Here is a 55,789-nt window from a genome sequence, read left to right as displayed (position 1 = left end):
GACGAAGAACCACAGGAACGTCAGTCCGTCGACGATCCTCGCCCGGGTGAGCCGCGTGCGCGCCGCGAGGGCGTAGACGAAGGCGATCGCGACGAAGGCCATGATCGCGAGGCGGAACGCGAAGCCGAGCAGACGCGGGCCGGTGTCGATCATGACCGACGAGGCCAGCATCCAGAGGCAGAGCCCGACGATCGCGCCGACACCGGGGACCCAGATCGCGCACCGGCGGGTCAGCAGGAACCCGAGCATCACGAGCGCCAGGGTGACCGCCCCGGGCACGACGGTGACGCCGAGCAGCCACATGACGGGGAAGCCCCAGAGCATGGTCAGCAGCGGCCAGGCAGGGAGCGGGTCGGGCGGCAGCCGCGGCGCGCGGACGGCGTCGGGCAGGCTGCTCGGTGCGGCGCCGGCCGGTCCGTCGACGGGCGGGGCCGCCGGGCCGGTCACAGCGTCCGCAGCGCCCGGAGGCGCCGCTGCAACGTCATGACCATCAGCAGCAGGTTGGCCGCGGCCAGGAGGCCGTAGCCGAGCAGGAAGAGGGGGGTGACCGGCCACAGCAGGAACACCAGGTTCTGCACGCCGACGTCGGCGGGGAGCTGCACCACCGACGACCAGCGCCCGGCCGCCGCTGCACGGGCGCCCCGGTCGGGCACGAGCTGCTCGGCCAGGATCTGCGCGAAGAACCGCACCGACGCGACGAACGCGTAGCCGAGCGGCAGCAGGGCCCACGCGGGGTCGAGGTCGGTGTGCCGCAGGAGCGCCACGGCCACCACGAGGTGGACGGCGAGGGTGCGGGCCGCGTCCACGGTGTGGTCGAGCCACTCCCCCGCCCGCGACCCGCCGCCACGCAGCCGGGCCAGCTGGCCGTCGGCAGCGTCGAAGGCGAACGCGGCCTGCAGCAGCACCACCACGAGCACGGCCGACAGGAGCGTGGGCGCAGCTGCCACCAGCACCACGAGGGCAGCGGCCACGAGGCCCGCGCTCACGGCGGTGACCTGGTCGGGCGTGGCACCGACGCGGTGCGCGAGGGCCGCGACCCCGCGGCCGAGCCTGCGGTTGACCACCCGCATGTAGAAGGGCACGCCGGCACCGTCCTTCTGGGCCGCGGCGAGGCGGTCCCAGGAGGTGCGGACGTCGAGGGCGGTCACGGCGCGGACCTCAGCGCGACGCCACGACGGACGCGTCGAGGCTCGCGTTCGGCGTGGACCGGTAGTTGGAGTGGACCTCGACGGTGACGATGTTGGTCCCGTCGCGCAGCACCGAGAGCGGCAGGTCGACGCGTACGGGCGAGGCCGTCGCCGCCGTGGTGCTGGGCGCGGAGGTCGCGTAGGTGGTCGACGTCAGCGCGCCGCTGGGGAGGTTGACCCGCGCCACCTCCACGCCGTTCACGCGCACCAGCACGCCGTCGTCGGCGCGGGTGGTGAGCACGTAACGGGTGAACGCGTCGACGTCGGCGAGGTCGAAGCCGGTCCGGTAGTAGGCCGTGACCGCCCGCCGGGTGCCCGCGGGGACGTCGACGTCGGTCGCGATCGAGCTGCCGCCCCAGCCGAGCGGCGCGGGTCCGCGACGCCAGCCGGAGCTGTCGTAGCCGTCGCTCGTCCACGCCGGGTCGACGGCGTTCGCGTCGTCGAACCAGTAGGCCCACGTGGAGCCGGCGGGCAGCACGGTGCTGCTCGCCGTCGGACGCACCACCGTCGTCGAGGCGGACCAGTTGCCCTGTCCGTCGCTCGCGCGCACGAAGAACCGGTCGTCGACGTCGGAGCCGGGCACCTGGACGGAGGTCGACGACGTCACGGCGACCACCCGGTCGTCGCGCAGGACCTCATAGCGCACCCCGGTCGTGGAGGACGGCGACCACGAGACCGTCGCCGTCGAGCCCTCCAGCGAGACCGCCGGGCTCGACGGAGCGACAGGCGCCGTCGACGGTCGCTGCGCGAATCGGGCGAAACCGCCGGAGAACTGGTTGGAGCCGTTCTCGCGGACGCTCGTCTGGATCGACCCGCCGGCCCACAGGGTGCCGTCGCTGGCCACCTCGACGGCCCAGACGCCGTAGCCGCCGCGCGACTTCCACTGCGGGGCGAACGTGCTCACGAAGGCGCCCGACGCGGCGTCCCACGCCCCGAGCAGCGAGATCTTGCCCGCCTGGCGCCAGGGGACGGGGTTCTGCCCCACGCCCCAGGTGTCCCAGCTCGATGTGCCCTCGAACACCCAGTCGCCGCAGTGGCACCCGCCGTAGACCACCCGGCCGTTGCTGCCGATCGCCTGCAGGTCGCCGCCGGACTTCGTGATGTTCGTGTCCTGCAGCGCCAGGGTGGAGCGGTCGTAGGAGAACATGCTGTGCTGCGAGCCGCCCAGCCACACCTTCGAGCCCACCTGCTCCACGGCCTGCTGGTACGTGGCTCCGGACGTGCTGAACGTCGGGTTCCACGCCGGGTCGGTGACGGGCGCCCCGGCTGCGGTGCTGATCGCGACCCCGTTCCTGACCGCCGTGGAGCCCGAGGCGGTCATGTACCCGGCGAGGTAGACGCGGCTGCCGTCGTCGTCGACGTCGAGCGACGCGACCGCGCCGTTGAGGTTGGGGTTCCACTGCCCGTCGCCGTTGCCGGTCGACAGGGCGATGCGTCCGGCGTTGCGCGCGAACCACGACGAGGTGCCCTTGACGAGGTGCGTGAAGCTGCCGCCGACGTAGAGCCGCCCGTCGGAGACGTCGAGGCTGCGCACGCTGACCTTGCCCGAGCTGCCACGGTTCTCGACGACGGTGCTCCAGGACGAGGAGAGCGCGCCGGCGGTGTCGAGCACGGCGAGGCCGGTGCGCTGCTGGCCGTTGACGGTGGTGAAGTCGCCGCCGACGGCGAGCCGGCCGTCCGGGAGCGCCTTCAGCGCGCGCACCTGGTTGTCGAAGGTCGGCCGGAACGAGGAGATCCATGCGCCGGTCGAGACGTCGAAGGCGGCGAGGTAGGACTGCGCCGCGCTCTGGGACCCGTCCTGGTTGCGCACGGTGGTGAAGTTGCCGCCCACGTACATGACGTTGCCGACCTGGGCGAAGGCCTGCACCTCGGTGGCCAGCTCGCCGGTGCCGGCGGCGCCGGTCCCGGTGACGCCCCACGGCTGGGCCAGGGAGCCGCTGCGGGCCACCGGCAGCGCCGTGACGGCCGCCGTCCCGCCGTCGGGCACCGCCGCGAACGACAGGTCGGCCTGGCGCAGCCGCGGCCGCAGGTAGACCTGCGTGAACGGCGTCGCGTCGCCCGTGCCCTTGGAGTACAGGTAGCTCGACGCGTCGGTGGTGCCCTGGACCGCAGAGTTGTAGTTGAAGCCGCGGACCCAGCCGTTGCCGCTGTACTCGTTCGTCCAGACCCGGCGGAAGTTCTGGCGGCCGCCGTCGTTCGTGCCGAAGTCGCGCGTGGTCTGGCCCGAGAACGGGACCCCGTCGAACGAGGAGCCGGTCAGCGGGTGGCCGGCACCGAACGCCCACGACCACGCGGGGAGCGAGCGCAGGGAGAAGCGGACCTCTTGCCACGCGGTGCCCTGCGCGTCCTTGGCCCGTCGCAGACGGACGCCGTCGGGCAGCGCGTCGACGGCTCCACCTCCCAGGAGGGCGTCGATGGTGGCCGACGAGAGCCGGCGCGGCCGGAAGGCGGCCTGGCCGGTGACCGGCGAGGCGACCTGCGCGGTCGTGCCCTGCGCGTCACCGTCCCAGCTCCACCCGTCACGACCACGACCCACCAGCACCCAGCCGCCACCGTCCGTCGTCATGTCGCAGTAGAACTGCGTCGGCGTCCGCAGCTGCGGCGTCAACAACCAGTAGAGCCCGTCAGGAGACGACGGAGCCACCTGCTTGACCTCCCAGCACGACGCCGCCGCCGACGCCGCGCTCGACCCGTCCGGCGCCACCGACGCCGCACTCGCCGCCGACGGCACCCACGCCAGGCTCGCGACGGTGGTGGCGGAGACGACCAGGGCCGTCAGGGAGGTCTTGAGGTGCACGACAGTCCTCGTGGGATCGAAGGGGGACGAGAGGGCGTGGGCCGCAGGCTCACGGGGAGGGAGAGTGCGCGGGGCCTGCCTCATGACGCGGCACGGCCGACCGGTCGCGGTGGGTCGCCTCACACGCCGTGCCGGGCAGGTCGGGTCAGGACAGGACGGGTCAGGACCGGACGGCGCGCACCACACGGGTGGAGGCCGACCAGTTGCCCTGGCCGTCGCTCGCGCGCACGAAGAACCGGTCGTCGGGGCCCGAGTCGGGCACGCGCACCGAGGTCGTCCAGGAGACGGCCACGACCCGGTCGCCGCGCAGGACCTCGTACCGGACGCCGTCGCCCGCCGAGCCCGACCACGAGACCGTGGCCGTCGAGCCCTGCAGGGACACCGCCGGCGCCGTGGGGGCTGCCGGGGCCCGGGAGGGCCGGGCCGCGAACCGCGCGAAGCCGCCGGAGAACTGGTTGGAGCCGCCCTCGCGGATGCTCGTCTGGATCGACCCGCCGGCCCACAGGGTGCCGTCCTTGGCCACCTCGACGGCCCAGACGCCGTAGCCGCCGCGCGACTTCCACTGTGGTGCGAACGTGCTCACGAACGCACCCGACGCGGCGTCCCACGCCCCGAGCAGGGAGATCTTGCCGGCTTGACGCCAGGGCACCGGGTTCTGCCCGGTGGACCACGAGTCCCAGCTCGACGTGCCCTCGAACACCCAGTCGCCGCAGTGGCACCCGCCGTAGACCACCCGGCCGTTGCTGCCGATCGCCTGCAGGTCGCCACCGGCCTTGGTGATGCTGGGGCTGCGCAGCGCGAGCGTGCGGACGTCGTAGGCGAACATGCTGTGCTGCGAGCCGCCGAGCCACACGAGCGACCCGACCTGCTGGACCGCCTGCTGGTAGGTCGCGGAGCCCTTGGTGCTGAACGTCGGGCTCCACGCCGGTGAGACGAGGCGCGCCGCCGAGGTCGTGACCGCCACCGCGTTGCGCACGGTCGCGCCGCCCTTGCGCGTCATGTAGCCGGCCAGGTAGACGCGCTGACCGTCGGTGGACACGTCGAGGTCGGCCACGGTGCCGTTCAGGTGCGGCCGCCACTGGCTGTCGCCACGCCCGCTCGGCAGCACGACCCGTGCGGCGTACGGAAGCGCCGCGGCACCCGTGCCCCGCACGACGTGCGAGAAGCGTCCGCCCAGGTAGAGCCGGCCGCCGGCGACGTCGAGCGAGCGCACCGAGGCCCGACGGTCGCCGCCACGTCGCTCGACCCCGGTGGTCCACGTGCGGTCGAGGGTCCGCTTCGCGGTGAGGACGGCCAGGCCGGTGCGACGCTGACCGTCGACGCGCGTGAAGTCGCCGCCGACCGCGAGCCGGCCGTCGGGCAGCGCCTTCAACGCGCGCACCTGACCGTTCAGCGTCGGCCTGAACGAGGAGATCCACTCCCCCGTCGAGGCCCGGAACGCGGCGAGGTAGGCCTGCGCGACCTTGCGCGACCCGTCCTGGTTGCGCACGGTCGTGAAGTTGCCGCCCACGTACATGACGTCGCCGACCTGGGCGAAGGCCTGCACCTCCGTGGCCAGCTCTCCCGTACCGCCCGCACCCGTGCCCGTCACGCCCCACGCCTGCGGCAGCGACCTGCTGCGGGCCACGGGCAGCGCCGTGACGGCCGCCGTCCCGCTGTCGGGCACCGCCGCGAACGACAGGTCGGCCTGGCGCAGCCGTGGCCGCACGAAGACCTGCGTGAACGGCGTCGCGTAGCCCGAGCGGGTCGCGTAGAGCGCGCTGCTCGACGAGGTCGAGCCCGTCACCGCGCTCCCGTAGCCGAAACCGCGCACCCAGCCGTTGTCGGCGGACTCGAAGGTCCACACGCGGCGCAGCCGCTCGGCCGCGGCCGTCGACGTCGTGCCGGCGTCGCGGGTGGTCTGGCCCGAGAACGGGACCCCGTCGAACGAGGAGCCGGTCAGCGGGTGGCCCGCACCGAACGCCCACGACCACGACCCCATCGACCGCAGCCGCCACCGCACTTCCTGCCACGCCGTGCCGCCGGCGTCCTTCGCGCGCCGCAGCCGCACCCCGTCCGTGAGCTGGTCGACCCGGCCACCGCCCAGCAGCGCGTCGATGGTCGCCGAGGACAGCTTGCGCGGCGAGAACGCGGCCTGGCCGGTGACCGGCGAGGCGACCTGCGCGGTCGTCCCCTGCGCGTCACCGTCCCAGCTCCACCCGTCACGACCACGACCCACCAGCACCCAGCCGCCACCGTCGGTCGTCATGTCGCAGTAGAACTGCTTCGGCGTCCGCAGCTGCGGCGTCAACAACCAGTAGAGCCCGTCAGGAGACGACGGAGCCACCTGCTTGACCTCCCAGCACGACGCCGCCGCCGACCCAGCACTCGAGCCGTCCGGCACCACCGACGCCGCACTCGCCGCCGACGGCGCAGCCACCAGGCTGGCGACGACGAGGGTGCAGGTGAGCAGGGCTGAGCACGTGCGGGGGCGACGCATGGGGGTCCTCTCCGGCGGCACGGTCGTCGGGGGGATGGGGGGACCGCGCTCCACGGGGGAGGAACCTCGAGCGCGTCGATCATGACGCGGGTGCGGACGTTCGTGCGTCGCGCTCAGTCGACGGGCGCGAGCGCGGCGGTCTCCTCCTCCGTGAACACCCGTGACCGGATGATGAAGCGGTGCCCCGTGGGGCCCTCCAGCGAGAAGCCGGCGCCGCGCCCCGGGACGACGTCGATGGTGATGTGCGTGTGCGACCAGTACCGGAACTGCTCGCGCGAGATCCACACCGGCACGAGACCGTCGGGGTCGACGTCGCTCGCGCCGATGTCGAGGTCGCCGAGGTGCACGTCGGACGGTCCCGTCAGGAAGAATACCTGGGCGTAGCACATCGGCGCCGACCCGTCGCAGCACCCGCCGGACTGGTGGAACATGAGCGGCTTCGCCTGCTCGGCGCGGAGGGTGCGCAGCAGTGCGGCAGCGTCGGGGCTGACGTCGACGCGGGTGGTCGCGGTCGGGCGCTCGGTCATGGTGGTCACCTCTCGGGCGGGGCGGGCGGGGCGGGGGGCGGGCGCCGAGGCGGGAACGCCGGGAGCCCGACCCCTCGTGGAGGGGCCGGGCCGCGACGTCACCGTGGGCTCAGAAGAAGCCCTGGGCGTTCTGCGAGTACGAGACGAGCAGGTTCTTCGTCTGCTGGTAGTGGTCGAGCATCATCGAGTGGTTCTCGCGGCCGATGCCGGACGACTTGTACCCGCCGAACGCGGCGTGGGCCGGGTACGCGTGGTAGCAGTTGGTCCAGACGCGGCCCGCCTGGATGTCACGGCCCGCACGGTAGGCCGTGTTCGTGTCGCGCGACCACACGCCGGCACCGAGCCCGTAGAGCGTGTCGTTGGCGATGCTCATGGCGTCGTCGTAGTCCTCGAACCCGGTGACCGAGACCACCGGACCGAAGATCTCCTCCTGGAAGATCCGCATCTTGTTGTGGCCCTGGAAGATCGTCGGCGCCACGTAGTAGCCGCCCGAGAGGTCGCCGCCGAGGTCGACCCGCTCGCCGCCGGTGATCACGCGCGCACCCTCCTGCACGCCGATGTCGATGTAGGACAGGATCTTCTCGAGCTGGTCGTTGCTGGCCTGGGCACCGATCATCGTCTCGGTGTCGAGCGGGTTGCCCTGCTTGACCAGCTTGGTGCGCTCGGTCGCGGCGGGCAGGAACTGCTCGAGGATGGAGTTCTGGATGAGCGCGCGGCTCGGGCACGTGCACACCTCGCCCTGGTTGAGCGCGAACATCGTGAAGCCCTCGAGGGCCTTGTCGTAGAAGGCGTCGTCGGTGCGGGCGACGTCCTCGAAGAAGATGTTGGGGCTCTTGCCGCCGAGCTCGAGCGTGACGGGGATGAGGTTCTGGCTGGCCATCTGCATGATGAGCCGGCCCGTGGTCGTCTCGCCGGTGAACGCGATCTTGCGGATGCGGCTGCTGGACGCCAGCGGCGCGCCGGCCTCGGCACCGAAGCCGTTGACGACGTTCACGACGCCCGGGGGCAGGAGGTCGGCGACGAGCTCCATCAGCAGCATGATCGACGCCGGGGTCTGCTCGGCGGGCTTCAGCACGACGGCGTTGCCGGCGGCCAGCGCCGGGGCGAGCTTCCACACGGCCATGAGCAGCGGGAAGTTCCACGGGATGATCTGGCCGACGACGCCCAGCGGCTCGTGGAAGTGGTAGGCGACGGTGTCGTCGTCGATCTGCGACAGGTGCCCCTCCTGCGCACGGATCGCGCCGGCGAAGTAGCGGAAGTGGTCGACGGCGAGGGGCAGGTCGGCCGCCAGGGTCTCGCGGACCGGCTTGCCGTTGTCCCAGGTCTCGCCGACGGCGAGCATCTCGAGGTTCTGCTCGATCCGGTCGGCGATCTTGTTGAGGATGTTGGCGCGCTCGGCGACCGACGTCTTGCCCCACGCGGGGGCGGCGGCGTGCGCGGCGTCGAGCGCCTTCTCGATGTCCTCGGCGTTGCCGCGCGCGATCTCGGTGAAGACCTTCCCGTTCACGGGCGAGACGTTCTCGAAGTACTGGCCGCTGGACGGGGCGACGTACTCGCCGCCGATCCAGTGGTCGTAGCGGGGCTTGTAGGAGACGACGGAACCGTCGGTCCCGGGCTGGGCGAACACGCTCATGGAAATGACTCCTCGCGGGGTGGGATCTGGTGCGAGTGACGCTAGTCACAGCTTCGTTGCAACGACGTTGTCCCGACGTTGCAGCCGTTGCAACGTCGTCGGCACCGCTGGTCGCGCAGTCCGAGCGAGCGTGCGAGGTCCCTGCGCATCGAGACCACCCGGCAACAGCCCAGCGCGGCCCGACCCCCAGCGACCGCCCAGAGTGGTCTCGCTCCGTCGCGGCTACGCCCCCCTGCGACGGCTCCAGCACCTCCCCTCGCTGGCGCTCGTGGAGGCACTCGACCAGCGAAACCCATCGCTGGTCGAGTAGTCCGAGCGAGCTTGCGAGGCTCGGACGTATCGAGACCACTCGGCAACGGCTCAGCGCGGCCCGACCCCCAGCGACCACCCAGAGTGGTCTCGATACACCTCCCCTCGCTCGCGCTCGTGGAGGCACTCGACCAGCAAAACGTCCCGCTGGTCGAGTAGCGGCACGCGCGACGAAGGAGCGTCGTGCCGCGTATCGAGACCACCCGGCAACAGCCCAGCGCGAGCCGACCCCCAGCGACCGCCCAGAGTGGTCTCGATACACCTCCCCTCGCTGGCGCTCGTGAAGGCACTCGAACAGCGAAACGTCCCGCACCTTCGGCTGCTCGAACAGCGGAAGGCCGCGGGTTCAGCCGAAGGCGCGGTCGAGCTTCTCGACGTGGGCCGCGACCTGGGCGTGGCGGGGGGAGGAGACGGGGAGGATCTCGAGCGCCCGCGACCAGACGCCGAGGTCCTCGCGACCGTGCGGCGTGTCCGCGAACGACAGCAGCGCGTCGGCGTCGTCACAGGCCAGGAGGGCGGAGAGGAGCTCGAGGTGCAGGTCGTCGCGCAGCTCCTCGACGGCGGGCGCGGACGACGACGGCAGCACGGGGCCACGGTAGGCGGCGACGGCGCTGCGCAGACGTCCGTCCCGCAGCAGGTCGCGGACCTCGTCGACGTCGGTGCGCACCGCGCTGCGCAGGCGGTACGGCCGCGACGCGAGCTCGAGCGGCCCGAGCACCCCGCGCAGCCTCGACAGCTCCGCGCGGATCGTCACGGGAGCCTGGTCGTCGTCGCTGAGCGCCACGCCCAGCTCCGCGGCCGTCATGCCGTCAGGGGCCCGCGACAGCAGCAGGAGGAGCTCGCTGTGCCGGCGGCTCAGCCGTGACGTGAGCGGACCGACCTGCAGCGTCGCGCCGTGCACGCCGAGGACGTCGAGGCGCGGTGCCGACCACCCGCTCGTCACGTGCAGCGGGGCTGTCGCCGGCTGCAGGCGGGCGATGCGCAGCTCGGCCTCGACCGCGGCCGCGGTCGCCCGCACGAACCCGAGTCCCTGCGCCGTCGCGACCTCGGGTCCGCCGGTCACGTCGAGGACGCCGAGCACGGCGCCGGTGTCGGGGTCGTGGATGGGCGCCGCCGAGCAGCTCCACGGCGTCACCTGGCGGCCGAGGTGCTCGGGGCCGAAGATCTGCACGGGTCGGTCGATCGCCAGGGCCGTGCCGGGGGCGTTCGTCCCGGCGCTCGTCTCGCTCCAGTCGGCACCCGGCACGAAGTGCATCGACTCGGCCCGCGAGCGCAGCGACGCCGCGCCCTCCACCCACAGCAGCTGGCCGGCGGCGTCGCTGACGGCGACGAGCAGGCCCGCCTCCCCCGCCGACTCGACCAGGAGCCGTCGGATGACCGGGAGGCCCGCGGCGAGGGGGTGGTGCTCGCGGATCTCGCGCAGGGCGTCGTCGTCGAGCGTGATGCGCGGCAGGTCGGTCTCGGGGTCGAGACCGTCGGCGAGGCTGCGCTCCCACGACTCCCGCACGACGTCGCGCAGCGGTGCGTCGGTGGCGCCGGAGGCCAGGAACTCCTCGTGGGCCCGCCGCAGCCGCCGCGAGAGGGCGTCGGGGTCCGAGCCCGGCGGCATCGCGAGGTCACGTCCGTGGTGCCTCGCGCGCGGCTCGGAGGTGCGTGCCATGCCGCGAGTGTACGTGACGCGGCTCACGCCCAGAAGGGTCGACGACGTGCGCCGGCCGACCAGGCCCTCAGGCGTCGCGGCGCTGGAAGGCCGCGGTGGCCAGGACGAGGAGCACGACGACGAACACGGCCATCGTGATGCCTCCCCCGACCGCGCCGAACGGCTTGTAGCCGAACACCTGGAACGCGTCGTTCAGCGAGACGCGCGTGTACATCTGCCCGCCTGCGTCGTACGGGAGGAACTTGAGGATGTCGACGATGCCGCCGCGGCTCGTCGGGTCGCCCGACGACGCCTTGATGGCCAGCACGACTGCCTTGACCAGGCCCTCGACGAGCGACGGGACGAGCAGGAGCAGCGCGACGGCGGCGGTCTGGTTGCGGGTGAGGGTCGCGAACGCCAGGCCGGAGAGCGAGAACAGCGTGGTGTAGAGGACGGTGCCGACGGTGATGTCGCGCAGCCCACCGACGCTCGGCAGCCCGACGCCGAAGGACACGGCGCTGAGCAACGCGATGCCGACGCAGACCAGGGCGGCCACGAGCGAGAGGACGGCCGTCGTGAGCACCTTGGCGAGCATGACGTGCAGACGGCTGGGCAGGGCGGTCAGCGTCGCGCGGATCATGCCGTGGCGGTACTCGTGACCCATGGAGAAGACGCCGAGCAGGCCGATCACGTAGGCGATGAACAGCGGCGCCACGCCGAGGGTGGCGCCGACGGTCACGAGGATCGCGAAGGTCTGGTCTCCCCCGGACAGCGGCCCCGTCTCGGGCAGGTTCCAGGCGATGAGCACGGTCAGCAGGAGCTGGAACCCGAAGGCGACGCCGAGGATCCAGTAGGTGGACCGGATGGTGCGCAGTCGGGTGATCTCGTAGCGGAGCGCGTCGGTCATCGGGCACCGCCCGTCTCCCCGGCCGGGCGGTCGGCGGTGATCGCCCCGCGGTACTCCTCGTCGAGGCCGGTGGCGTTGAGGAACGCCTCCTCGAGGGTGGCGCGTCGGACCGACAGCTCGTGCACCCGGGCGCCGTGCTCGTGCGCGAGGTCGCCCACGCGCGCGGCGTCGAGGCCCGTGACGCGCTGCAGACCGTCCGCGTCGGGGGTGAGGGTCCCGCCCGCGGCGACGATGGCCGGCGCGAGGACGCCGAGGTCGGGCGTGCGCAGCAGCACCTCGGCGGTGCCGCCGTGCTCGACGAAGTCCTTCACGGGGCCGCTCGTGAGGAGCCGCCCGCGGCCCACGACGACGACCTCGTCGGCGAGCTGCGCCATCTCCTGGAGCAGGTGGCTCGAGACGAACACCGAGCGGCCCTCCCCCGCGAGGTGGCGGAGCAGCTGACGCAGCCAGGTGATGCCCTGCGGGTCGAGCCCGTTGCTGGGCTCGTCGAGGATCAGCGTGTGCGGGTCGCCGAGGAGGGCGGCCGCGATGCCCAGCCGCTGGCCCATGCCGAGGCTGAACTTGCGCGGGCGGCCCTTCGCCTGGGCGGAGAGACCGACGAGCTCCAGCACCTCGTCGACGCGGCGCCGCTCGATGCGGTTGGCCACGGCGAGCATCTGCAGGTGGTGACGTGCCTGGCGCGTCGGGTGGAAGGGCTTGGCCTCCAGCAGCGCCCCGACGTGGCGCATCGGCTGCTCGAGCTCGGCGAACGTGCGTCCGTCGAACGTCGTACGACCCTCGCCGCGGTCGAGACCCAGCATGAGCCGCATGGTGGTGGACTTGCCCGACCCGTTGGGCCCGAGGAAGCCCGTGACGCTCCCCGGGTGCACCGTGAAGCTCAGGTCGTCGACCGCTCGCCGGGTGCCGTAGCTCTTGCCGAGCCCTCGTGCCTCGATGACTGCCACGGGCTCAGCCTGCCAGACGGCGGGGCGCGACGGCAGCGTTGCGCGCGCGTCGGGTCAGGCGACGATGCGGGTGACGGGCAGGCTGGAGTCGACGGGCAGGTCGAGCGACGACGGGGCCACGCCCCGCGCGACGACCTCGGCGCCCAGCGCCGCGACCATGGCGCCGTTGTCGGTGCAGAGGCCGGGTCGGGGGATGCGCACCTCGATGCCCGCCGCCTCGGCCCGGACGAGCACCATCTCGCGCAGTCGTCCGTTGGCGGCCACGCCGCCGCCCACGACGAGCGTGTCGACGTCGTGGTCGCGGCAGGCCTGGACGGTCTTGCGGGTGAGCACGTCGACGACGGCGTCCTGGAAGGAGGCGGCGACGTCGGCGACGTCGACGTGGCGTCCCATGCGCTGCTCGTGCTGCACGTGCCGCGAGACCGCGCTCTTGAGGCCCGAGAAGGAGAAGTCGTAGCGGTAGCGCTCCGCGTCCTTCGCCGCGGTGAGGCCGCGTGGGAACGCGATGGCGGTGCCGTCGCCCTCGCGCGCCACCCGGTCGATGTGCGGACCACCCGGGTAGGGCAGGCCGAGCAGGCGGGCGACCTTGTCGAACGCCTCGCCGGCGGCGTCGTCGATCGTGGTGCCGAGCATCGTGATGTCGGAGGCGATGTCGTCGACGAGGAGGATCTCGGTGTGGCCGCCGCTGACCAGCAGGGCGGCGACGCGACGGTCGAAGCGGCCGTGCTCCAGCTGGTCGACCGCCACGTGGGCGGCCAGGTGGTTGAGGCCGTAGAGCGGCTTGTCGTGCGCGACCGCGAGCGCCTTGGCCGCGGCGACGCCGACCAGGAGGGCACCGCTGAGACCCGGTCCGCAGGTGACGGCGATCGCGTCGACGTCGCGCACGTCGAGGCCGGCCTGCGCGTACGCCTGCTCGAGCGTGGGCACCATGGCCTCGAGGTGGGCCCGGCTGGCCACCTCGGGCACGACACCCCCGAAGCGCACGTGCTCCTCGACGCTGGACGCCACGGCGTGCGCGAGGAGCTCGGTGCCGCGGACGATGCCGACGCCCGTCTCGTCGCAGGACGACTCGATGCCGAGGACGAGGGGTTCGCTCACCGGCCCAGTGTCCCAGACCGGTCGACGCCGACGGCCCGCGGCTCAGGCCTGCGGGTCGGTCCCACGCTCGGCTGCACGGGCCGCGCGACGGGCCGCCTTCGCGGCCTTCTCCTCGGCGTCGAGGCGGGCGGCCTCCTCGGGCGTCGGCGCGAGACCGCCGTACCGCGCGGGTGCCCACCACTGCCCCTCCGGCGGCGTCGGGTACTCGCGGATGGCCTTGTCGAGCAGCGCCGTCATGGCCTCGCGCAGCTGCTGGGTCTCGGCGACCGGGTCCTCGCCCGTCACGGGGATCGGCTCGCCCACGTGCAGCGCGATCGTCTTGCCGCGACCCCAGATGTCGGAGTCGTGGTCCTTCGTCTTGAGCAGCTGCGTGCCCCACGTGACCATGGGGATCAGGGGCACGCCCGCCTCGGCGGCCATCCGGACGGCGCCGGTCTTGAGCTCCTTGATCTCCATGGAGCGGCTGATGGTGGCCTCGGGGAAGATGCCGACGATCTCGCCGGAGCGCGCGTACTCGACGGCCTTGTCGTAGGACGCCTGGCCTGCGTCGCGGTCGACCTCGATGTGGTGGAACGAGCGCATCAGCGGCCCACTGATCGCGTGGTCGAAGGCCTCCTTCTTCGCCATGAAGCGCACGAGCCGCCCCGACGGCTGCGCGGCGAGGCCGTCGAAGACGAAGTCGACGTAGCCGATGTGGTTGGCGGCGAGGATGGCCCCGCCCTCGCGGGGGATGTGCTCCGTCCCCGACGTCTGGAACTTCATGCCGAGCACCTTGAACAGGGTCTTGGCGGTGACGATCACCGTCGGGTACGTGTAGTCGCGCATCGGTCCAGGGTAGTGCACAGGTGTGCACCCAGGGGGTCCGTGGACGGGGCCGTCGCTCAGAGGTCGGGCGTGCCGGCGCTGATGTCGTCGGGGTCGTCCTCGACGACGTGCACGGCGGCCTCCTCGGCGCTGGCGGCAGCGCCGTCGATGCCCACCTCGTCGCCCACGAGGGCCTTCTCGGTGTCCTCGGCCAGACCCTCGTCGGGCGCGACGAGACGGCCGGACCGGTCGTCGCCGATCTCGGGGTCGCCCAGCTCGTTGCCGTTGCCCTCGGGGTCGACGTCGGCGTACGGGTCGACGTCGGGCTCCTCCTGCGCGACGCGCTGGTCGAGCGTCTCGCCCTCCAGGGCCTCGTCCGCGGTGGTGCCGAAGCCCTCGCCGGGGCTCCACTTCTCGGCCGGCGAGTAGCCCTCGTCGAGCACGTCGTCGACGCCGCGGTCGACGAGCGTGTCGTCGGGCTGCAGCTGGTCGAGCACCTCCGAGTCGTCGCGGTTCTCCTGGGTGTCGTCAAACTCGAGGGGTCCGTCAGTCATGCGTCCAGCCTTCCACGGCGTCGACGCGACGCAACCGCTGCGACGACCGCGACGAGCACGACCGCCGCGACGGCGACGGCGACGGCCTGGCCGCGGTCGGTGCCGCTGCGCAGCGCCGCGAGGAAGACACCCGCCCCGACGGTGCTCCACACCGTCGCCCAGAGGGCGGCGCCGGGCACGAGGCCGACGAGGTAGCGGGGCAGGGACATCCGCGCCAGGCCCGCACCGGCGTTGACGACCGTCTGCGCCCCGACGGTGAGGAAGCTCGCCGTGACGACCGGCGGCCCCCACCGCTCGACGCGGTCGACGGCGGCCTGGAGGCGCGGGCCGGGTGGTCGGCGACGCACGACGCCGGCGGCCACCAGACGACCGATCCCGTAGGTGGCGCCCGCGCGCAGCAGCACGATGACGAAGAGCGTCAGCCAGGCCCACGCCCATGGCCAGGAGCGGATCTGCTCGGTCATGCCCGCTCCCCCGTCAGCCCGACCTGCAGCACGAGGGCGTCGCGGCCGCCGGCGTAGTAGCCGCGGCGTCGGGACAGCTGCTCGAACCCGTGCGCCGCGTAGAGCGCGAGGGCGGCGGCGTTGTCGGCTGCCACCTCCAGCAGCATGCGGTCGGCACCGCGCTCGCGGGCGGCGTCGCGGCCGGCCTCGACGAGCTGCGACGCGAGGCCACGTCGGCGGTGCGTCGGCGCGACGGCCACCCGGTGCAGGTCGGCGACGTCGGCCACCACGCCGACGTCGACGTACCCGACCACGGTGGCGTCGCTCTCGACCACGAGCACCGTGCGACCGGGGTGGGCGATCTCTGCACGCAGGGTCGGCTCGGACCAGGCGTCGACCGCGAAGGCCTGCCCCTCCAGCGCGAGCAGGACGGGCAGGTCGGTCTCCAGCGCCGGCCGGATCACCGCACCGGGGCGGCGGGCTGCGCGTCGGGACGGCGCAGGTAGAGCGGCTCGAGCCCCAGCACCTCGACGTGGCCCCGCACCACGCCCTCGGCGAGCGCGGCGGCGGACGGGTCGAGCGGCCCGTCGGCGGCGTCGAGCACGTCGGCGTAGAGGGTGGCGCCGCGTCCGACGACGGGCAGGTCGGGGTGGAGCCGCGCGAGCTCGGCAGGCTTGTCGACGTGCGGTCCGTCGACCCGGCGCGCGACGCCGTCGGCGTCGGGCACGTAGCGCGCCCAGTAGACCTCCTTGCGCCGTGCGTCGATGGCGACGAGGTGCTCGCGGCCGAGGCCGGCGTCGAGGGCGAGGGCGTCGAGCGAGCAGACGCCGTGGCTCGTGAGGCCCAGGGTCGCGGCGAGGGTGCGGGCGGTGACGATCCCGACCCGCAGCCCGGTGAAGGGTCCGGGACCCACTCCGACGGCGACGTCGGTGAGGTCGGCGGCGCTGCGCCCGGCGTCGGCGAGGGCGTCGCGCACCGCCGGCGCAAGCAGCTCGCCGTGCGCCATCGTCCCCTCGCCCTGCGCCGTCCCGACGACCTGGTCACCGTCGTGCACGGCGACGCTCACCGCGGGTCCGGACGTGTCGATCGCGAGCAGCAGCACACGAGTGAGCCTACCCTCACCTCACGACGCGTCACGGGGGTCGGTGCGAGGACTCGCCGCTGCGTGGGTCTCGTTCGACTCGTCCTGCGGCTGCGTGGGCCTTGGTCGACTCGTCCTGCGGCTGCGTGCGCGCACGTTCTCGTCGACGCGGCGCTGCGCTGCCTCGCCCTTCGCTGGGGGTGGTCTCCGAAAGGGCCTCGACCGGGCGGCTGGGCGGCGCGCTGGTCTGGGGTCTCGGGCTGCGACTCGCGTGGGACGCGAGGATCTGCGTTTGTGCGTCGGAGGGCCAAGCCTTCTGCGTTTGCTACGGGATCCCGTCGTGAACGCAGAAGCCTTCGGCCTCGCACGCGTGAATGAAGAATCGTGGGTGCACTTTGCGTGGGGGTGACGAATGATTCTTCCTTGGTGTGGACCGTTCCACGCGAAAGAAGAATCCTTCCCCCCGCTCAGCCCTCTATCGGTGGATCCGCAACCGTAGAAGCGCTCCTGCGGTGGCAGACCCACCGCCCGGACGCGCAAACGCAGAACCTTGGCCCCTGAACGCAGAAACGAAGAATCGTGGATCCAAGGGCGGGCCCAGACCAGACCCCGAGACTCCAAGCCGCCTCCAGGCTCGCCGCCGGTCGAGGCCCTTGCGGAGACCAGACACAGCGAAAGCCGAGGCAGCGCACCAGCAAGGTCACGACGACCGCAGGCAGCGCAGCAGCACACCCCGCCCCCCTGCGGCAGCGCACCCCAAGGTCACGCCCCAACCCCCCACCGCAGCGACGCGGCCAGCCCCTCAGCCGAGGAGCGTGGAGCGCAACGGCACGTCGACCCAACGGGGACCGTTCGGCTTGATGGTGACGACGCGCGGCTCGGCCTCGTCGGGGTGGTCGCCGTCGTGCTCGGTGCCGAGGGGGTCGATGGGGCGGGCGCCGCGGACCTCGATGCTCACCGAGAGCCAGCTGTCGTTGAGCTGCTCGGCCATCCCCTCGCCCCACTCGACCACGGTGACGGCCTCGTCGGAGGCGGTGTCGAGGTCGAGGTCGTCGACCTCCGCGGCGCTGCCGAGGCGGTAGGCGTCGACGTGGACGAGGGCGGGACCGTCGACGAGCGACGGGTGCGTGCGGGCGAGCACGAACGTCGGCGAGGTGACGGGTCCGCGCACCTGCAGCGCGTCGCCCAGGCCCTGGGTGAACGTCGTCTTGCCGGCGCCGAGGTCGCCCGAGAGGACCAGCAGGTCACCGGGACGCACCAGCTCGGCCACGCGCCCGGCGAGGTGCTGCATCGCGTCGGGCGTCGGCACCTCGCGGGCGAGCCACAAGGTCTTGCCGAGCACCAGCAGCGGCCCCTCCTGGCCCACCGGGTGGTACTTGCGGCGGGTCCAGAACCGCACCGTGTCGGGCAGCTCCTCGCGCACGTGCAGCCAGATGCCGTCCTTGCCGCGCTCCTCGGCCGTGTCCTCCGCGACGCCGACCATGGCCGACGCGACCCCGCGGGCCTGGATCTCCGGATCGACCGACACGCGACGCAGGCCGAGCTTGCCCGGCCGCGACTCGTCGAACAGCAGCGCGCCCATCGGCACGCCGCGACGTTCCACGAGCAGCCCGCCGGCCGTCGCGAGCACCTCCGAGACCGACTCGACGGTCTCGTCGAGCGCGGTCGACGGCGGGTCGAGGTCGGGCCGGACGCTGAACGAGCGGTGGATGATGTCGACGATCGCCTCGGCGTGCTCAGGGCCGGCGTCGAGGACGTCGAGCGCCCTCATCACCGGTCGCCCTCGCGCACGGGGTGCCCGATCCGGTCGAGCAGGTCCTCGATGATCCGGGTGACGGCCACGTTCTCCTCGAAGGGCACCATGTGCCCGGCGCCGCCGAGCGTCACGAGACGCGCGTCCTCGATGGTGCGCGCGAGGCGGCGGGCGTGCTTGATGGGCGTGAGCAGGTCGTGGTCGCCGCACGCGACGACGACGGGCACCCGACCCAGGCCTTCCGCGCCGCTGCGGACGTCGAGGTCCACGAACGCGGGGTAGAAGTCGAGCAGCACGTGCGTCTGGGCGCGCAGGATCATCTCGTCGGACATGTCGGCGTACTTGCGGGGCGCGTCGGGCCCGACCGCCCACCGTCGGATGACGCTGTAGCTGTTGAAGGTCCGGCCCCAGTCGAGCAGGGGCGCGCCGGCGCGCAGGAACGGCAGGATGCGGCGCAGGGCCGGGCTCTGCCGCACGAGCCGGTTGTCGCTGGTCGACAGCAGCACCGCACCCACGACCCTGTCGCCGAACAGCTCCGGCGACTCCGCCGCGAGCTGCTGCACCGTGATGCCGCCCATCGAGTGGCCGACGAGCACGACGGGCCCCTCGGGCACGACCTCGTCGAGGACGGTCCGCAGGTCGTCGGCGAGCTGGCTGAAGCTCGACCCCTGACGCGTCGAGCGACCGGAGCCACCGTGGGAGCGCTGGTCGTAGAACACCATCCGCACGAGTCCGCGCAGCGCGAGACGCTGGTAGTGCCAGGTGTCGAGCGTGCACACCCAGCCGTGCACGAAGACGACGGTGGGCGCCGCGCTGCCCGCGTGCACCTCGTCGGCCTCGTCGACCTCGACGTTGAGCGGGACGCCGTCGGAGGCGACGACGGTGCGGGCGGGGCTGTGCACGCTGCCGAACGGGACCTCCTCGCCGCGCTGCTCGCGCCGGTGCTCACGACGTCGGGTGTCGACGACCTTGGCGGTCACGCCGGCGGCCACGAAGGCTCCGGCGGTCGCGGCGAGTGCTGCCAGGCGGGAGGGGGCGGGGCTCATCACTGTCCTCGGTGGCGGGGCTCGGACGCCCTCAGCCTCGGTGGGTACGCACGACGCGGTCGCCGAGACGGGTGACGACCTCGTAGGCGATCGTACCGGCGGCGCTCGCCCAGTCCTGGGCGGTGGGGGCACCGGGGGCGGCGCCGAACAGGGTGACGACGTCGCCGCGTCGCGCCGGGCGGTCTCCGAGGTCGACGACCAGCTGGTCCATGCAGATGCGGCCGACGACCGGCACCCGCTCGCCGTCGTGGGCGGCCTCGGCGCGGCCGGACGCGGAGCGCAGGACACCGTCGCCGTACCCCAGCGGCACGAGGCCGAGGGTGGTCTCGCGGTCGGTGGTCCACGTGTGGCCGTAGGACACGGCGGTGCCGGCGGGGACCCGCTTGACCTGCGCGAGCCGGCCGCGCAGCGTCATGACCGGACGCAGGTCGACGATGCCCGCCACCGCGGGGTCGGGGTCGATGCCGTACGTGGCGATGCCCGGACGGACGAGGTCGAAGTGCGCGCTGGGGCGGGTCAGGAGGGCGGCGGAGTTGGCGAGGTGACGCCACTGCGGGTCGAGCCCGGCCGCGCCGGCGACGTCGAGCGCGGCCCGGAACACGGTCTCCTGCTGGTCGTTGGCGGGATGGTCCGGCTCGTCGGCGCACGCCAGGTGCGACCACACGCCGGTGACCTCGACCCGCCCTGCGGCCTGCGCTCGTCCGGCGGCGGCGACGAGCTCGTCCCACGCCGGACCGCGCGCACCGTTGCGCGAGAGGCCCGTGTCGACCTTGAGCTGCAGGCGGGGTCGTCGACCCGTCGGTGCGTCGTGGAGGATCTCGTCGAGCTGCTCGGCGGACGACGCCGTCAGCTCGACGTCGTGCTCGACCGCGGCGCCGTAGGCGGCACCGGGTGCCGCGAGCCAGCACAGGACCGGCCCGGTGTCGCCGGCCTGGCGCAGCGCGAGCGCCTCCTCGACGGTGACGACGCCGAGCCACGACGCTCCCGCGTCGCGTGCGGCGCGTGCCACCGGTCGCAGTCCGTGGCCGTACGCGTCGGCCTTGACGACGGACATCAGCGCGGCACCGGGCGCGTGCGCCGCGAGGGTGGCCACGTTGTGCCGGTACGCCTCGAGGTCGACGACGGCCTCGGCCTGAGGGCTCACCACGCGCGCACCTGATCCAGCGAGCCGGCGAGGAACGCGGCCAGGGTCTGCGGGAGGGCGGCGGCGACGTCGGACGCCACGAACGGTCCGCCCGGGTTCGCGCGGACGCCCGCGACGCCGTGCAGGAACGCTGCGTGCCGGCCCGCGTCGAACGGGTCGAGCCCACCGGCGAGGAGCGACGCCGCGAACCCGGCGAGGACGTCGCCCGAGCCTGCGGTGCCGAGCCACGGGGTGCCGGACAGGTTGACGGCCACGCGTCCGTCAGGAGCCACGACGACCGTGCGGGCGCCCTTGAGCAGCACGGTCGCGTCCCAGTGCGCGGCGGCCCGCCGCGCGTGCTCCAGCGGGTCGGCCTCCACGGTCTCGCGCTCGACGTCGAGCAGCCGGGCGAGCTCTCCGGCGTGCGGCGTCAGGAGCGCGGGCACGCCGACGGGACGCGGCAGGTGCTCGAGCGCGCCGGCGTCGACGACGAGCGGCACGTCGTCGTCGAGGCAGGCGGCCAGCTGGTCGGCCACATCGTCACCGGCGCCGGGTCCGACGACCCAGGCCTGCACCCGTCCGCGACCGTGCACGACCTCCGGGGCGCGGTCGACCACCCGCGCCGCGAGGGTGTCGCTGCCGACGAATCGCACCATCCCGGCCAGGCCCGACTGCGCGCCCGCGACGCACAGGTGGGCGGCACCGGCGTAGGCGTCGGAGCCGGCGTCGACCCCGACCACGCCGCGCGCGTACTTGTGCGAGGCGGCGCCGGGCACGTGCCGACGGAGGAGGTCGGCGTCGGTCGCCTCGAGCGACGTCACCGTCGGCGCGTCGAGGTGGGGGCCGAGACCGATGTCGACGAGCGTCGGCGGCTCCCCGCCACCGGCGTCGGCGGCGGGCCCGACGATCGAGCAGACCTTGAGGGTGCCGAACGTGACGGTGCGGTCGGCGCGGACGTGGCGGCCCGGCGTCGCGCCCGTGTCGACGGCCACGCCCGACGGGACGTCGACCGCGACGACGTGGGCATCGGTGTCGTGGGTCCAGTCCGCCCACTCCCCCGCTCGGCCCTCGAGGCCAGGACGCGCGCCGATGCCGAACAGCGCGTCGAGGCACCACCGCTGGTCGCCCGGCGACGACACGCGTCGGGCCCCGGCCGCCTCGGCCGCCGCCAGTCCCTCGGGGTGGACCGCATCGGGGTCGAGCAGCGCGAGGTCGACGGCGACGCCACGCGCGAGCAGGTGGGGGGCGGCGAAGAGCGCGTCGCCACCGTTGTTGCCGGGGCCGACCAGGACGAGGACCGTCTCGTCGGCCGGCACGGCGGCGAGGGCGTCGGCGAGACCGCGGGCGGCGCGCTGCATCAGCGCGTCCCAGCCGGTCTCGGCGGCCAGACGCTCCTCGGCGGCACGGACCTGGGCGACGGTGTGGGCGTTCAGCACGGGCTCAAGCCTCCGCCACGACGGGCGTCGTCGCCACCGACGTGTCGTGCACCGACGCCCCGTGGACCCGATCCCCTGCCACCGGGCGCACGTGCGCGCCGCCCCTGGTGCCGGCCACGACGGCCTACTCGACCGTGACGGACTTGGCGAGGTTCCGCGGCTGGTCGACGTCGTGGCCGAGCAGGCCGGCCAGCTCGCACGCGAAGATCTGCAGCGGCACCGTGGCGACGAGCGGCTGCAGCAGCGTCGGCACCTTCGGCAGCCGGATCAGGTGGTCGGCGTACGGCACGACGTCGTCGTCGCCGTCCTCCGCGAGGACGATGGTGAGCGCGCCCCGGGCCCGGATCTCCTGGATGTTGCTGACGATCTTCTCCTGCAGCTGGTCGCGAGCCTTCGGCGGCACGACGACGAACACCGGGATGCCGTCCTCGATGAGCGCGATCGGGCCGTGCTTCAGCTCGCCGGCCGCGAACCCCTCGGCGTGCAGGTACGCGAGCTCCTTGAGCTTCAGCGCACCCTCGAGCGCCACCGGGTAGCCGACGTGGCGGCCGAGGAACAGCACGGACCGCGTGTCGACGAGCTCGGCCGCGAGCTTGCGGACCTGCTCGCCCTCGTCGAGCATCCGCTGGATGCCGGCCGGCAGCTTCTCGAGCGCGGCCATGATGGCGTCGATCTCGTCGCCGTACTTCACGCCGCGCACCTGTGCCAGGTACAGGCCGAGCAGGTAGCAGGCGACGATCTGCGACAGGAAGCCCTTGGTCGACGCGACCGCCACCTCGGGGCCGGCGTGCGTGTAGATGACCGCGTCGGACTCGCGCGGGATCGTGGAGCCGTTGGTGTTGCAGATGCTGAGCACCCGCGCCCGCTGCTGCCGGGCGTAGCGGATCGCCATGAGCGTGTCCATCGTCTCGCCCGACTGGCTGATCGCCACGACGAGCGTCGACCGGTCGATGATCGGGTCGCGGTAGCGGAACTCCGACGCCAGCTCGACCTCGCACGGGATGCGCGTCCAGTGCTCGATCGCGTACTTGGCGACCAGCCCGGCGTACGACGCGGTGCCGCAGGCGATGATGATGATCTTGTCGACGTCGCGCAGCTCGTCGTCACTGAGGCGCATCTCGTCGAGCTGCAGGCGACCGGACCGGCCGTAGCGCCCGAGCAGCGTCTCGGCGACGGCCTGCGGCTGCTCGTCGATCTCCTTGAGCATGAACCAGTCGTAGCCGCCCTTCTCGGCGGCGGACACGTCCCAGTCGACGTGGTAGCTGGTCGTCTCGGCGGGCGCGCCGTCGAAGTCGGTGACCGTCATGGAGTCGCGCGTGATGGCGACGACCTGGTCCTGGCCGAGCTCGACGGCCTCGCGCGTGAACTCGATGAAGGCCGACACGTCGGAGCCGAGGAAGTTCTCACCGTCGCCGCGACCCACCACCAGCGGGGAGTTGCGTCGCGCGCCGACCACGACCTCGGGCTGCTGGGCGTCGGTGAAGACGAGGGTGAACGCGCCCTCCAGCCGCTGGCAGACGGCGCGGACGGCGTCGTCGAGGGCGGGGGTGCGCTGCAGCTCGTCGGAGAGCAGGTGCACGACCACCTCGGTGTCGGTCTCGGACTGCAGCTCGTGCCCGGCGGCCTCCAGCTCGGCCCGCAGCACCGCGAAGTTCTCGATGATGCCGTTGTGCACGACGGCCAGGCGACCGTCCTCGCTCAGGTGCGGATGGGCGTTCCGGTCGTTCGGCGCACCGTGCGTCGCCCACCGGGTGTGGCCGATGCCGGTCGTCGTCTCGGGCATCGTCGTCTCGGCCAGGACGCCGTCGAGGTTGGCCAGCTTGCCGGCCTTCTTCGCCCAGGCGATCCGCCCGGTCGAGGGGTCGGGCAGGGCGACACCACCGGAGTCGTACCCGCGGTACTCGAGCCGTCGCAACCCGCCCATGACGACGTCGAGGGCGTTGCGGTGCCCGACGTATCCCACGATTCCGCACATGCGCTCCAGGGTACCCAGGAGCGCCCGTGGGCCCCGGTACCGGCAGGATGGCGTCATGGCCCGTGAGCTCTCGCCGTACGTCGAGATCGAGCGGTCGGCATGGGCCGACCTCGCCGACGACGTCCCCCAGCCCCTCACCGAGGACGACGTCCAACGTCTCAAGGGCCTCGGCGAGGAGCTCGACATCGACGAGGTGCGGCAGGTGTACCTGCCGCTGACCGAGCTGATCAGCCTGCGCGTGCGCGCAGCGACCCGCCTCTGGGAGGCCACCGAGTCGTTCCTGCGCGAGCCGCAGCCGCAGCGCACGCCGTTCGTCATCGGCGTCGCCGGGTCGGTCGCGGTCGGCAAGTCGACCACCGCCCGCCTGCTCCGCGAGCTGCTGTCGACGTCGCCCGAGCACCCGAACGTGAAGCTGGTGACCACCGACGGCTTCCTGTGGCCGAACGCCGAGCTGGAGCGTCGCGGGATCCTGCAGCGCAAGGGCTTCCCGGAGTCGTACGACCGCAAGGCGCTGCTGCGGTTCGTCATCGACGTGAAGTCGGGCGTCGAGCAGGTGACCGCCCCCGTCTACTCGCACCTGACCTACGACCGCACCGATGAGACGGTGGTCGTGGAGCGGCCCGACATCGTCATCGTCGAGGGTCTCAACGTGCTCGCCCCCGCGAAGGACCGCGGCGACGGCTCCCCCGGCCTGTCGGTCAGCGACTACTTCGACTTCTCGATCTACGTCGACGCGTCGAGCAAGGACATCCGCCGCTGGTACGTCGACCGCTTCCTCGCCCTGCGCCGCACCGCCTTCGCCGACCCCGCCTCCTACTTCCACCGCTACAGCAGCCTCACCGACGACGAGGCCGTCGCCCGCGCCGAGGAGCTGTGGGACACCATCAACTGGCCGAACCTGCGCGAGAACATCCAGTCCACCCGCGGCCGCGCCGACCTCGTCCTCCGCAAGGGCAGCGACCACTCCGTCAAGTGGGTGCGGTTCCGCAAGATGTGACGTCGCGGGGGTTCTGCTGGGCGTCGTCCGGCGGCTGCGCTGCCGCAGGGGGTCCTCGATTGCTGGTGCGCTGCCTGCGGGAGTCTTGCCGTGCTCATGCGTCGCCGCAGGGGGTCTGGGGTTGCCGGTGCGCTGCCTCGGCGTTCGCTGGGGTGGCCTCCGCAAGGGCCTCGACCGGGCGGCTGGGTGCCGCGCTGGGTGGGGTTCTCGGGCTGTGGCCTTCGTTGGACGCAAGACGCTGCGTTCGCGCGTCGGAGAGCCCAGGATGCTGCGTTTGCTCCGAGATCGCGTCACCAACGCAGAAGCGTTCGACCTCGAACGCGCAGATGAAGAATCGTGGGCGCGCTTTGGGGTGGGGTGGGCAGCGCTTCTCCCTTCTCGTGGCACGGTCCACGAGAAGGAAGAAGCACTGCCACCCCGCCCCCTCAGCGGTTGATCCACCACCCTTCGAGCGCTGGGAAGGGTGGCAGATCCACCGCCGACGGCGATGCGGTGGCAGAACTACCGCTCAGCGGGCGGCAACGCAGAATCTTGCGCCCAACGCGGGCCACAGCCCGAGCACCCAGACCAGCGCGGTCGCCACCCGCCCGGTCGAGGCCCTTGCGGAGCGCAGGACCAGACGGAGCCGCGCCAGCGCAGCCCCACCCGAACGACGAGCCGCACCCACGCAGCCGCAGGACGAGCAGCCTAGCCGCAGGTCGAAACCCTCAGCGACCCAACGGCTTGACCAGCTCCGCCGCCCACGCCACCTGCCGGTAGCCGAGGGCCTCGTTGACCGCGATCATCGGCGTGTTCGAGGCGGCGTTCCAGGTGGTCACGCGGGCGCGGCCGGAGAGGAGGTCGGTGGCCTCGCCGAGGGCGGCGGTCTTCATCGCGAGGCCGAGGCCGTGGCCGCGGTGGGCGGGGAGGACGAGCGTGTCCCACTGGTAGGCGGTGTCGCCGTGGTCGGGCACCACGAGCTGCGTGTGGCCGGCGAGGGTGCCGTCGGGTGCGACGGCGGCGACCGTCTGCCCGACCCGGCCCTGCTCGGCCCAGCGGGCCTCCTCGTGACGCACCCGTTCCGCGTCGAAGTGCTCGGGCTCCAGCCCCACCTCCCCCGACGGCGCCTCCGCGAGGATCAACGCCCGCAGGACGGCGTACTGGTCGAGCCACTCGTCGGGGCAGCGACGCCAGGCCACCGCCGTGTACCCGTCGCGCCACACCGGCGGTGCGACCTCGGCGGGCAGCGGGAGTGCGCGGATCGCGTCGAGCAGGTCGACGGCGTACCCGTGCGCCAGCGCGAACGCCGACCCCGGCCCCTCGGACTGCTCCACCGGCCACGACGCCTCCGCGAACACGTTCGCCCGACCGCGCTCTGCCGCGAGCCGCTCGACCTCGCGCAGCAGCAGGCTCCCGTACCCACGACGACGCTCCTGCGGCACGACGAAGACGTGCAGGTAGGCGAGCGTCCGGTTGTCCTGCTGCGGGAACGACACCCACGCTCCCCCGACGACCTCCCCGTCGACCTCACCCGCCACGACGACGTGCTCGGCGTACGCGTCGCTCGTCAGGTTGGTGCGCTTCTCGGCGAACCCCCACGGCTCGTCGAAACGCTCCGTGTGGGCGCGCGCGTAGACCGCGTGGAAGGCCGTGTAGGCAGCGTCGTCCCTCAGGTCGATCTCGGCGAGGCGCATGGCGACACCGTAACGAGGTCGCCGCGGACGTCCTCAGCCCAGCGTGCGGCGCACGACGCCGGCGAGGTGCTCGGCCACCGACGTGGCCTCCTCGAGCGTCGGGGCCTCGACCATGACGCGGACGAGCGGCTCGGTGCCGGACGGGCGGAGCAGGATCCGGCCACGGCCCTCGAGGCCGCCGTTCGCGGCCACCAGCTCGCCCTGCAGCACCGGGTCGGCGTCGACCCGGCTCTTGTCGACGTCGGGCACGTTCACGAGCACCTGCGGGAGCCGTCGCATGACGCCGGCGAGGTCGGCGAGCGTGCGGCCGGTCTCGCTCATCCGGGCCGCGAGGTGCAGGGCGGTCAGCACCCCGTCGCCGGTGGTCGCGTGGTCGGCCATGATCACGTGCCCCGACTGCTCGCCGCCGAGCGTGAAGCCCCCGGCACGCATGGCCTCGAGCACGTAGCGGTCGCCCACCGCGGTCTGCAGCACCGTGATCCCGGCGGCCTCCATGGCCTGCACGAACCCGAGGTTGCTCATGACCGTCGCGACGACCGTGTCGGCGTGCAGCAGGCCGCGCTCGAGCCGGGCGAGGGCGAGCACGGCGAGGATCTGGTCGCCGTCGACCACCTGACCCGACGCGTCGACCGCGAGGCACCGGTCGGCGTCGCCGTCGAACGCGAAGCCGGCGTCCGCACCGTGACGCACGACGGCCGCCTGCAGGTCGTCGAGGTGGGTCGAGCCGCACGCCTCGTTGATGTTCAGGCCGTCGGGCTCGTCGTGGATCGCGACGACCTCGGCGCCGAGGCGTCGGAACGCCGCCGGCCCCACGTGGTACGCCGCGCCGTTCGCGCAGTCGAGCACGACCTTCAGGCCGGTGAGCGGTCCCGGCACGGTGCCGACGAGGTGCTTCACGTAGGCGTCGACGCCCACGTGGCTGTCGCCGACGCGACCGACGCCGATGCCGGTCGGCCGGTCCCACGGCTCACGCAGTCGCTGCTCGATGGCCACCTCGACGGCGTCGTCGAGCTTGTGGCCGCCGCGGGCGAGGAACTTGATGCCGTTGTCGGGCATCGCGTTGTGGCTGGCGGAGATCATCACGCCCATGTCGGCGTCGAGCTCGGCCGTCAGGTACGCCGCACCGGGCGTCGGGACGACGCCGAGCAGGTGGACGTCGACCCCGGCCGACGCCAGGCCGGCGACGATCGCGGCCTCGAGGAACTCCCCCGAGGCACGCGGGTCGCGGGCGACGACGGCCGTGGGCCGGCTGTCGGCGAACGCACCGGCCTCGCCCAGCACGTGGGCAGCAGCGACCGACAGGTCGAGCGCGAGCTCGGCCGTGAGGTCGCGGTTGGCGAGGCCGCGTACGCCGTCGGTGCCGAAGATCCGGCCCAACGGAGTCAGCGCTTGCTGTACTGAGGAGCCTTACGGGCCTTCTTGAGGCCGGCCTTCTTGCGCTCCTTGATGCGGGCGTCGCGGGTCAGCAGTCCGGCCTTCTTGAGGATCGGACGGTTGACCTCCTCGTCGACGCCGTTCAGGGCACGGGCGACGCCGAGGCGCAGCGCGCCGGCCTGGCCGGTCATGCCACCGCCGGTGACACGGGCGACGACGTCGAAGCTGCCCTCGAGGCCGGTGGCCGCCAGGGCCTCCTTCGCGATCTGCTGGTGCAGCTTGTTCGGGAGGAACTCCTCGAGCGGCTTGCCGTTGACGGTCCACACGCCGGTGCCGGGCACGATGCGCACGCGGGCGACGGCCTCCTTGCGACGGCCGGTGGCCGCGCCGGGGGCGATGACCGAGTTGCTGGTCGCGATCTCCGAGGAGGGCGAGGTCTCGGTCGTGTAGACGCCGTCGGTGCTGGTGGGGACGTCGGTCTCGGTGGTGTCGGCCACGGTGCTCGTCTCTTCTGCTCGGGTGCTCACTGGGAGATCTGCTTGATCTCGTACGGCTGGGGCTGCTGCGCGGCGTGCGGGTGCTCCGGGCCGGCGTAGACCTTCAGCTTCTTGATGATCTGACGTCCGAGGCGGTTCTTCGGCAGCATGCCGGCCACGGACTTCTCGACGGCCTTGCGGGCGTCCTTGTCGAGGAGGTCGCCGTAGGCGATCGTCTTCAGGCCGCCCGGGTAGCCGCTGTGGCGGTAGACGTCCTTGTCGGAGCGCTTGTTGCCCGTCAGCGCGACCTTCTCGGCGTTGATGATGACGACGAAGTCACCACCGTCGACGTGCGGGGCGAACGTCGCCTTGTGCTTGCCGCGCAGCAGGTGCGCGGCCGAGACGGCGAGACGCCCGAGGACGACGTCCTGGGCATCGATGACGTGCCACTGACGGCTGATGTCAGCAGGCTTCGGGCTGTACGTGGGCACGGCGTGACCTTCTCGTTGTCGTTCTTGGCGTCGGTGTCGTTGCGCGGTCCCGTGCCGCGAGGTGGCGGCGTGAGGGACGTGGTTTTCCCGCGTCGGCGCCGGACCGCCGGAGGGCGATCGCGCACGCAGGGCACAACGACGTCCAAGAGTAACCGGCCCGCCCCAGCCGGGTCAAAACGGGGTGCGGAGCACGACGTCGGGCCCCGCCGTGGGTCCGGTCCCCGAGACCCAGCCTCGCGCACCGCGGGGGGCCGCACTAGGTTGGAAGTGAGTCCGGGACCACATCAACGACCCGTACAGCACGTCACAGGAGACCCATCGTGACCGACCAGACCCTGACCGTCCGCGACAACCGCACGGGCGAGGAGTACGAGCTCGAGATCACGGACGGCACCGTCCGCGCCTCCGACCTCGGCAAGATCGGCAGGACCGAGGACGAGCCCGGCATCGCCGTGTACGACCCCGGCTTCACCAACACCGCCTCCACGCGCAGCTCGATCACCTACATCGACGGCGACAAGGGCATCCTCGAGTACCGCGGGTACCCGATCGAGCAGCTGGCCGAGTCCTCGACCTTCCTCGAGGTGGCCTACCTGCTCATCCACGGCGAGCTGCCGACGAAGGACCAGCACGACGCGTGGGTGCACGAGATCACCTTCCACACCTTCGTGCACGAGAACCTCAAGAGCCTCATGCAGGGCTTCCGCTACGACGCGCACCCCATGGGCATGCTGCTGTCGAGCGTCGGCGCGCTGTCGACCTTCTACCCCGAGGCCCGGGCGATCACCGACGAGAAGGTGCGTCACGACCAGGTCGTGCGCCTCATCGCCAAGATGCCGACGCTCGGCGCGTGGGCGTTCCGCCACGCCCAGGGCAAGCCGTACGTCTACCCCGACAACGATCTCTCCTACACGGAGAACTTCCTGTCGATGCTGTTCAAGATGAGCGAGCAGAAGTACGACCCCGACCCGCGTCTGTCGAAGGCGCTCGAGGTGCTGTTCATCCTCCACGCCGACCACGAGCAGAACTGCTCGACGAACGCGGTCCGCTCGGTCGGCTCCAGCGACGTCGACCCGTACTCGGCAGTGAGCGCGGGCATCGCGGCCCTGTACGGCCCGCTGCACGGCGGCGCCAACGAGGCCGTCCTGCGCATGCTGAAGCGGATCGGCAGCAAGGACAACATCCCCAGCTTCATCGAGGGCGTGAAGAAGGGCGAGGAGCGCCTGATGGGCTTCGGCCACCGGGTCTACAAGAACTACGACCCGCGCGCGAAGATCATCAAGAAGGCCGTCGACGACGTCTTCGAGGTCACGGGCGTCAACCCGCTGCTGGAGATCGCGCAGGAGCTGGAGCGGATCGCCCTGGAGGACGAGTACTTCGTGCAGCGCAAGCTCTACCCGAACGTCGACTTCTACTCGGGCCTCATCTACGAGGCCCTGCAGTTCCCGCCGGAGATGTTCACGGTGCTGTTCGCCATCCCCCGCACCGCCGGCTGGCTGGCGCAGTGGATCGAGCTCGTGGACGACAAGGAGCAGAAGATCGCCCGCCCGAAGCAGATCTACACCGGGGCGCGCACGCTCGACTTCGTCCCGGCGGAGCAGCGCTGGGCCTGACCCCCGCACCGCTCGACGGCCCTCTGTCCTGGTTCCACGGACAGGGGGCCGTTTTCGCGCTATGTTGCGGGACGAAAGACCTTTCCGGTGTGGGAGCGCCGGAGGGGAGGGAGCTTTCACGCCGGCTCTGCACACGGCAGAACCGACGGTCACGACTGAGGGAGCATCGTGATGGTCGGACGACGACACCGACGCGTCCAGGGACGCACCACGCACCAGCGCCGCCGTGAGGACGGTGCGGCAGCCGTCGAGTTCGCGCTCGTGCTGCCCATCTTCGTGGCGCTGCTGTTCGGCATCATCAGCTACGGCTGGATGCTGAGCTACCGGCAGGGGATCAGCCAGGCCGCGGCCGAGGGGGCGCGGGTGCTCGCGGTCGCACCCAGCGGCTCGACGACGTCGCTGTCCGACGCCCGCGCGGCCGTCAACCGGTCGCTCGGCTCCTACGGCGTCACGTGCACGTCCGCAGGCACGCTCACCCGCGGCAGCGAGGTGGTCGGCACCTGCGTCATCACGCCGTCGATGACCTGCACCGGCTCGACGTCGAAGTGCGCGAAGGTCGCGATCTCCCACCTCTACCGCGACCACCCCCTGCTGCCGTCGTTCCCGGGGCTCGGGGTGGTGCTGCCGTCCAAGGTCTCCTACGAGACGACGGCGGAGATCAACTCGTGACCGGGCGGTGGGCGCGTCTCGCGCTGCGGGGCGACGACCGCCGGCCCTCGCGTCGGCGCGACGAGCGCGGCTCGATCCTGCCGCTGACCATCCTCACGATGACGATCCTGCTGGGCTTCACGGCGTTCGCGGCCGACCTCGGCCTCCAGCGGGTGGCGGTCCGCGACATGCAGTCGGTCGCCGACGTCGTCGCGCTCGACGCCGCGCGCAAGCTCCCGACCTGCGACGCCACGGCGCTCACCACCGCGGCGAACGCGAGCCTCGCCCGCCAGAACCGTCGCATCGGCCGGACGTCGCCGCTCGTGGTGACGCCGGGCCACCTCGACACGGCGACGAAGACGTTCGTGGCGGGTGCGGCCAACGGCGTCTGCGACGCGGTGAAGGTCGAGTCCAGCACCACGGTCGACTTCGCCTTCGCACCGGTCATCGGTCGCAGCTCGGGCAGCGCGGCACGCAGCGCCGTCGGCGCCCGCGCCCAACCCGCCGTCTGCTTCTCCGCCGGCACCAAGTCGCTCGTGCTCAACTCCTCGCAGAGCGCCCTGAGCCCGCTGCTCGACCGGATCCTCCGGGTGAACCTGGGGCTCGTGGGCTACTCCGGCATCGTCGACCTCAAGACGCTCTCCGTCCGACTGGGCGACGTGGCCGCCGAGCTGGGTGTCGGCACGACGCAGCAGCTCGCGACCGCGACGGTGACGCTGCGCCAGCTGATGGTGGCGACCGCGACGGTCCTGCAGCGCCAGGGCAACACGGCCCAGGCGACCCTGCTGAACACCATCGGCGGGCAGGTCGGCGCGCTGAACGTGAACCTCGGACGCTTCCTGTCGGTCGGCACGGGTGGGGAGTCCGGTCTGGACGCCCAGCTGAACGCCCTCGACCTCATCGGCACCGCCGCCGTCTCCGCCGCGGTCGCGAACGGCAAGAACGCGGTCGCGATCGGCACCGACCTCGGCGTGCCGCTGGACCTCGTCACCGCGAACACGCAGCTGACGATCATCGAACCGCCGGTCATCGCCTGCGGCGGCGTGGGGGCGCAGGCACGCACCGCCCAGGTCCGCCTCGACGTCAAGACCGGGGTGAGCGTCCTCGGGATCGCCGGCATCGGCAACATCTCGCTGGGCGTGCAGGTCGGCCAGGGCACCGCCACGCTGACCAGCGTCACGTGCGCGTCCAGCGGTGTGCAGGCCTCCACGACCGTGCGCGGCGACACCTCGCTCGCGACGCTCAGCGGGCCCGGCGGCACGGGCAGCGCCACGGTCACCCCGCTGTCGCTGCTGGGGATCCCGCTCGCGGGCGTCGTGCGGATCACCGGGACGGTCGGCGCGAAGACCACCACCCAGCAGTTCCCCTACCCACCCGCACCTGATCTCACGCAGATCTACGGCGGCGGCGAACGGATCGTCCTGAGCAGCGTCGACAGCACCACGAACTCCGTGCTCGACGCCATCAACAAGCTCACCGGCACGCTCGACCTGCTGGTCCAGCCGCTGCTGAAGATGCTCGGCATCCAGCTCGGGATCATGGAGGTCAGGATGCTGGGCACGCCGTCCTGCTCGGCGACCCGGCTCGCCGGCTGACGACAGGTCAGCGGCGGGTGACGGTCTTCGTCCCCCGTGCGTCCTTGCGGATCGTCACGTCGTCGAGGACGGTCCCCGGTCGCAGCCGCGGTTGCGCGGCGGCACCGTTGGCGGCGACGACCGCCCGGTAGTGCAGCGCGTCGGGCCCGACGTCGACGACCTGGTAGGTGCTCACCTGCTTCGCCCAGCGCGTGCGCGTGGCCCCTCGACGGGTCCAGTCCTCCCCGGAGATCTGGTAGTACTTCGGCCCGGAGTCCGAGACCGCGAAGACCGTGCCGTCCGGGTCCCCGTGGTAGCCGCTCGTGTAGACGTGGTCGTGGCCGTTGAGGAAGAGGTCGACGTCGTGCTTCTCCACCACCGGCAGGATCGTCGAGAACACCTCGGTGTTCGTGCGGTACACGCGCGACGCGAACGGCCCCGCGTGCATGAGCACGACGCTCCACCGGTTCGGGTTGTCCGCGAGCCGCTCGTCGAGGAAGCGGGCCTGGGCCTCGAGGTCCGTGCCGAAGGAGTCGAGCACGACGAACCGGACGCCCTGCTGGTCCAAGCTGTACCAGGTCGGCTGCTGGCCGTCGACGTCGTTGCTGGGGTCGGTGAAGTAGGTGCGGAAGCCCTCGGCTCCACCGGAACGGCACCCCCGCACGAGGATGCACCGCTCGTGGTTGCCGATCGACACCGCGAGGTTGCGGCTGGTCCGCACGGGCGCGAGCGCCTTCATCAGGTCGACCCACTCGCCGTGCCGCCACGGCTCGTTGACGACGTCGCCGGCGTGCAGGACGAGGTTGGCCTCGGGGTGCTCGTCGACGGCCTCGCGCACGATCCGTGCGGGGACGTCGGCGTTGTCGACCTGGGTGTCGCCGAGGGCGAGGAACGTCCACGGGGCGTCGTCGTCGCGGGGCGTGCGGAACGTGTACGGGCCGGCCGTGCCGCCGGCGTTCTCGACGCGGTAGCGGTAGCGCGTGCCGGGCTGCAGCCCGCGCAGGGTGGCCGTGTAGGCGGGCAGCGCCGAGCCGCTGTCGCGCACGCTCGTCGCCGCCTTGCGGGTCGCGTCGGCGCGGACCTGCGGGCCGCCGCCGACGGGACGCGCGACGACCCGTTGGTCGTCGAACGCCTCCCGCGACCGCCAGGTGACGGTCTGCGACGTCGCGGGGTCGGGGGTCGGGTTGAGGACGACGAACGTCGGCGTCGTCCCCGTGCCCTTCTCCGGCGGAGCGGTCTCCTGCGGGGTGCTCGGGGAGCACGCCGCGAGGACGAGGGCTGCACAGGTGGAGGCCACGAGTCCGCGCTTCACGGGACCAGCGTAGGGACTACCGTGTCGGGGTGCGCCTGCGACTCGACCTCTCCTACGACGGGGCCGGCTTCCGGGGCTGGGCGACGCAGCCGGGACTGCGCAGCGTGCAGGAGACCGTCGAACAGGCCATCGCCACCGTGCTGCGCCTGGAGGAGCGGCCGGGCCTGACCTGCGCCGGCCGCACCGATGCCGGCGTGCACGCCCGCGGCCAGGTGGCGCACGTCGACCTCGACGTCGACGTCGACCCCGAGGTGCTGGCCCGGCGGCTGCGCCGACTGCTGCCCGACGACGTCGTCGTCCACCGGGTCCGCCTCGCACCCGAGGGGTTCGACGCACGCTTCGCCGCCCTGGAACGTCGCTACGCGTACCGGATCCAGGACGACCCGGCCCGCGTCGACCCGCTGTACCGCAGCACCGTGGTCGCCTGGCCGCGGGCGCTCGACGCGGCGGCGATGTCCGCGGCTGGTGGCCTGCTCGTGGGCGAGCACGACTTCGCGGCCTTCTGCCGGCGACGTGAGGGCGCGACGACCATCCGCACACTCCTCGAGCTCAGCACGGTCCGCTCCCCCGACGACGGGCTGCTCGTCACCACGGTGCGGGCCGACGCCTTCTGCCACTCCATGGTGCGGGCGCTCATGGGCGCGCTGGTCGCGGTCGGCGAGGGACGGCACCCGGCGTCGTGGGCGCGGGAGGTCCTGCTGGCCGGTGCCCGCGACCCCCGCGTCAAGGTGATGCCGGCACACGGCCTGGTCCTGGAGGAGGTCGTGTACCCCGACGACGCCGGGCTCGCCACCAGGGTCGGCGAGGCGCGACGACGTCGTGACGAGGGGCCCGGCACCCGCACGCCGTAGCCTGGGGCGGTGACGTCCCGTGCGCGCGCCCTGCGGCTCTGCCTCCCGCTCGTCGCGGCCGTCCTCGTCGCGTCGGCCTGCTCCGCGGCCGCCGACCAGGCCCCGCCCGAGGTACGGCCGTTCCCGGCCGACGCCGTCGCCGACTACCAGCTGGGCGGCGCCTACCGCCCGGCGGACGACGTCACCGTCGTCGTCCGCGACCGGACGGCTCCGGCAGACCCGGACCGGTACTCGGTCTGCTACGTCAACGCCTTCCAGACGCAGCCGGGCGACCTCGGCTGGTGGAAGAAGCACCACCCCACGCTGCTGCTGCGGCAGGGTGGACGTCTGGTGCGCGATCCCGGCTGGCCGGACGAGGTGCTGCTGGACCAGCGCACCGCGGCACGTCGGGCCGCCGTCGTCGCCGTGGTGGCGCGCTGGTTCCGCGCGTGTGCCCGCGACGGCTACGCCGCGGTCGAGCCCGACAACCTCGATGCCTGGACACGGTCGAGGGGCCTGATGACGCGCCGCCAGACGGAGGCGACGGCCCGTGCCCTCGTGCGCGCCGCGCACGACGCCGGGCTCGCGATCGCACAGAAGAACACCCCCGAGCTGGACGGCAGGGCGCTCGGCTTCGACTTCGCGGTGGCCGAGGAGTGCGAGGTCTACCGCGAGTGCGCTGCCTACACCGACGTGTACGGCTCGGCCGTCGTGGAGGTCGAGTACACCGACAACGGCCGCCGGGCCTACGCCCGCGCCTGCAAGGAGCGAGCCGGCGAGCACCCCATCCAGCTGCGTGACCGCGACGTGCTGCCGCGCGGTGCCCGCGGGCACGTCTCACGACACTGCTGAGCCGCTCCCGCGAGCCGCTGGGAGGATGGTGCGTGTGAGCGGCCACTACTTCGACGACCGTCCCGACGGACCCGACCAGCGCCGCACCGTCGCGGTCGAGGCCTGGGGACACCGGCTCACCTGCACCACGAGCACGGGCGTGTTCTCCGGCGAGCACCTCGACCACGCCACGCGGGTCCTGCTGGAGTCCGCCGACCCTCGCACGGGCACCGTCCTCGACCTCGGGTCCGGCTGGGGCCCGATCGCCTGCGCCGTCGCGGCCGCGTCACCCGCGGCGCGGGTGTGGGCCGTCGACGTGAACGAGCGGGCGCGCGAGCTGACCCGGCTCAACGCCGACGCGCTGCCGGCGGACGGCGGGGCGCGCGTCCACGTCGCCGCACCGGACGACGTGCCCGACGACGTGACGTTCGACGCGATGTGGTCGAACCCCCCGATCCGCATCGGCAAGGACGCCCTGCACGCGCTGCTCCTGCACTGGCTCGACCGGCTCGCCGACGACGGCCAAGCCCGGCTGGTCGTCGGCAAGAACCTGGGTGCAGACAGCCTGCAGCGTTGGCTCGTCGGGCAGGGCTGGCCCACCGAGCGCACGGCCAGCAGCAAGGGCTTCCGCGTGCTGACCGTGCGCCGGGGCTGAGGGCCCGACCTACTTCGACGTGATCGTCCGGGCGCGGGACGAGCCCTTGAGCAGCGAGCTCCCCGAGTAGACGGCCTTGATGGTGTGCCGGCCCTTCGAGAGTCGCGGCAGCAGCACCGTCGCCCGGCCGCGCGCGAGGGTCACGGTGGTCACGCGGCGGCGGCCGTCGTAGACCTGCACGGTGCCCGTCGCGCCCACGGGTCCGGAGACCCGCACCTTCAACGTCGCGCGCTTGGTCCGCGAGACCGACGTCCCGAGCGCCGTGGAGGTGGTGCTGGTCGACTTGCCGACGGTGGGCGTGCCGACGATCGTGTCGCCCTGGCCGGGCACCGTGACCTTGACGGCCAGCGAACGGCCCAGTGCCGAGGTGGGCACGGTGAAGGTGCGGCCGCGGCCGAGGACCTGCGTGGGGTCCCCCATGAACCACTCGTAGGCGACGTCGCTGCGGCTGGTCTGCCAGCCCTCGAAGGAGACCGTCCGCCCGACGGTGGCGGTGCCAGCGGTCCGGGGCGCGAACCGCTCGAGGTTCAGCATCCCGGTGCCGCAGCGCGACGTCGTGCAGTTCAGGTCGAACAGCCGGTAGTTCTTCCGCCCGTCGCTGACCACGACCGACGCGTACCGCTTGTCGCGGGCCGGGAAACGGCTGACGGATCGCTCGAGCGTCTCCTCGACCTTGGCGGGCGACGTCGCGCCCTGGGAGTAGAGCAGCGCCGCGGCCGCGGCGACGTGGGGAGCCGCCATGCTGGTGCCCTCGTACTGACGAGCGACGTAGCCGGTGTTCGGGCGGGTCGTGGCGGTGATCACGCTGGACCAGATGCCGCCGTGGCCCCGCCCGTCGCTCTCGTCGCTCCGGGCGTCCATGATCGTGTCGCCACCGGGTGCCGAGAGGTCGACGGTGGAGCCGGCCTGGGAGTAGTACGACCGGTGCCCCGTGCGGCTGGTCGCGCCCACCGAGATCACCCCGGGGCACGCCGCCGGGACCGAGAGGTTGGCGCTGACGTTCTTGGTGAAGCTGTCGTTGCCCGCCGCCGCGACCACGGTGGCTCCACGGGACCGCGCGAACGCCAGCGGCTTCGCGTAGGCCTTGCAGGCCTGGCGACGCTGCGCCTCCGTGCGCATCGTGCTGCCGAGCGACATGTTCAGCACCTTCGCCGGCGTCGGGTTCACGGGCGTGCCCGCGAACTCCTTGTCCTCCACCGTGCCGAGGTCGGCGCCGGCGGCCCAGTAGATGCCGTGCATGATGCCCCAGGTGTCGCCTCCGCAGTGGCCGAGGACGCGCACCGGCTGCACCCGGACGCCGGGGGCGACGCCGGCGGTGCCGCGTCCGTTGTCCGCCTTGGCCGCGACGATGCCGGCCACGTGGGTGCCGTGCCACGAGCTGGCGTAGCTCGTCCCCTTCGGCGCGCCACACTTCTTCGCCCACGTCGCGTCCATCCAGTCACCCGGGTCGGACGGGTCGGGGTCGAGGGCGTCGCCGTCGTCGGCGTTGGTGAAGGTCCCGCGGGTGCTGCACACCTGAGAGCCCGACGGGCAGACGTACTCGTCGGTCACCAGGTCGTAGCCCGGGACCAGCTGGCCTGCGAGGTCGGCGTGGTTCGCCACGATGCCGGTGTCGAGCACGGCCACCACGGTGTCGCTGCTGCCGCGCGTGGTCTGCCAGAAGGACGGGGCGCGCACGCTGTAGCCGCCCCGCGAGCGGGAGCGGTCCCAGAGGTTGTGCTGGTCGCCGAAGAACGTGTCGTCGGTCGACACGGGCGGCGTGGAGAAGGCACGGACCCGGTAGTTCGGGGTCGCGAACGTGACGTCGCTGCGCTGCTCGATCGCGTCGGCGACCTCGCTGGCCGTGTCGCCCTCGAGCGTCCCGTCGAGCTCCACGAGCGACAGGCCGCCGGCGCCGTCGACCGTGTCACGCACCGCGACGTCGGACGGGAGCGCGTCGTCGACCGCGGCCTCGACCCTCTGCGGCGACGCGGTGCTCTGCACGATGATGCCCACGGCCTCGGGCTCGACCGACGGTGCCTGCGCCTCGGCCAGCGCGGCAGTGGCGACGGGTGCCGGGTCGGTGGTCGCGGTCGGGGTCGGGGCGGCGACCGCCGCGGCCGGGAACAGTGCTGCGAGCACCGCTCCGGTGGTGAGCATGACGACTCCGGACCTGACCACGACGACTCCTCGGTGCAGACGACGAGCGCCCCCGAGTGACACGCCCGGGCCGACCCTATCGGCCCTCGGCCGCCGGTCCGACCAGTATCGGGAATCTCGTCCCGTTCCGGGACGCACGCACGAGGGCCCCCACCGCTGGTGCGGTGGGGGCCCTCGTGACGGGACCTGGGGTCAGGCCTTGGTGGTGTCCTCGTCGGTCGCACCCTCGACGGCCTCGGCCGCTGCCTCGACGTCGGCCTCGGTGGCCGGCTCGGTCTCGGCCTCCGTGGCGGGCGCACCCGCGACGACGTCGGTCTCGACCTCGGCGGAGTCGTCGGCCGCGTTCACCGCGGGCGTCTCCTCGGCCGTCGGCTCCTCGACCGGAGCCGCGCTGCTCGTCGCCGGGGCGGTCGCCTGCGCCGTGAAGGACTTCTCCTCGACGATCTCGATGACGGCCATGGGGGCGTTGTCGCCCTTGCGCGGACCGATCTTCGTGATGCGCGTGTACCCACCGGGACGGCTCGCCATGGCGGGGCCGATCTCGGTGAACAGCGTGTGCAGGACGCTCTTGTCACGCACGACCTTCACGACCTGGCGGCGGTTCGCCACCGTGTCGGTCTTGGCCTTCGTGATGAGCTGCTCGGCGTAGGGCCGCAGACGGCGGGCCTTGGCCTCGGTGGTGGTGATGCGGCCGTGCTCGAACAGCGCCGTCGCGAGGTTCGCCAGGATCAGGCGCTGGTGCGACGGGCTGCCGCCGAGGCGGGCTCCCTTGGTGGGCGTGGGCATGTGTCTGTCTCCAGGTCAGTAATACGGTCGATGAGCGAGCAGCTCAGTACTGCTCGTCCTCGGCGAAGCTGGCGTCGTCGTCGTAGGAGTCGAGGACGGCCGACGGGTCGAAACCGGCCGGGCTGTCCTTGAGGGCCAGGCCCATCTCGGCCAGCTTGGCCTTGACCTCGTCGATCGACTTCGAGCCGAAGTTGCGGATGTCGAGCAGGTCCTGCTCCGAGCGCGTGATGAGCTCACCCACGGAGTGGATGCCCTCGCGCTTGAGGCAGTTGTACGAGCGAACCGTGAAGTTGAGCTCCTCGATCGGCAGGGCGAGGTCGGCGGCGAGCTGCTCGTCGACCGGCGACGGGCCGATGTCGATGCCCTCGGCCTCGACGTTGAGCTCGCGGGCCAGGCCGAAGAGCTCGACGAGGGTCGAACCGGCCGACGCGATCGCGTCGCGCGGCAGGATCGAGGACTTCGTCTCGACGTCGATGATCAGCTTGTCGAAGTCGGTGCGCTGCTCGACTCGGGTGGCCTCGACCTTGTACGTGACCTTGAGGACCGGGCTGTAGATCGAGTCGACCGGCATGCGCCCGATCTCCTCGTCGCCGGTCTTGTTCTGCACCGCCGAGACGTAGCCGCGGCCGCGCTCGACGACGAGCTCGATCTCCAGGCTGCCCTTCTCGTTCAGCGTGGCGATGTGCAGGTCCTTGTTGTAGACCTCGACGCCCGCGGGGGCCTCGATGTCGGCCGCGGTGGCGACACCGGGGCCCTGCGCGCGCAGGTACATGACGAACGGCTCGTCGTGCTCGGAGGAGACGACGAGGTTCTTCAGGTTGAGGATGATCTCGGTGACGTCCTCGGTCACGCCTGGGACGGTCGAGAACTCGTGCTGGATGCCGTCGATCTTGATCGACGTGACCGACGCGCCCGGGATGGAGCTGAGGAGCGTGCGGCGCAGCGAGTTGCCGAGGGTGTACCCGAAGCCGGGCTCGAGGGGCTCGATGACGAACCGCGAACGGTTGTCGGCGACGACCTCTTCGGTCAGGACGGGGCGCTGTGCGATGAGCATGGAACTTCCTTTCCGGCCCTCCCGCTATTTGAAGGGCCGGCTCGGTGGAACAGGACGATCAGATCTTGGAGTAGTACTCCACGATCAGCTGCTCCTGGATGGGGACGGTGATCTGCTCGCGGACCGGGCGCTGGTGCACCAGGATGCGGCCGCGGTCGGCGTCGACGTCGATCCAGCCGGGGACGGTGTCCCGGTCGTGGGTCTCGCGCGCGACGATGAACGGCGTCGTCTCCAGGCTCTTCTGCTTGACATCGATGATGTCGTGCTTGCTGATCTGGAAGGACGGGATGTTCGTCTTCACGCCGTTGACGACGAAGTGACCGTGCGTCACGAGCTGACGCGCGTGGCGGCGCGTGCGGGCGAGGCCGGCACGGTAGACCACGTTGTCGAGACGGCTCTCGAGCAGGATGAGCAGGTTGTCACCCGTCTTGCCCGGCTTGCGGTGAGCGGTCTCGTAGTACTTGCGGAACTGCTTCTCGAGGACGCCGTAGGTGTAGCGCGCCTTCTGCTTCTCCTGCAGCTGGGTGCGGTACTCCGACTCCTTGATGCGGGCACGACCGTGCATGCCCGGGGGGTACGGACGACGCTCGAACGCGGCGTCGCCACCGACGAGGTCGACGCCGAGGCGGCGCGACTTCTTGGTGAGAGGTCCGGTGTAACGGGCCATGATTCAGACTCCTGAGTTCTTCGCGTCCGTCACAGACGACGGTGCTTGGGCGGGCGGCAGCCGTTGTGCGGGCTGGGGGTGACGTCGGAGATGGTGCCGACCTCGATGCCGACGCCGCTCAGCGACCGGATCGCCGTCTCGCGACCCGAGCCCGGGCCCTTCACGAAGACGTCGACCTTCTTCATCCCGTGCTCCATCGCCTGGCGACCGGCGGCCTCGGCCGCCATGCCCGCCGCGAAGGGCGTGGACTTGCGCGAGCCCTTGAAGCCGACGGTTCCGCCGGAGGCCCACGCGATCACGGCGCCCGAGGGGTCCGTGATCGTCACGTGCGTGTTGTTGAACGTGCTCTTGATGTGGGCCTGGCCCTGAACGACGTTCTTCTTCTCCTTGCGGCGCACCTTCTTGGCGCCGGTATTCTTCGGAGGCATCTAGATCACTTCTTCTTTCCGGCGACGGTGCGCTTCGGACCCTTGCGGGTACGCGCGTTGGTCTTCGTGCGCTGGCCGCGGACGGGCAGGTGCGCACGGTGGCGACGGCCCTGGTACGAACCGATCTCCATCTTGCGACGGATGTCGGCCGTGACCTCACGGCGCAGGTCGCCCTCGACCTGGTAGTTGGCCTCGATGTGGTCACGCAGCGCGACGAGGTGGTCGTCGGTCAGCTCGTGGACCCGCAGGTCGGGGCTGATGCCGGTGGCGGCGAGGGTGTCGGTGGCGCGGGTGCGCCCGACGCCGAAGATGTAGGTGAGTGCGATCTCGATGCGCTTGTCGCGCGGGAGATCGACTCCGACGAGGCGTGCCATGGTGGCAGTTCCTTCCGGTACGGCAGAGGTGTCGTCACCTGAGGCGCCCCGGCTGCCTCCAGGACCCGTTCCTTGGGGGTCCTGAGCCGGGCCCCGGCCTCTGCGCCGGGGGTGACCCGCCGCCCTGGTGGGCGACGGGAGCCGTCAGATGTTCAGTGTGGTCGCGGTGAAGAGGGTGCGATCAGCCCTGGCGCTGCTTGTGCCGGGGGTTCTCGCAGATCACCATGACGCGGCCGTGGCGACGGATCACCTTGCACTTGTCACAGATCTTCTTCACGCTCGGGTTGACCTTCATCGAGAAGCTCTCTCTTCTTCAGTCTGAACGTGTTCGGTGTGCAGTTGTGGCGTGCTCGACGGTGTCGTTCCCGACGTGTCGATCACTTGTAGCGGTAGACGATCCGTCCACGGCTGAGGTCGTACGGCGACAGCTCCACCACGACCCGGTCCTCGGGGAGGATGCGGATGTAGTGCTGGCGCATCTTGCCGCTGATGTGCGCCAGGACCTTGTGGCCGTTGGCCAGCTCGACCCGGAACATCGCGTTCGGGAGTGCCTCGACGACAGCACCCTCCATCTCGATGACGCCTTCTTTTTTCGCCATGGACCTCAGCTTCTCGGTTGATCGTCAGGGACGGCCCGGGCACGCGCGAGGACCCGCGACTCCGAGGAGCCGCTTCCGACGAGGGGTGAACCACGAGGGCAGGGGTCGATGCGCCCGACATAGGCCGACAGGGAAGTCTACGTCGGTCGGGGCACTCGTTTCAAATCGAGGGTCGGCGGGCTCTGGCTCCGCACCGCCGACACGCGCCAGGATGGGCCGATGAGGCTGGAGAACGTCGTCTGGGCGTGCCGCGACCCACACGCCCTGGGGCGGTTCTGGGCGGCCGCGCTGGACGCCGAGGTGCTCGTGGAGTCCGACGACCAGCTCGAGGCGCGCGTGCTGCTCGGAGCCGACGTGTTCCTCGACGTCTGCTTCGGCCCGCCCAGCGACCCGCCTCGAGGCTTTCAGCGCCTGCACCTCGACCTGCGCGGCGGTCGGGCCCAGGACGCCGTGGTGCGGCGGCTGCTCTCGCTCGGCGCGCGCCGTGCCGACATCGGACAGGGCGACGTCCCGTGGGTGGTGCTCGCCGATCCTGCCGGCAACGCGTTCTGCGTCATGGAGGACCGCGCCGCCTACGCGACGGGCACGGGCCCCGTGGCCGCGCTCCCGCTCGACAGCGCCGACCCCGACCGCGACGCGGTCTTCTGGGCCGCGATCACCGGCTGGGTCCCGACGACCGACGACCCGCACGCGCTGCAGCACCCGGCGGGAGCCGGGCCGCTCCTCGAGCTCTGCCCGGAGCCCGAGCCTCGGCGCACGCCGTCGGTGCTGCACCTCGACGTCCGACCGGACCCCGCCGACGTCGCTGCGTCGCCGACCGCGCCGCTCGACCTGGTGCGCGACCTCGGCGGCTCCGTCGTGGAGCAGCCCGCAGCAGGGCTGCCGTGGACGGTCTGCGCCGACCCGTCGGGGAACGCCGTCTGCGTGCTCGGCGTCCGCCCGCCGACGTGAACGGCGCTCAGCCGGTGTAGCGGTCGATCAGGCGCGAGAGCACGATCGCGGTGTCGGTGTGGTCGACGTTGTCGACCTCGGTGCGCACCCGCTCGAGCGCTCGCTCCAGGTCGCGCACGTCGCGTGCGACGATCCGCAGGATCGCGTCCGCCTGGCCCGACACGGTCGCCGCCGCGTGGATCTCGGGGACCTTCGCGAAGGCGGACCCGAGGGCCTCGGGCGTGATCGTGCCTCGACAGTGGACCTCCACGTACGCCTCGACCGCCCATCCCATGAGGTCGGGGTCGACCACTGCGGTGAACCCCTTCACCACGCCGTCGGCGACGAGCCGGTCGACCCGGCGCTTGACCGCCGGGGCCGAGAGGCCGACGTCGGCGGCGATCCGGGCGTAGCCGGCCCGGCCGTCGCGCACGAGGTGGTCGATGATGCGGCGGTCGAGGTCGTCCATGCACCCATCGTGCAACGAATCGCCGCCCATGGCGCCAGAACGCCAGGATCCTGCGCGAGGACGTGCAGTTTCGAACTCTCGGTCCGCACGGAGGGCGAACTACGATGGATTCGTTGCGTCGCAGGGGTGACGCCACTGACCAGGAGGTCGCCGTGACCGTGCTCGAGACCCGTCCCGCCACCCACGTCCCGGTGAGTCCCTCGCCCGCACGGCAGGTGACCCGGTCCGCCCGGACCCGTACGTACCTCATGTGCGCGCCGACCCACTTCGACGTCACCTACGCGATCAACGCGTGGATGCGACCCGGGGTGGCCGTCGACCGCCAGCGCGCCCTCGTCCAGTGGGAGGTGCTGCGCCAGACGTACAGCGCGCTGGGCCACCGGGTGCACGTGCTCGACGGGGTGCCCGGCCTGCCCGACATGGTGTTCGCCGCCAACGGCGCGACCGTCGTCGGCGGCCGCGCCTACGGCGCTCGGTTCCGCCACCCCGAGCGCGCCGCCGAGGCCGTCGAGCACGCCGCCTGGCTCCGGGGGCAGGGCGTCGCCGTCACCGACCCCACGCAGACCAACGAGGGCGAGGGCGACTTCCTCGTGCTCGGCTCCATGATCCTGGCAGGAACGGGCTTCCGGACGAGCCTGCACGCGCACGTCGAGGCGGCTCGCGTGCTCGACCGTCCGGTCGTCAGCCTGCAGCTCGTCGACCCGCGCTTCTACCACCTCGACACTGCCCTGGCCGTGCTCGACGACGGCAACGGCGACGCCCCGGCCGACATCGCCTACCTGCCGTCGGCGTTCTCCGAGCACAGCCGTCGCACGCTGCGCGAGCTGTTCCCGGACGCGGTGGAGTGCACGGAGGAGGACGCCCTCGTGCTCGGGCTCAACGCCGTGAGCGACGGACGCCACGTCGTCGTGCCCGTGCAGGCGCGCACCCTGACCCGTCAGCTCGAGGAGCGGGGCTACGTCCCGGTCCCCGTCGACGTGAGCGAGCTGCTCAAGGCCGGCGGCAGCGTCAAGTGCTGCACCCAGGAGCACCACTCCTGAGCACGGGACACGCGCCACCTCCTGTCGGCGGCGCCGTCAGGGGCGGTAGGCGTCGAGGTCGGCGGACAGCTCGGCGAACAGGGCCTCGTTGAGCCCGAAGACGAGACGCACCTCGGCGAGGACGTCCAGCCGCTCCTGCGTGGTGAGGTCGAGCGCGTCGAGGCGTTCGCGGTAGGCGTCCTTGTACGGCTTCGGCTTCGGCACGTCGACGAACGCGTAGAAGGCGAGACCGTCGTGGTCGAGGTCGAAGGTCCGAGCCAGCACCCGGCCGATCGCACGCCCGCCCGAGAGGTCGCCCAGGTACCGCGTGTAGTGGTGCGCCACGAACCGCGCAGGGTGGTCACGGGTGGTCTCGATCCGCGCGACGTAGGCGTCGGTCGCCGGCGTCGCGGCGTCGCCGGTCCCCCAGTGCGCCACGTCGTCGAGGATCGCCGACGACCGCTCCAGGGCGGGGTCGAGGACCGCGTCGACCGCCGGGTGCCCGGCGAGCGCCCGTCCTGCGGCCTCCAGCGCCGCGTACACCCGCTGCAGCCGCGCCAGGTAGTCCGCGTACCCACGGGGCGACACCCGGCCGGCGAGCAGCTCGCTCATGAAGGCCGATCCCTCCGCGGACTCGTGCTCACGTCGCGAGCCGTCGCGCAGCAGGCGCGACAACGAGGAGGTGTCCGGCTCGATGATCGTCATGTCTGCCTCTCGTCCGCCCCGACCGTCCGGGTCGGCCGACCCGTGCTCAGAGCATAGGCTAGGCAACCCTAAGGAGTCCACGGGGGTCCACGGCGTGGTCGCTCTACCTCCGCCCCTTCGACGGGGTCCGAGAGCGACCACTTCCGTCACACAGGTCCCACGCGCCCCCGAAATCCCGTACGCTGCTCGGCGTGTCGCGTTCTCGGGTGCTCTCAGCGCTGCTATCTTCCCTCGCCGCCGTCCTGGTGGCCGGGACGCTGGTCGCTGCGCCCAGCGCGCAGGCCGCCTCCACCCTGCTGTGCTCGGGCTACGCGAACTGCCTGCGCGCCGGGTACGACCACCACGGCTACGAGCAGAACCAGCGCACCAGCTACTGGAACATGTACGGCGGCACGAACTGCACGAACTACGTCGCGTACCGCCTCGTCACCACCAACGGCATGGCGAACCGACGTCCGGCCTCCGGCGTCGGCAACGCCCGCGACTGGGGCACGACGATGGCGTCCATCACCGACACCACGCCCGCGGTCGGCTCGGTCGCCTGGTGGGGCCGCACCGGCAACCACGTCGCGTACGTCGAGCGGGTCGCCTCCCCCACCGAGATCATCGTCTCGGAGTCGAACTGGGGTCGCGACTTCGACCACCGGCGGATCACGAAGTCTGGGTCCGGCTGGCCGGACGGCTTCATCCACTTCGCCGACCCGGACGTCACCCCCCGCTTCACCTCGGCCCCACGACCGACGTTCGCCGGTGCCGAGAAGGTCGGCAGCCTGCTGACCGCGCGTGCGGGCTCCTGGTCGCCGACGGCCACCCTGAGCTACCAGTGGTTCGCCGACGGGACGCCGATCCGCGGCGCCACCGCGTCGACGTACCGGTTGACCGCGGCCGAGCGCGGCCGCAAGGTCCACGTCGTCGTCACCGGACGGCGCGCCGGGTACCCGGCGACGGCCTCCACGTCGGCGCGCACGTCCAAGCCGATCGCGGCAGGCGACTTCGGCACGACCGCACGCCCGACGCTGACGGGCACCGAGCGCGTGGGCGCCCAGCTCGTCGCGTCCGCACCCACCTGGAAGCCTGCGGCCACGCTCGACTACCAGTGGTACGCCGACGACGAGATCATCCCCGGGGCCACGAGCAGCACCCTTCCGCTCGACGCCGACCTGCTCGGCCAGCGCATCGGCGTGGTCGCCACGGGCTCACGCCCGGGCTACAACACGCAGGTGCTGGAGTCCGCGACCGTGACCGACCCCGTCGCCCCAGGCGTCTTCGACCTCGCGCCGGCGCCGGTCGTCGCGGGCACGTCCGCGGTCGGGTCGGTCCTCACCGCGAGCACGGCCGCGTGGTCGCCGACGGCCACGCTCGCCTACCAGTGGTTCTCCGACGACACCCCCATCGCCGGCGCCACCACGGCGCGCTACACCGTGACTCCGGACGACCGAGGGCACCGGCTGCACGTCGTCGTCACCGGCTCGCGCACGGCCTACACGACGACGCAGGTCGCGTCCCAGCCGACGGACGCCGTCGCGCCCGGGCAGTTCACGACGACGGCGCGACCGGTGCTGTCCGGCGCGGCCCAGGTCGGCACCACGCTGCAGGTCCGCACCGACGCCTGGTCGCCGGTCGCCACCTTCACCTACCAGTGGTTCGCCGACGGGCGGCCGATCCCCGGCGCCACGGGCACCAGCTACCGCCTGACGTCGGCGGACCGCGGCAAGCGCATCCGCGTCGGCGTCACGGGCACGCGCGACGGCTACGTCACCCGCACCCTGTCGTCGAGCCGCACCACGCCCCCCGTCCAGGCGGCACCCGTGGCGTTCAGGACGGTGCACCGGCCGGTCCTCTCCGGGGCGGCCCAGGTGGGCACGGTCCTGCGGGCGAGCACGCCGGCATGGTCGCCCGTCGCGACCTTCGGCTACCGCTGGTACGCCGACGGCCGGCTCATCGCCGGCGCGACCGGCAGCGCCTACCGACCGGTGGCCGCCGACCGTGGCAAGCGGATCCACGTGACGGTCACGGGCAGCCGCAGCGGGTACGTCGCCCGCACGATCGCCTCGACCCGCACGACCGCGCCGGTCGCCGCCGCGCCACGTCGCTGAACCTCGACGGCTACGACGCGTCGTCGCCCGCGTACGGCACGCCGAGCTCGGCGAGCCGCGCACGCCCGCCGTCGACCGCCGTCAGCACCCAGGCGCCGTCGGCCGTCCAGGTGACCGTGTGCTCCCAGTGGGCCGCCCAGGACCCGTCGTCGGACACGACCGTCCAGTGGTCGTCGAGGGTGCGGGTGTCGGGCGAGCCGAGCGTGACCATCGGCTCGACGGCCAGCACGAGGCCGGGCACGATGCGCGGGCCCTTGCCGGCTCGCCCCACGTTCGGCACGTCGGGCGCCTGGTGCATGGCCGTGCCGATGCCATGTCCCGTGTAGCCGTCGGCGATCCCGTAGTCACCGGACGAGCGCACGCTGCGCTCGATCGCCTGGCTCACGTCGCCGACCCGCCGGCCGACGCCGCCGGCCGCGATACCGGCCCAGAGCGCCCGCTCGGTGTCGTCGACGAGCTGCTGCACCTCGGGGGCGACCTCCCCGACCGTGACCGTCACGGCCGCGTCGCCGTGCCATCCGTCGACGATCGCGCCGCAGTCGATGGAGACCACGTCGCCCTCGCGCAGCTCGCGGGACCCGGGGATGCCGTGCACGACCTCGTCGTTGACCGACGCGCAGATGACGCCGGGGAAGCCGGGCACACCGGGTTCGGCACCGTAGTGCAGGAAGTTCGACGTCGCCCCGTGCGCGCGGATCGTGTCGTGCGCGACCGCGTCGAGCTCGGCCGTCGTCACCCCTGGCGCGACGGTCTCGCGGACCGCCTCGAGGGCGTGCGCGACGACGAGACCGGCGCGGCGCATGAGCGCCACCTGCTCGGGTGTCTTGATCTCGATGCCGCGACCGAACACGGTCTCCCCCGGCCTCCGGTCAGAGGCCGAGTGCGGCGTCGATGCGCGCCTCGACCTCGTCGACCGTGCCCATGCCGTCGACCTCGCGCAGCAGGCCACGCTCGCGGTACACCGGCAGCAACGGCGCCGTCTCCGCGATGTAGACCTCCTGGCGGTGCCGGATGACGTCCTCGGTGTCGTCGGCGCGGCCGCTGGTCTCGGCCCGCTTCAGCAGCCGGGCGATCAGCTCCTCGTGGTCGACCGTCAGCACGAGCACGTGGTCGAGCTCGGAGCCGAGGTCGGCGAGGATCCGGTCGAGCGTCGAGACCTGCTCGAGCGTGCGCGGGTACCCGTCGAGGATGAAGGACTCGCGGGCGTCCTCCTGGGCGAGGCGGTCCTGCACCATCGCGTTCGTGACCTCGTCGGGCACGTACTCGCCCGCGTCCATGTAGCGCTGCGCGGTCCGGCCGAGCTCGGTCTGCTGCTGGACGTTGGCCCGGAAGATGTCGCCGGTCGAGACGTGCGCGCCCTCGATCCGCTGCGCGAGCGTCGCCGCCTGCGTGCCCTTGCCGGCACCGGGCGGACCCATGATGAGGAGACGAGTCACCGCAGGAACCCTTCGTAGTTGCGCTGCTGGAGCTGGCTCTCGATCTGCTTCACCGTGTCGAGGCCGACGCCCACGATGATGAGGATCGAGGTGCCGCCGAACGGGAAGTTCTGGCTGGCGCCGAGCAGCGCCACGGCCACCATCGGGATGAGGGCGATGAAGCCCAGGTACACGGCGCCCGGAGCCGTGATGCGGCTCAGGACGTACGCCAGGTAGTCCTGCGTCGGACGGCCGGCACGGATGCCCGGGATGAAGCCGCCGTACTTGCGCATGTTGTCGGCGACCTCCTCCGGGTTGAAGGTGATCGCCACGTAGAAGTAGGCGAAGAACACGATCAGCGCGAAGTACGTGATCATGTAGTACGGGTGGTCACCACGCACGAAGTGGTCGGTGATGAACACCGCGCCCGGTCCGTCGGGCCGGAACTGCGCGTACAGCGCCGGCAGGTAGAGCAGGCTCGAGGCGAAGATGACCGGGATGATGCCGGCCTGGTTGACCTTGAGCGGGATGTAGGTCGACGAGCCGCCGAACATCCGGCGCCCGACCATGCGCTTGGCGTACTGGACCGGGATCCGGCGCTGCGCCTGCTCGATGAGGATGACGGCCGCGACGATGACGAGACCGACGAGCACCACGACGGAGAACGTCGCCCAGCCCTTCTGCTCCTTGATCAGCCACATGGCGCCGGGGAACGTCGCGACGACCTGCGTGAAGATCAGGATCGACATGCCGTTGCCGACGCCGCGGTCGGTCACGAGCTCGCCGAGCCACATGATGACGGCGGTGCCGGCGACCATGGTGAGGACGATCAGCAGGAAGGCGGGGATGCTGTCGGGGCGGTAGAGCAGCTGGCCGCAGTCGACGCCGCCGAACAGCTGGCCGCTGCGCGCGAGCGCCACGATGCCGGTCGCCTGCAGGACGGCGAGCCCGAGCGTCAGGTAGCGGGTGTACTGCGTGATCTTCGCCTGGCCGGACTGGCCCTCCTTCTTGAGGGCCTCCAGCCGCGGGATGACGACGACGAGCAGCTGCAGGATGATGCTCGCGGTGATGTAGGGCATGATGCCCAGCGCGAACACGGTCAGCTGCAGGAGCGCACCGCCGGAGAAGACGTTGATGAGCGCGAAGAGGCTGCTGTTCTCGCCCTGCGAGGCGAGGTCGACGCAGCGCTGGACGTTGCTCACGTTGATGCCGGGGGCCGGCAGGGTCGAGCCGAACCGGAACAGCACGATCACGGCGAGCACGAACAGCAGCTTGCGTCGAAGGTCAGGCGTCTTGAACGCGTTGACGAAGGCGCTGAGCACCGGGTGTCCTCCTCGATCGTGGGCCCCTGGCGGGACCTCGGCGACTCTAACAGTCAGTTCTCGCAGATCGGCCGTTGCCCGGTCGTTGCACCCCGCACGTGGGGCGGGCGCCCGGGACGGGCCTCGGCCTGCGAGGGCCGGACGACGAACGACGGCGAGGTCCGGTGGCCGCTAGGGCCACGAACCTCGCCGTCGTCTCGTCAGAGCGTCATTCAGAGCTCGGTCACGCTGCCACCGGCGGCCTCGATCTTGCTGCGGGCCGAGCCGGAGAACTTGTGGGCGGTCACCTGGACGGCCACGGAGAGGTCACCCTCGCCGAGCACCTTGACCAGCTGGCCCTTGCGGACCGCGCCCTTCGCGACCAGCGCGTCGACGTCGATGGCGCCACCCTCGGGGAAGAGGGTGCCGATCCGCTCGACGTTGACGACCTGGTACTCCTCACGGAACGGGTTCTTGAACCCCTTCAGCTTGGGCAGACGCATGTGGAGCGGGATCTGTCCACCCTCGAAGCCGGCGGACACCTGGTAGCGGGCCTTGGTGCCCTTGGTGCCGCGACCGGCGGTCTTGCCCTTGGAGCCCTCACCGCGACCCACGCGGGTCTTCGCGGTCTTGGCACCGGGGGCGGGGCGCAGGTGGTGAAGCTTCAGCGCCATGTCAGTCAACCTCCTTGACGGCCACGAGGTGCGGGATGGTGTTCGCCATGCCGCGGATCTCGGGGCGGTCCTCCTTGACGACGACGTCGCCGATGCGCTTCAGACCCAGCGACCGCAGCGTGTGGTGCTGGTTCTGCGGGCGACCGATCGCCGAACGAACCTGGGTGATCTCGAGGCGCGCCATCAGACACCCACCTCGGCGGGCGCGTTCTGCGCCTCCTTGATGCCCTCGGCCTGAGCCTTGAGCAGGGCCGACGGGGCGACGTCCTCGACCGCGAGGCCGCGACGCTGCGCGACCGCCTCGGGCGACTCCAGGCCCTTGAGGGCCTCCACCGTCGCGTGGACGATGTTGATGGAGTTCGACGAGCCGAGCGACTTGCTCAGGACGTCGTGGACACCGGCGGCCTCGAGCACTGCACGCACCGGGCCACCGGCGATGACGCCGGTACCGGGCGACGCGGGACGCAGGAAGACGACACCGGCCGCCTTCTCGCCCTGCACCGGGTGCGGGATGGTGCCCTGGATGCGCGGGACGCGGAAGAAGTTCTTCTTCGCCTCCTCGACACCCTTGGAGATCGCCGTGGGGACCTCCTTGGCCTTGCCGTAGCCGATACCGACCTGGCCGTCACCGTCGCCGACGATCACGAGGGCGGTGAAGCTGAAGCGACGACCACCCTTCACGACCTTGGCGACACGGTTGATCGTGACGACCTTCTCGATGTAGTTGGACTTGTCGCCGCCGCGGTCGCCTCGACCACCGCGACGGTCTCCGCCTCCGCGGCGGTTACCACTCTGCTGGGCGCTCATGCGGCACTCCCCATGTCGTAGTTGTTCGTCTTGGTGGACATCAGAACTCCAGCCCACCCTCGCGCGCGCCGTCGGCCAGGGCGGCCACGCGACCCGCGTAACGGTTGCCCGCGCGGTCGAAGACGACGGCCTCGATGCCGGCAGCCTTCGCCCGGTCGGCGACGAGCTCGCCGACCTTCTTCGCCTTGGCGGTCTTGTCGCCGTCGAAGGCGCGCAGGTCGGCCTCGAGGGTCGAGGCCGAGGCCAGCGTGTGTCCCTCGAGGTCGTTCACGACCTGGGCCACGATGTGCTTGCTGGAGCGGGTCACGACGAGACGAGGACGCTCGGGCGAGCCGTGCAGCTTCTTGCGACCACGGATCTGGCGACGCGCGCGCGACGTGGCGCGGGCGGAGCGACCCTTGGACTGCTTGATGGAGACGGCCATCACTTACCAGCCTTTCCAGCCTTGCGCAGCACGCGCTCGCCGGCGTAACGGACACCCTTGCCCTTGTAGGGCTCGGGCTTGCGGATCTTGCGGATGTTCGCGGCGACCTCGCCGACCGACTGCTTGTCGATGCCGATGACCGAGAACTTGGTGGGGGCCTCCACGTTGAACGTGATGCCCTCGGGGGCCTTGACGATCACGGGGTGGCTGAAGCCGAGCGCGAACTCGAGCTCCGTCGGGCCCTTGGACAGGACGCGGTAGCCGACGCCCACGATCTCGAGCTTCTTCTCGTAGCCGTCGGTGACGCCGACGACCATGTTGCTGATGAGCGTGCGGCTCAGGCCGTGGAGGGCCTTGCTGCGACGCTCGTCGTCGGGACGCTGGACCTCGAGGCTGCCGTCCTCACCACGGTTGACCGTGATGGGCTCGGCGACGCGGTGCGAGAGCTCGCCCTTGGGGCCCTTGACGCGGACGTCCTGACCTTCGATGGTGACCTCGACGCCGTTCGGGACGGCGACGGGAAGCTTGCCGATGCGCGACATGTGTGTGCTCCTCCCTCACCAGACGTAGGCGAGGACTTCTCCGCCTACACCCTTGGTCGTGGCCTGACGATCAGTCAGCAGGCCCTGGCTGGTCGAGATGATGGCGACGCCCAGTCCACCGAGCACCTTCGGGAGGTTCGTGGACTTGGCGTACACCCGCAGGCCCGGCTTGCTGATGCGGCGGATGCCGGCGATCGAGCGCTCGCGCTGGGGGCCGTACTTGAGGGTCACGTGGAGGGACTTGCCCACCTCGCCCTCGGCGGGCTCGACGACCTTGTGGTCGGTGATGTACCCCTCCTGCTTCAGCAGGGCGAGCACGCCCTCCTTCAGCTTGGAGTAGGGCGCCGACACGTCGTCGTGGTACGCCTGGTTGCCGTTGCGGATCCGCGTGAGCAGGTCCGCGATCGGGTCGGTCATGGTCATGTGGTGTTTCCGTTCCTGCCGTGGTTTCGCATCCCGTCCCCGGGCCCGGGGTTCCGGACGGGTGAGGGAGGACCTGCGACGGTCGTGGTGGAAGGGGTGGTGGTCAGCGGCTCGAGGCCGACGAGGTCACCAGGAGGACTTGGTCACTCCGGGCAGCTCGCCGCGGTGGGCCATCTCGCGCAGGCAGATCCGGCACAGGCCGAACTTGCGGTACACGGACTTCGGACGGCCGCAGCGCTGGCAGCGCGTGTAGCCACGGACCGCGAACTTGGGCTTGCGGGCCGCCTTGATCTTGAGGCCGGTCTTCGCCATGTCAGTTCTCCTTGAAGGGGAAGCCCAGCTGCTTCAGCAGCGCGCGACCCTCGTCGTCGTTGGTGGCGGTGGTGACGATGGTGATGTCCATGCCCCGCGACCGGTCGATCTTGTCCTGGTCGATCTCGTGGAACATGACCTGCTCGGTCAGACCGAACGTGTAGTTGCCGCGGCCGTCGAACTGCTTGCCGTTGAGACCGCGGAAGTCGCGGATACGGGGCAGCGCCAGCGTGAGCAGACGGTCGAGGAACTCCCACATGCGGTCGCCGCGCAGCGTGACGTGCGCACCGATCGGCATGCCCTCGCGCAGCTTGAACTGCGCGATGGACTTGCGAGCCTTGGTGACCTGCGGCTTCTGGCCGGTGATCGCCGTGAGGTCGCGGATGGCGCCCTCGATGAGCTTGCCGTCGCGGGCAGCCTCGCCGACACCCATGTTGACGACGATCTTCGTCAGTCCGGGCACCTGCATGACGTTCGCGTGGTCGAACTCCTCGCGCAGCGCCGGGAGGATCTCCTCGCGGTACTTGGCCTTCAGCCGCGGAGCGGTGGTCGTCTCGGCCATGCTCAGATCTCCTTTCCGGTCTTGGAGGACACGCGCACGGAACGCTGCGCCTCGTAGCTGGAACCGTCGGGACGGTTCTTGGTGACGTCGTCGCGGCGGTGCGAGACGCGCGTCGTGGTCTTGTCGCCGTCGACGTCGACGACGAGCATCACGTTGGAGACGTGGATGGGGGCCTCACGCGTGATGATGCCGCCCTGCGTGCCGTCGGCACCGGCGCGGGTGTGGCGCTTGATGCGGTTCACGCCCTCGACGATGACGCGCTCACGCTCGGCGAGCACCTCGATGACCTTGCCCTCGACGCCCTTGTCGGCACCCGCGATGACCTTGACCTGGTCACCCTTGCGGATCGACAGCGTTCGCTTGTTGCTGGTCATGTCAGAGCACCTCCGGGGCGAGCGAGATGATCCGCATGAACTTCTTGTCGCGCAGCTCGCGGCCCACGGGGCCGAAGATGCGCGTTCCACGCGGGTCGCCGTCGGCCTTGAGGATGACGGCGGCGTTCTCGTCGAACTTGATGTACGAGCCGTCCGGACGGCGGCGCTCCTTGACGGTGCGCACGACCACGGCCTTGACGACGTCGCCCTTCTTGACGTTGCCGCCGGGGATGGCGTCCTTGACGGTGGCGACGATGGTGTCGCCGATACCGGCGTAGCGTCGACCCGAGCCGCCGAGCACGCGGATGCAGAGGATCTCCTTCGCACCGGTGTTGTCGGCGACCTTGAGTCGCGACTCCTGCTGAATCATCTGTCTCTCACTTCGCCTTCTCGAGGATCTCCACGACGCGCCAGCGCTTGGTGGCCGACAGCGGGCGGGTCTCCTGGATGAGCACACGGTCGCCGATGCCGGCCGCGTTGGCCTCGTCGTGCGCCTTGAGCTTCACGTTGCGTCGCAGCACCTTGCCGTACAGCGGGTGCTTCACGCGGTCCTCGACGATGACGACGACGGTCTTGTCCATCTTGTCGCTCGTGACGAGGCCCTCGCGCACCTTGCGGTAGTTGCGGGTGGTGTCGGTGTTCGTGGTCACGGTGTCCTTCTCGCTGGTGCTCATGCCTCGACCGCCTCGATGATGCCCAGCTCGCGCTCGGTCAGCACCGTGTAGATGCGGGCGATCTCGCGGCGGACCGTCTTCAGACGAGCCGTGTTGTCGAGCTGTCCCGTGGCGTTCTGGAAGCGCAGGTTGAACAGCTCTTCCTTGGCCTCGCGCAGCTTGGTCTCCAGAGCCTCGGCATCGAGGCCGCGCAGCTCTGCGGCAGTGGTCTTCGCAGCCATGCTCAGAACCCTCCCTCGGTGTCGCGGGTGATGAAGCGCGCCTTCATGGGCAGCTTGTGGATGGCGCGACGCATCGCCTCGCGCGCGACGTCCTCGGAGACACCCGAGAGCTCGAACATGACGCGTCCGGGCTTGACGTTCGCGACCCACCACTCGGGCGAGCCCTTGCCGGAGCCCATGCGGGTCTCGGCCGGCTTCTTGGTCAGCGGGCGGTCGGGGTAGATGTTGATCCACACCTTGCCGCCACGCTTGATGTGACGCGTCATGGCGATACGAGCGGACTCGATCTGACGGTTGGTCACGTAGTGACCCTCGACCGCCTGGATGCCGAAGTCGCCGAACGCCAGCTCCGTGCCGCCCTTCGCCATGCCGCGGCGCTTGGGGTGGTGCTGCTTGCGGTACTTGACCCTACGAGGCATCAACATCAGGACTGCCCTCCTTCGGTGGCAGCGCCGGCGCCGGCCGTGGCGGGAGCCTCGGCGGCGGGAGCGGCCTGCTCGGCCTGGGGAGCACCCTGGCCGGCCTGGTCGTCACGAGCGGGACGGCGCCCGCGCTGGGGGCGACGGCTGCCGGGGGCGGCGGCGC

General features: G+C 71.8%; 61 protein-coding genes (1 of these 61 cut by a window edge). 10 read left to right on the top strand and 51 right to left on the bottom strand.

Annotation, left to right across the window (positions count from 1 at the left end):
* From NH339_RS03825 to glmS, 20 genes are all read right to left on the bottom strand, one after another.
* On the bottom strand, positions 1–447 hold the start of the coding sequence (locus NH339_RS03825; protein WP_253022700.1) for an O-antigen ligase family protein. The gene continues 873 nt to the left of window position 1, outside the view; only the first 447 of its 1,320 coding nucleotides appear in the window; its start codon is at positions 445–447; the stop codon falls past the left edge of the window.
* Positions 444–1,148, bottom strand: coding sequence for a CDP-alcohol phosphatidyltransferase family protein (locus NH339_RS03820; RefSeq protein ID WP_253022698.1), 705 nt, complete (start codon positions 1,146–1,148; stop codon positions 444–446). The genes NH339_RS03825 and NH339_RS03820 overlap by 4 nt, the downstream gene beginning before the upstream one ends.
* A gap of 10 nt (positions 1,149–1,158) precedes the next feature.
* Positions 1,159–3,984, bottom strand: coding sequence for a fibrinogen-like YCDxxxxGGGW domain-containing protein (locus NH339_RS03815; protein WP_253022696.1), 2,826 nt, complete (start codon positions 3,982–3,984; stop codon positions 1,159–1,161).
* A gap of 160 nt (positions 3,985–4,144) precedes the next feature.
* Positions 4,145–6,463 (bottom strand): fibrinogen-like YCDxxxxGGGW domain-containing protein, encoded by a 2,319-nt coding sequence (locus NH339_RS03810; protein ID WP_253022694.1) that lies wholly within the window; start codon positions 6,461–6,463, stop codon positions 4,145–4,147.
* 113 nt (positions 6,464–6,576) lie between these two features.
* Positions 6,577–6,990 (bottom strand): DUF779 domain-containing protein, encoded by a 414-nt coding sequence (locus NH339_RS03805; protein WP_253022684.1) that lies wholly within the window; start codon positions 6,988–6,990, stop codon positions 6,577–6,579.
* Between the two features lie 109 nt (positions 6,991–7,099).
* Complete coding sequence (gene adh, locus NH339_RS03800) at positions 7,100–8,623, bottom strand: aldehyde dehydrogenase (protein WP_253022682.1); 1,524 nt, start codon at positions 8,621–8,623, stop codon at positions 7,100–7,102.
* Between the two features lie 655 nt (positions 8,624–9,278).
* The gene (locus tag NH339_RS03795) at positions 9,279–10,592 is read right to left on the bottom strand and encodes a GAF domain-containing protein (RefSeq protein WP_253022680.1); all 1,314 of its coding nucleotides are present in this window, start codon (positions 10,590–10,592) and stop codon (positions 9,279–9,281) included.
* Positions 10,593–10,659: 67 nt separating this feature from the next.
* Positions 10,660–11,478, bottom strand: coding sequence for an ABC transporter permease (locus tag NH339_RS03790; protein ID WP_253022677.1), 819 nt, complete (start codon positions 11,476–11,478; stop codon positions 10,660–10,662).
* On the bottom strand, positions 11,475–12,422 hold the full coding sequence (locus NH339_RS03785) for an ATP-binding cassette domain-containing protein (RefSeq protein ID WP_253022675.1): 948 nt from the start codon (positions 12,420–12,422) through the stop codon (positions 11,475–11,477). Before NH339_RS03785 ends, NH339_RS03790 begins: the two co-directional genes overlap by 4 nt.
* Positions 12,423–12,476: 54 nt before the next feature.
* The gene (tsaD, locus tag NH339_RS03780; RefSeq protein WP_253022673.1) at positions 12,477–13,520 is read right to left on the bottom strand and encodes a tRNA (adenosine(37)-N6)-threonylcarbamoyltransferase complex transferase subunit TsaD; all 1,044 of its coding nucleotides are present in this window, start codon (positions 13,518–13,520) and stop codon (positions 12,477–12,479) included.
* A 42-nt stretch (positions 13,521–13,562) separates the two neighbouring features.
* On the bottom strand, positions 13,563–14,345 hold the full coding sequence (locus tag NH339_RS03775; RefSeq protein ID WP_253022662.1) for a 1-acyl-sn-glycerol-3-phosphate acyltransferase: 783 nt from the start codon (positions 14,343–14,345) through the stop codon (positions 13,563–13,565).
* Positions 14,346–14,401: 56 nt separating this feature from the next.
* Entirely contained in the window at positions 14,402–14,878 is a 477-nt protein-coding gene (locus NH339_RS03770) for a DUF5709 domain-containing protein (RefSeq protein ID WP_253022660.1), read from the bottom strand.
* Positions 14,875–15,342, bottom strand: coding sequence for a DedA family protein (locus NH339_RS03765; protein WP_253022658.1), 468 nt, complete (start codon positions 15,340–15,342; stop codon positions 14,875–14,877). The genes NH339_RS03770 and NH339_RS03765 overlap by 4 nt, the downstream gene beginning before the upstream one ends.
* Positions 15,339–15,785: a ribosomal protein S18-alanine N-acetyltransferase gene (gene rimI, locus NH339_RS03760; RefSeq protein WP_253022656.1), complete on the bottom strand. Its 447-nt coding sequence runs from the start codon at positions 15,783–15,785 to the stop codon at positions 15,339–15,341. The genes NH339_RS03765 and rimI overlap by 4 nt, the downstream gene beginning before the upstream one ends.
* Positions 15,782–16,423: a tRNA (adenosine(37)-N6)-threonylcarbamoyltransferase complex dimerization subunit type 1 TsaB gene (gene tsaB, locus NH339_RS03755; protein ID WP_253022654.1), complete on the bottom strand. Its 642-nt coding sequence runs from the start codon at positions 16,421–16,423 to the stop codon at positions 15,782–15,784. Before tsaB ends, rimI begins: the two co-directional genes overlap by 4 nt.
* 781 nt (positions 16,424–17,204) lie before the next feature.
* Positions 17,205–18,173, bottom strand: coding sequence for a tRNA (adenosine(37)-N6)-threonylcarbamoyltransferase complex ATPase subunit type 1 TsaE (gene tsaE / locus NH339_RS03750; RefSeq protein WP_253022652.1), 969 nt, complete (start codon positions 18,171–18,173; stop codon positions 17,205–17,207).
* The gene (locus NH339_RS03745; protein ID WP_253022650.1) at positions 18,173–19,201 is read right to left on the bottom strand and encodes an alpha/beta fold hydrolase; all 1,029 of its coding nucleotides are present in this window, start codon (positions 19,199–19,201) and stop codon (positions 18,173–18,175) included. The genes tsaE and NH339_RS03745 overlap by 1 nt, the downstream gene beginning before the upstream one ends.
* Before the next feature lie 31 nt (positions 19,202–19,232).
* On the bottom strand, positions 19,233–20,348 hold the full coding sequence (gene alr, locus NH339_RS03740; protein ID WP_253022648.1) for an alanine racemase: 1,116 nt from the start codon (positions 20,346–20,348) through the stop codon (positions 19,233–19,235).
* Positions 20,342–21,760, bottom strand: a complete 1,419-nt coding sequence (locus NH339_RS03735; RefSeq protein ID WP_253022645.1) for an NAD(P)H-hydrate epimerase — start codon at positions 21,758–21,760, stop codon at positions 20,342–20,344. Before NH339_RS03735 ends, alr begins: the two co-directional genes overlap by 7 nt.
* A 124-nt stretch (positions 21,761–21,884) precedes the next feature.
* Positions 21,885–23,735, bottom strand: coding sequence for a glutamine--fructose-6-phosphate transaminase (isomerizing) (gene glmS, locus NH339_RS03730; protein ID WP_253022643.1), 1,851 nt, complete (start codon positions 23,733–23,735; stop codon positions 21,885–21,887).
* 55 nt (positions 23,736–23,790) lie between these two features.
* Between glmS and coaA the strand changes: the two genes are divergently transcribed.
* The gene (gene coaA, locus NH339_RS03725) at positions 23,791–24,732 is read left to right on the top strand and encodes a type I pantothenate kinase (RefSeq protein ID WP_253022641.1); all 942 of its coding nucleotides are present in this window, start codon (positions 23,791–23,793) and stop codon (positions 24,730–24,732) included.
* A gap of 707 nt (positions 24,733–25,439) precedes the next feature.
* Here coaA and NH339_RS03720 read toward each other — a convergent pair.
* Genes NH339_RS03720 through rplM form a run of 4 tightly spaced genes read right to left on the bottom strand, consistent with a single transcriptional unit; the run spans position 25,440 to position 28,746 of the window.
* Positions 25,440–26,405, bottom strand: coding sequence for a GNAT family N-acetyltransferase (locus NH339_RS03720; RefSeq protein WP_253022639.1), 966 nt, complete (start codon positions 26,403–26,405; stop codon positions 25,440–25,442).
* 33 nt (positions 26,406–26,438) lie between these two features.
* Positions 26,439–27,782, bottom strand: coding sequence for a phosphoglucosamine mutase (gene glmM, locus NH339_RS03715; RefSeq protein ID WP_067859703.1), 1,344 nt, complete (start codon positions 27,780–27,782; stop codon positions 26,439–26,441).
* A 5-nt stretch (positions 27,783–27,787) separates the two neighbouring features.
* The gene (rpsI, locus tag NH339_RS03710; RefSeq protein WP_067859705.1) at positions 27,788–28,306 is read right to left on the bottom strand and encodes a 30S ribosomal protein S9; all 519 of its coding nucleotides are present in this window, start codon (positions 28,304–28,306) and stop codon (positions 27,788–27,790) included.
* The gene (rplM, locus tag NH339_RS03705; RefSeq protein ID WP_067859709.1) at positions 28,303–28,746 is read right to left on the bottom strand and encodes a 50S ribosomal protein L13; all 444 of its coding nucleotides are present in this window, start codon (positions 28,744–28,746) and stop codon (positions 28,303–28,305) included. Before rplM ends, rpsI begins: the two co-directional genes overlap by 4 nt.
* A 320-nt stretch (positions 28,747–29,066) precedes the next feature.
* Here rplM and NH339_RS03700 point away from each other — a divergent pair, with 320 nt between their 5' ends.
* The 3 genes from NH339_RS03700 to NH339_RS03690 all read left to right on the top strand — a co-directional run bounded on the left by NH339_RS03700 (position 29,067) and on the right by NH339_RS03690 (position 32,602).
* The gene (locus NH339_RS03700) at positions 29,067–30,359 is read left to right on the top strand and encodes a citrate synthase (protein WP_253022637.1); all 1,293 of its coding nucleotides are present in this window, start codon (positions 29,067–29,069) and stop codon (positions 30,357–30,359) included.
* Between the two features lie 171 nt (positions 30,360–30,530).
* Positions 30,531–31,028, top strand: coding sequence for a TadE/TadG family type IV pilus assembly protein (locus NH339_RS03695; protein ID WP_067859715.1), 498 nt, complete (start codon positions 30,531–30,533; stop codon positions 31,026–31,028).
* On the top strand, positions 31,025–32,602 hold the full coding sequence (locus NH339_RS03690; RefSeq protein ID WP_253022635.1) for a pilus assembly protein TadG-related protein: 1,578 nt from the start codon (positions 31,025–31,027) through the stop codon (positions 32,600–32,602). The genes NH339_RS03695 and NH339_RS03690 overlap by 4 nt, the downstream gene beginning before the upstream one ends.
* A 7-nt stretch (positions 32,603–32,609) precedes the next feature.
* Here the strand turns inward: NH339_RS03690 and NH339_RS03685 are convergent, their stop codons facing one another.
* On the bottom strand, positions 32,610–33,893 hold the full coding sequence (locus NH339_RS03685; protein WP_253022633.1) for a metallophosphoesterase family protein: 1,284 nt from the start codon (positions 33,891–33,893) through the stop codon (positions 32,610–32,612).
* Positions 33,894–33,922: 29 nt separating this feature from the next.
* Here NH339_RS03685 and truA point away from each other — a divergent pair, with 29 nt between their 5' ends.
* From truA to NH339_RS03670, 3 genes are read left to right on the top strand one after another with little or no spacing between them, the layout of a single operon-like run.
* Positions 33,923–34,744, top strand: a complete 822-nt coding sequence (gene truA, locus NH339_RS03680) for a tRNA pseudouridine(38-40) synthase TruA (protein ID WP_253022630.1) — start codon at positions 33,923–33,925, stop codon at positions 34,742–34,744.
* 9 nt (positions 34,745–34,753) lie between these two features.
* Positions 34,754–35,575 carry an endo alpha-1,4 polygalactosaminidase gene (locus tag NH339_RS03675; protein ID WP_253022628.1) on the top strand — a complete coding sequence of 274 codons (822 nt, stop codon included), beginning with the start codon at positions 34,754–34,756 and terminating at the stop codon, positions 35,573–35,575.
* Positions 35,576–35,609: 34 nt separating this feature from the next.
* Positions 35,610–36,209 (top strand): class I SAM-dependent methyltransferase, encoded by a 600-nt coding sequence (locus tag NH339_RS03670; RefSeq protein WP_253022626.1) that lies wholly within the window; start codon positions 35,610–35,612, stop codon positions 36,207–36,209.
* A gap of 9 nt (positions 36,210–36,218) precedes the next feature.
* On the opposite strand, the gene NH339_RS03665 is transcribed toward NH339_RS03670, so the two are convergent.
* From NH339_RS03665 to infA, 8 genes are all read right to left on the bottom strand, one after another.
* A complete protein-coding gene (locus NH339_RS03665; RefSeq protein ID WP_253022624.1) occupies positions 36,219–38,369 on the bottom strand; it encodes a S8 family serine peptidase in 2,151 nt (716 codons plus the stop codon).
* A gap of 171 nt (positions 38,370–38,540) precedes the next feature.
* Positions 38,541–39,134, bottom strand: coding sequence for a 50S ribosomal protein L17 (gene rplQ / locus NH339_RS03660; protein WP_253022622.1), 594 nt, complete (start codon positions 39,132–39,134; stop codon positions 38,541–38,543).
* 43 nt (positions 39,135–39,177) lie between these two features.
* Positions 39,178–40,188 carry a DNA-directed RNA polymerase subunit alpha gene (locus NH339_RS03655; protein WP_253022620.1) on the bottom strand — a complete coding sequence of 337 codons (1,011 nt, stop codon included), beginning with the start codon at positions 40,186–40,188 and terminating at the stop codon, positions 39,178–39,180.
* A 58-nt stretch (positions 40,189–40,246) separates the two neighbouring features.
* Positions 40,247–40,855, bottom strand: a complete 609-nt coding sequence (gene rpsD / locus NH339_RS03650; RefSeq protein WP_253022618.1) for a 30S ribosomal protein S4 — start codon at positions 40,853–40,855, stop codon at positions 40,247–40,249.
* A 29-nt stretch (positions 40,856–40,884) separates the two neighbouring features.
* Positions 40,885–41,283, bottom strand: a complete 399-nt coding sequence (rpsK, locus tag NH339_RS03645) for a 30S ribosomal protein S11 (RefSeq protein WP_067859747.1) — start codon at positions 41,281–41,283, stop codon at positions 40,885–40,887.
* A 5-nt stretch (positions 41,284–41,288) separates the two neighbouring features.
* The gene (gene rpsM / locus NH339_RS03640) at positions 41,289–41,657 is read right to left on the bottom strand and encodes a 30S ribosomal protein S13 (protein WP_067859750.1); all 369 of its coding nucleotides are present in this window, start codon (positions 41,655–41,657) and stop codon (positions 41,289–41,291) included.
* A 181-nt stretch (positions 41,658–41,838) separates the two neighbouring features.
* Positions 41,839–41,952, bottom strand: coding sequence for a 50S ribosomal protein L36 (gene rpmJ / locus NH339_RS03635; RefSeq protein ID WP_008361054.1), 114 nt, complete (start codon positions 41,950–41,952; stop codon positions 41,839–41,841).
* 82 nt (positions 41,953–42,034) lie between these two features.
* Positions 42,035–42,256, bottom strand: a complete 222-nt coding sequence (gene infA, locus NH339_RS03630; RefSeq protein ID WP_007078610.1) for a translation initiation factor IF-1 — start codon at positions 42,254–42,256, stop codon at positions 42,035–42,037.
* A gap of 219 nt (positions 42,257–42,475) precedes the next feature.
* Between infA and NH339_RS03625 the strand changes: the two genes are divergently transcribed.
* Entirely contained in the window at positions 42,476–43,207 is a 732-nt protein-coding gene (locus tag NH339_RS03625) for a VOC family protein (protein WP_253022604.1), read from the top strand.
* Positions 43,208–43,214: 7 nt separating this feature from the next.
* On the opposite strand, the gene NH339_RS03620 is transcribed toward NH339_RS03625, so the two are convergent.
* Complete coding sequence (locus NH339_RS03620) at positions 43,215–43,655, bottom strand: Lrp/AsnC family transcriptional regulator (protein ID WP_253022602.1); 441 nt, start codon at positions 43,653–43,655, stop codon at positions 43,215–43,217.
* A 152-nt stretch (positions 43,656–43,807) separates the two neighbouring features.
* On the opposite strand from NH339_RS03620, the gene ddaH reads away from it, so the two are divergent.
* The gene (ddaH, locus tag NH339_RS03615; protein WP_253022600.1) at positions 43,808–44,695 is read left to right on the top strand and encodes a dimethylargininase; all 888 of its coding nucleotides are present in this window, start codon (positions 43,808–43,810) and stop codon (positions 44,693–44,695) included.
* Between the two features lie 36 nt (positions 44,696–44,731).
* On the opposite strand, the gene NH339_RS03610 is transcribed toward ddaH, so the two are convergent.
* The gene (locus NH339_RS03610) at positions 44,732–45,379 is read right to left on the bottom strand and encodes a heme oxygenase (biliverdin-producing) (protein WP_253022598.1); all 648 of its coding nucleotides are present in this window, start codon (positions 45,377–45,379) and stop codon (positions 44,732–44,734) included.
* Positions 45,380–45,570: 191 nt separating this feature from the next.
* On the opposite strand from NH339_RS03610, the gene NH339_RS03605 reads away from it, so the two are divergent.
* Positions 45,571–47,475, top strand: coding sequence for a CHAP domain-containing protein (locus NH339_RS03605; protein ID WP_253022596.1), 1,905 nt, complete (start codon positions 45,571–45,573; stop codon positions 47,473–47,475).
* Between the two features lie 10 nt (positions 47,476–47,485).
* Here NH339_RS03605 and map read toward each other — a convergent pair whose 3' ends face one another.
* From map to rplP, 16 genes are all read right to left on the bottom strand, one after another.
* Entirely contained in the window at positions 47,486–48,325 is an 840-nt protein-coding gene (map, locus tag NH339_RS03600; RefSeq protein WP_308207026.1) for a type I methionyl aminopeptidase, read from the bottom strand.
* Between the two features lie 19 nt (positions 48,326–48,344).
* Positions 48,345–48,911 carry an adenylate kinase gene (locus NH339_RS03595; RefSeq protein ID WP_308207025.1) on the bottom strand — a complete coding sequence of 189 codons (567 nt, stop codon included), beginning with the start codon at positions 48,909–48,911 and terminating at the stop codon, positions 48,345–48,347.
* The gene (secY, locus tag NH339_RS03590) at positions 48,908–50,212 is read right to left on the bottom strand and encodes a preprotein translocase subunit SecY (RefSeq protein WP_067859763.1); all 1,305 of its coding nucleotides are present in this window, start codon (positions 50,210–50,212) and stop codon (positions 48,908–48,910) included. Before secY ends, NH339_RS03595 begins: the two co-directional genes overlap by 4 nt.
* A gap of 212 nt (positions 50,213–50,424) precedes the next feature.
* Positions 50,425–50,865: a 50S ribosomal protein L15 gene (rplO, locus tag NH339_RS03585; protein ID WP_253022584.1), complete on the bottom strand. Its 441-nt coding sequence runs from the start codon at positions 50,863–50,865 to the stop codon at positions 50,425–50,427.
* Position 50,866: 1 nt separating this feature from the next.
* Positions 50,867–51,049: a 50S ribosomal protein L30 gene (rpmD, locus tag NH339_RS03580; protein ID WP_067859767.1), complete on the bottom strand. Its 183-nt coding sequence runs from the start codon at positions 51,047–51,049 to the stop codon at positions 50,867–50,869.
* Positions 51,049–51,672 carry a 30S ribosomal protein S5 gene (gene rpsE / locus NH339_RS03575; RefSeq protein WP_253022582.1) on the bottom strand — a complete coding sequence of 208 codons (624 nt, stop codon included), beginning with the start codon at positions 51,670–51,672 and terminating at the stop codon, positions 51,049–51,051. Before rpsE ends, rpmD begins: the two co-directional genes overlap by 1 nt.
* Before the next feature lie 40 nt (positions 51,673–51,712).
* Entirely contained in the window at positions 51,713–52,096 is a 384-nt protein-coding gene (rplR, locus tag NH339_RS03570) for a 50S ribosomal protein L18 (protein ID WP_253022580.1), read from the bottom strand.
* The gene (gene rplF / locus NH339_RS03565; protein WP_067859773.1) at positions 52,096–52,638 is read right to left on the bottom strand and encodes a 50S ribosomal protein L6; all 543 of its coding nucleotides are present in this window, start codon (positions 52,636–52,638) and stop codon (positions 52,096–52,098) included. Before rplF ends, rplR begins: the two co-directional genes overlap by 1 nt.
* A 15-nt stretch (positions 52,639–52,653) precedes the next feature.
* Complete coding sequence (gene rpsH / locus NH339_RS03560; protein WP_253022578.1) at positions 52,654–53,061, bottom strand: 30S ribosomal protein S8; 408 nt, start codon at positions 53,059–53,061, stop codon at positions 52,654–52,656.
* A 126-nt stretch (positions 53,062–53,187) separates the two neighbouring features.
* The gene (locus NH339_RS03555; protein WP_067859778.1) at positions 53,188–53,373 is read right to left on the bottom strand and encodes a type Z 30S ribosomal protein S14; all 186 of its coding nucleotides are present in this window, start codon (positions 53,371–53,373) and stop codon (positions 53,188–53,190) included.
* A 1-nt stretch (position 53,374) separates the two neighbouring features.
* Entirely contained in the window at positions 53,375–53,935 is a 561-nt protein-coding gene (gene rplE, locus NH339_RS03550) for a 50S ribosomal protein L5 (RefSeq protein ID WP_067859780.1), read from the bottom strand.
* 2 nt (positions 53,936–53,937) lie between these two features.
* Positions 53,938–54,309, bottom strand: coding sequence for a 50S ribosomal protein L24 (rplX, locus tag NH339_RS03545; protein ID WP_253022576.1), 372 nt, complete (start codon positions 54,307–54,309; stop codon positions 53,938–53,940).
* 1 nt (position 54,310) lies between these two features.
* Positions 54,311–54,679, bottom strand: a complete 369-nt coding sequence (gene rplN, locus NH339_RS03540; protein WP_056209423.1) for a 50S ribosomal protein L14 — start codon at positions 54,677–54,679, stop codon at positions 54,311–54,313.
* 7 nt (positions 54,680–54,686) lie between these two features.
* On the bottom strand, positions 54,687–54,983 hold the full coding sequence (gene rpsQ / locus NH339_RS03535) for a 30S ribosomal protein S17 (RefSeq protein ID WP_253022574.1): 297 nt from the start codon (positions 54,981–54,983) through the stop codon (positions 54,687–54,689).
* Positions 54,980–55,204, bottom strand: coding sequence for a 50S ribosomal protein L29 (gene rpmC, locus NH339_RS03530; RefSeq protein ID WP_067859792.1), 225 nt, complete (start codon positions 55,202–55,204; stop codon positions 54,980–54,982). Before rpmC ends, rpsQ begins: the two co-directional genes overlap by 4 nt.
* 2 nt (positions 55,205–55,206) lie before the next feature.
* Complete coding sequence (gene rplP / locus NH339_RS03525; protein ID WP_067859795.1) at positions 55,207–55,629, bottom strand: 50S ribosomal protein L16; 423 nt, start codon at positions 55,627–55,629, stop codon at positions 55,207–55,209.
* Between the last annotated feature and the right edge of the window lie 160 nt (positions 55,630–55,789).

It is taken from the genome of Aeromicrobium sp. CnD17-E, from assembly GCF_024124745.1.
Taxonomy (GTDB): Bacteria; Actinomycetota; Actinomycetes; order Propionibacteriales; family Nocardioidaceae; genus Aeromicrobium.
This window is presented reverse-complemented; position numbering and strand designations above follow the sequence as displayed.

Bases quoted from the DNA above. Each gene is read 5' to 3' on its own strand.
- NH339_RS03810 (WP_253022694.1), bottom strand. From the start codon at position 6,463: ATGCGTCGCCCCCGCACGTGCTCAGCCCTGCTCACCTGCACCCTCGTC.
- NH339_RS03805 (WP_253022684.1), bottom strand. From the start codon at position 6,990: ATGACCGAGCGCCCGACCGCGACCACCCGCGTCGACGTCAGCCCCGAC.
- adh (WP_253022682.1), bottom strand. From the start codon at position 8,623: ATGAGCGTGTTCGCCCAGCCCGGGACCGACGGTTCCGTCGTCTCCTAC.
- NH339_RS03795 (WP_253022680.1), bottom strand. From the start codon at position 10,592: ATGGCACGCACCTCCGAGCCGCGCGCGAGGCACCACGGACGTGACCTC.
- NH339_RS03790 (WP_253022677.1), bottom strand. From the start codon at position 11,478: ATGACCGACGCGCTCCGCTACGAGATCACCCGACTGCGCACCATCCGG.
- NH339_RS03775 (WP_253022662.1), bottom strand. From the start codon at position 14,345: ATGCGCGACTACACGTACCCGACGGTGATCGTCACCGCCAAGACCCTG.
- NH339_RS03770 (WP_253022660.1), bottom strand. From the start codon at position 14,878: ATGACTGACGGACCCCTCGAGTTTGACGACACCCAGGAGAACCGCGAC.
- NH339_RS03765 (WP_253022658.1), bottom strand. From the start codon at position 15,342: ATGACCGAGCAGATCCGCTCCTGGCCATGGGCGTGGGCCTGGCTGACG.
- tsaE (WP_253022652.1), bottom strand. From the start codon at position 18,173: ATGAGGGCGCTCGACGTCCTCGACGCCGGCCCTGAGCACGCCGAGGCG.
- NH339_RS03745 (WP_253022650.1), bottom strand. From the start codon at position 19,201: ATGAGCCCCGCCCCCTCCCGCCTGGCAGCACTCGCCGCGACCGCCGGA.
- glmS (WP_253022643.1), bottom strand. From the start codon at position 23,735: ATGTGCGGAATCGTGGGATACGTCGGGCACCGCAACGCCCTCGACGTC.
- coaA (WP_253022641.1), top strand. From the start codon at position 23,791: ATGGCCCGTGAGCTCTCGCCGTACGTCGAGATCGAGCGGTCGGCATGG.
- NH339_RS03720 (WP_253022639.1), bottom strand. From the start codon at position 26,405: ATGCGCCTCGCCGAGATCGACCTGAGGGACGACGCTGCCTACACGGCC.
- NH339_RS03695 (WP_067859715.1), top strand. From the start codon at position 30,531: ATGGTCGGACGACGACACCGACGCGTCCAGGGACGCACCACGCACCAG.
- rplQ (WP_253022622.1), bottom strand. From the start codon at position 39,134: ATGCCCACGCCCACCAAGGGAGCCCGCCTCGGCGGCAGCCCGTCGCAC.
- NH339_RS03655 (WP_253022620.1), bottom strand. From the start codon at position 40,188: ATGCTCATCGCACAGCGCCCCGTCCTGACCGAAGAGGTCGTCGCCGAC.
- rpsD (WP_253022618.1), bottom strand. From the start codon at position 40,855: ATGGCCCGTTACACCGGACCTCTCACCAAGAAGTCGCGCCGCCTCGGC.
- rpsK (WP_067859747.1), bottom strand. From the start codon at position 41,283: ATGCCTCCGAAGAATACCGGCGCCAAGAAGGTGCGCCGCAAGGAGAAG.
- rpsM (WP_067859750.1), bottom strand. From the start codon at position 41,657: ATGGCACGCCTCGTCGGAGTCGATCTCCCGCGCGACAAGCGCATCGAG.
- rpmJ (WP_008361054.1), bottom strand. From the start codon at position 41,952: ATGAAGGTCAACCCGAGCGTGAAGAAGATCTGTGACAAGTGCAAGGTG.
- infA (WP_007078610.1), bottom strand. From the start codon at position 42,256: ATGGCGAAAAAAGAAGGCGTCATCGAGATGGAGGGTGCTGTCGTCGAG.
- NH339_RS03625 (WP_253022604.1), top strand. From the start codon at position 42,476: ATGAGGCTGGAGAACGTCGTCTGGGCGTGCCGCGACCCACACGCCCTG.
- NH339_RS03620 (WP_253022602.1), bottom strand. From the start codon at position 43,655: ATGGACGACCTCGACCGCCGCATCATCGACCACCTCGTGCGCGACGGC.
- NH339_RS03610 (WP_253022598.1), bottom strand. From the start codon at position 45,379: ATGACGATCATCGAGCCGGACACCTCCTCGTTGTCGCGCCTGCTGCGC.
- rplO (WP_253022584.1), bottom strand. From the start codon at position 50,865: ATGGCGCTGAAGCTTCACCACCTGCGCCCCGCCCCCGGTGCCAAGACC.
- rpmD (WP_067859767.1), bottom strand. From the start codon at position 51,049: ATGGCGCGCCTCGAGATCACCCAGGTTCGTTCGGCGATCGGTCGCCCG.
- rpsE (WP_253022582.1), bottom strand. From the start codon at position 51,672: ATGAGCGCCCAGCAGAGTGGTAACCGCCGCGGAGGCGGAGACCGTCGC.
- rplR (WP_253022580.1), bottom strand. From the start codon at position 52,096: ATGGCCGTCTCCATCAAGCAGTCCAAGGGTCGCTCCGCCCGCGCCACG.
- rplF (WP_067859773.1), bottom strand. From the start codon at position 52,638: ATGTCGCGCATCGGCAAGCTTCCCGTCGCCGTCCCGAACGGCGTCGAG.
- rpsH (WP_253022578.1), bottom strand. From the start codon at position 53,061: ATGACCATGACCGACCCGATCGCGGACCTGCTCACGCGGATCCGCAAC.
- NH339_RS03555 (WP_067859778.1), bottom strand. From the start codon at position 53,373: ATGGCGAAGACCGGCCTCAAGATCAAGGCGGCCCGCAAGCCCAAGTTC.
- rplE (WP_067859780.1), bottom strand. From the start codon at position 53,935: ATGGCCGAGACGACCACCGCTCCGCGGCTGAAGGCCAAGTACCGCGAG.
- rplX (WP_253022576.1), bottom strand. From the start codon at position 54,309: ATGACCAGCAACAAGCGAACGCTGTCGATCCGCAAGGGTGACCAGGTC.
- rplN (WP_056209423.1), bottom strand. From the start codon at position 54,679: ATGATTCAGCAGGAGTCGCGACTCAAGGTCGCCGACAACACCGGTGCG.
- rpsQ (WP_253022574.1), bottom strand. From the start codon at position 54,983: ATGAGCACCAGCGAGAAGGACACCGTGACCACGAACACCGACACCACC.
- rpmC (WP_067859792.1), bottom strand. From the start codon at position 55,204: ATGGCTGCGAAGACCACTGCCGCAGAGCTGCGCGGCCTCGATGCCGAG.
- rplP (WP_067859795.1), bottom strand. From the start codon at position 55,629: ATGTTGATGCCTCGTAGGGTCAAGTACCGCAAGCAGCACCACCCCAAG.